Annotated in this window: 58 protein-coding genes (1 of these 58 running past the window's edge); 35 read left to right on the forward strand and 23 right to left on the reverse strand. The window is 64.5% G+C overall.

Features of this window, described 5'->3' with window-relative positions:
• From carB to AC0QTX_RS05915, 3 genes are all read left to right on the forward strand, one after another.
• Positions 1–3398: the 3' portion of a carbamoyl-phosphate synthase large subunit gene (carB, locus tag AC0QTX_RS05905; RefSeq protein WP_474602899.1), read on the forward strand. The gene continues 73 nt to the left of window position 1, outside the view; only the last 3398 of its 3471 coding nucleotides appear in the window; the start codon falls outside the window, past its left edge; the stop codon is at positions 3396–3398.
• A 106-nt stretch (positions 3399–3504) separates the two neighbouring features.
• A complete protein-coding gene (greA, locus tag AC0QTX_RS05910) occupies positions 3505–3981 on the forward strand; it encodes a transcription elongation factor GreA (protein ID WP_474602900.1) in 477 nt (158 codons plus the stop codon).
• Positions 3982–4015: 34 nt separating this feature from the next.
• Positions 4016–4519, forward strand: a complete 504-nt coding sequence (locus AC0QTX_RS05915) for a twin-arginine translocation signal domain-containing protein (RefSeq protein ID WP_474602901.1) — start codon at positions 4016–4018, stop codon at positions 4517–4519.
• A 237-nt stretch (positions 4520–4756) separates the two neighbouring features.
• Here the strand turns inward: AC0QTX_RS05915 and AC0QTX_RS05920 are convergent, their stop codons facing one another.
• A complete protein-coding gene (locus AC0QTX_RS05920; protein ID WP_474602902.1) occupies positions 4757–5245 on the reverse strand; it encodes an Lrp/AsnC family transcriptional regulator in 489 nt (162 codons plus the stop codon).
• A 174-nt stretch (positions 5246–5419) separates the two neighbouring features.
• On the opposite strand from AC0QTX_RS05920, the gene AC0QTX_RS05925 reads away from it, so the two are divergent.
• The 3 genes from AC0QTX_RS05925 (at position 5420) to AC0QTX_RS05935 (ending at position 8514) form a co-directional block, all read left to right on the forward strand.
• The gene (locus tag AC0QTX_RS05925) at positions 5420–6433 is read left to right on the forward strand and encodes a mitochondrial fission ELM1 family protein (protein ID WP_474602903.1); all 1014 of its coding nucleotides are present in this window, start codon (positions 5420–5422) and stop codon (positions 6431–6433) included.
• Entirely contained in the window at positions 6433–7395 is a 963-nt protein-coding gene (trxB, locus tag AC0QTX_RS05930) for a thioredoxin-disulfide reductase (protein ID WP_474602904.1), read from the forward strand. Before AC0QTX_RS05925 ends, trxB begins: the two co-directional genes overlap by 1 nt.
• A gap of 228 nt (positions 7396–7623) precedes the next feature.
• Positions 7624–8514: a LysR family transcriptional regulator gene (locus tag AC0QTX_RS05935; protein ID WP_474602905.1), complete on the forward strand. Its 891-nt coding sequence runs from the start codon at positions 7624–7626 to the stop codon at positions 8512–8514.
• 513 nt (positions 8515–9027) lie between these two features.
• Here AC0QTX_RS05935 and AC0QTX_RS05940 read toward each other — a convergent pair.
• Together AC0QTX_RS05940 and AC0QTX_RS05945 are read right to left on the reverse strand one after the other, a co-directional pair.
• A complete protein-coding gene (locus tag AC0QTX_RS05940; protein ID WP_474602970.1) occupies positions 9028–10764 on the reverse strand; it encodes an AMP-binding protein in 1737 nt (578 codons plus the stop codon).
• A gap of 143 nt (positions 10765–10907) precedes the next feature.
• The gene (locus tag AC0QTX_RS05945; protein WP_474602906.1) at positions 10908–12947 is read right to left on the reverse strand and encodes an elongation factor G; all 2040 of its coding nucleotides are present in this window, start codon (positions 12945–12947) and stop codon (positions 10908–10910) included.
• 794 nt (positions 12948–13741) lie between these two features.
• Here AC0QTX_RS05945 and AC0QTX_RS05950 point away from each other — a divergent pair.
• The 3 genes from AC0QTX_RS05950 (at position 13742) to AC0QTX_RS05960 (ending at position 17241) form a co-directional block, all read left to right on the forward strand.
• Entirely contained in the window at positions 13742–13882 is a 141-nt protein-coding gene (locus AC0QTX_RS05950) for a hypothetical protein (protein WP_474602907.1), read from the forward strand.
• Positions 13883–14173: 291 nt separating this feature from the next.
• Positions 14174–15193 (forward strand): calcium-binding protein, encoded by a 1020-nt coding sequence (locus AC0QTX_RS05955; protein WP_474602908.1) that lies wholly within the window; start codon positions 14174–14176, stop codon positions 15191–15193.
• A 17-nt stretch (positions 15194–15210) separates the two neighbouring features.
• Positions 15211–17241, forward strand: coding sequence for a calcium-binding protein (locus tag AC0QTX_RS05960; RefSeq protein ID WP_474602971.1), 2031 nt, complete (start codon positions 15211–15213; stop codon positions 17239–17241).
• 79 nt (positions 17242–17320) lie between these two features.
• Here AC0QTX_RS05960 and AC0QTX_RS05965 read toward each other — a convergent pair whose 3' ends face one another.
• Together AC0QTX_RS05965 and AC0QTX_RS05970 are read right to left on the reverse strand one after the other, a co-directional pair.
• Positions 17321–17602 carry a hypothetical protein gene (locus AC0QTX_RS05965; RefSeq protein WP_474602909.1) on the reverse strand — a complete coding sequence of 94 codons (282 nt, stop codon included), beginning with the start codon at positions 17600–17602 and terminating at the stop codon, positions 17321–17323.
• A 190-nt stretch (positions 17603–17792) separates the two neighbouring features.
• Positions 17793–18995: a pyridoxal phosphate-dependent aminotransferase gene (locus AC0QTX_RS05970; RefSeq protein WP_474602910.1), complete on the reverse strand. Its 1203-nt coding sequence runs from the start codon at positions 18993–18995 to the stop codon at positions 17793–17795.
• Between the two features lie 122 nt (positions 18996–19117).
• Here AC0QTX_RS05970 and AC0QTX_RS05975 point away from each other — a divergent pair, with 122 nt between their 5' ends.
• The 4 genes from AC0QTX_RS05975 (at position 19118) to AC0QTX_RS05990 (ending at position 22223) form a co-directional block, all read left to right on the forward strand.
• Entirely contained in the window at positions 19118–20098 is a 981-nt protein-coding gene (locus AC0QTX_RS05975; RefSeq protein ID WP_474602911.1) for a Bug family tripartite tricarboxylate transporter substrate binding protein, read from the forward strand.
• A gap of 160 nt (positions 20099–20258) precedes the next feature.
• Complete coding sequence (locus tag AC0QTX_RS05980) at positions 20259–20672, forward strand: VOC family protein (RefSeq protein WP_474602912.1); 414 nt, start codon at positions 20259–20261, stop codon at positions 20670–20672.
• 141 nt (positions 20673–20813) lie between these two features.
• The gene (locus AC0QTX_RS05985; protein WP_474602913.1) at positions 20814–21005 is read left to right on the forward strand and encodes a hypothetical protein; all 192 of its coding nucleotides are present in this window, start codon (positions 20814–20816) and stop codon (positions 21003–21005) included.
• 78 nt (positions 21006–21083) lie between these two features.
• Positions 21084–22223 carry a PQQ-dependent sugar dehydrogenase gene (locus tag AC0QTX_RS05990; protein WP_474602914.1) on the forward strand — a complete coding sequence of 380 codons (1140 nt, stop codon included), beginning with the start codon at positions 21084–21086 and terminating at the stop codon, positions 22221–22223.
• A 171-nt stretch (positions 22224–22394) separates the two neighbouring features.
• Here AC0QTX_RS05990 and AC0QTX_RS05995 read toward each other — a convergent pair whose 3' ends face one another.
• Both AC0QTX_RS05995 and AC0QTX_RS06000 read right to left on the reverse strand, forming a co-directional pair.
• The gene (locus tag AC0QTX_RS05995) at positions 22395–22715 is read right to left on the reverse strand and encodes a YnfA family protein (protein WP_474602915.1); all 321 of its coding nucleotides are present in this window, start codon (positions 22713–22715) and stop codon (positions 22395–22397) included.
• 8 nt (positions 22716–22723) lie between these two features.
• Positions 22724–23065 carry a DMT family protein gene (locus AC0QTX_RS06000; protein WP_474602916.1) on the reverse strand — a complete coding sequence of 114 codons (342 nt, stop codon included), beginning with the start codon at positions 23063–23065 and terminating at the stop codon, positions 22724–22726.
• 92 nt (positions 23066–23157) lie between these two features.
• Between AC0QTX_RS06000 and AC0QTX_RS06005 the strand changes: the two genes are divergently transcribed.
• The gene (locus AC0QTX_RS06005) at positions 23158–23673 is read left to right on the forward strand and encodes a DUF1499 domain-containing protein (RefSeq protein ID WP_474602917.1); all 516 of its coding nucleotides are present in this window, start codon (positions 23158–23160) and stop codon (positions 23671–23673) included.
• On the opposite strand, the gene AC0QTX_RS06010 is transcribed toward AC0QTX_RS06005, so the two are convergent.
• Positions 23612–24448 (reverse strand): C13 family peptidase, encoded by an 837-nt coding sequence (locus AC0QTX_RS06010; protein WP_474602918.1) that lies wholly within the window; start codon positions 24446–24448, stop codon positions 23612–23614. The two genes, AC0QTX_RS06005 and AC0QTX_RS06010, sit on opposite strands and share 62 nt — an antisense overlap.
• 147 nt (positions 24449–24595) lie before the next feature.
• Here AC0QTX_RS06010 and AC0QTX_RS06015 point away from each other — a divergent pair, with 147 nt between their 5' ends.
• Entirely contained in the window at positions 24596–24985 is a 390-nt protein-coding gene (locus tag AC0QTX_RS06015; protein WP_474602919.1) for a DUF3775 domain-containing protein, read from the forward strand.
• Between the two features lie 40 nt (positions 24986–25025).
• Here AC0QTX_RS06015 and AC0QTX_RS06020 read toward each other — a convergent pair whose 3' ends face one another.
• A complete protein-coding gene (locus AC0QTX_RS06020; RefSeq protein ID WP_474602920.1) occupies positions 25026–25805 on the reverse strand; it encodes a DUF4394 domain-containing protein in 780 nt (259 codons plus the stop codon).
• 161 nt (positions 25806–25966) lie between these two features.
• On the opposite strand from AC0QTX_RS06020, the gene AC0QTX_RS06025 reads away from it, so the two are divergent.
• The 4 genes from AC0QTX_RS06025 to AC0QTX_RS06040 all read left to right on the forward strand — a co-directional run bounded on the left by AC0QTX_RS06025 (position 25967) and on the right by AC0QTX_RS06040 (position 28237).
• Positions 25967–26533 (forward strand): sigma-70 family RNA polymerase sigma factor, encoded by a 567-nt coding sequence (locus tag AC0QTX_RS06025; RefSeq protein WP_474602921.1) that lies wholly within the window; start codon positions 25967–25969, stop codon positions 26531–26533.
• Positions 26530–27264 (forward strand): anti-sigma factor, encoded by a 735-nt coding sequence (locus AC0QTX_RS06030; RefSeq protein ID WP_474602922.1) that lies wholly within the window; start codon positions 26530–26532, stop codon positions 27262–27264. Before AC0QTX_RS06025 ends, AC0QTX_RS06030 begins: the two co-directional genes overlap by 4 nt.
• A 62-nt stretch (positions 27265–27326) precedes the next feature.
• Positions 27327–27527, forward strand: coding sequence for a hypothetical protein (locus AC0QTX_RS06035; protein ID WP_474602923.1), 201 nt, complete (start codon positions 27327–27329; stop codon positions 27525–27527).
• A gap of 140 nt (positions 27528–27667) precedes the next feature.
• Complete coding sequence (locus AC0QTX_RS06040) at positions 27668–28237, forward strand: fasciclin domain-containing protein (protein ID WP_474602924.1); 570 nt, start codon at positions 27668–27670, stop codon at positions 28235–28237.
• A gap of 193 nt (positions 28238–28430) precedes the next feature.
• On the opposite strand, the gene AC0QTX_RS06045 is transcribed toward AC0QTX_RS06040, so the two are convergent.
• Entirely contained in the window at positions 28431–30611 is a 2181-nt protein-coding gene (locus tag AC0QTX_RS06045) for an esterase-like activity of phytase family protein (protein WP_474602925.1), read from the reverse strand.
• 190 nt (positions 30612–30801) lie between these two features.
• Here AC0QTX_RS06045 and AC0QTX_RS06050 point away from each other — a divergent pair, with 190 nt between their 5' ends.
• Entirely contained in the window at positions 30802–31860 is a 1059-nt protein-coding gene (locus tag AC0QTX_RS06050) for a DUF808 domain-containing protein (RefSeq protein ID WP_474602926.1), read from the forward strand.
• Positions 31861–31910: 50 nt separating this feature from the next.
• Complete coding sequence (uvrB, locus tag AC0QTX_RS06055; RefSeq protein WP_474602927.1) at positions 31911–34622, forward strand: excinuclease ABC subunit UvrB; 2712 nt, start codon at positions 31911–31913, stop codon at positions 34620–34622.
• 434 nt (positions 34623–35056) lie between these two features.
• On the opposite strand, the gene AC0QTX_RS06060 is transcribed toward uvrB, so the two are convergent.
• Positions 35057–35440, reverse strand: a complete 384-nt coding sequence (locus AC0QTX_RS06060) for a hypothetical protein (RefSeq protein ID WP_474602928.1) — start codon at positions 35438–35440, stop codon at positions 35057–35059.
• On the opposite strand from AC0QTX_RS06060, the gene AC0QTX_RS06065 reads away from it, so the two are divergent.
• Positions 35413–37440: an autotransporter family protein gene (locus tag AC0QTX_RS06065; RefSeq protein ID WP_474602929.1), complete on the forward strand. Its 2028-nt coding sequence runs from the start codon at positions 35413–35415 to the stop codon at positions 37438–37440. The genes AC0QTX_RS06060 and AC0QTX_RS06065 overlap by 28 nt on opposite strands.
• Positions 37441–37539: 99 nt before the next feature.
• Here AC0QTX_RS06065 and AC0QTX_RS06070 read toward each other — a convergent pair whose 3' ends face one another.
• Complete coding sequence (locus AC0QTX_RS06070; protein ID WP_474602930.1) at positions 37540–37824, reverse strand: hypothetical protein; 285 nt, start codon at positions 37822–37824, stop codon at positions 37540–37542.
• A gap of 75 nt (positions 37825–37899) precedes the next feature.
• Complete coding sequence (locus tag AC0QTX_RS06075; RefSeq protein WP_474602931.1) at positions 37900–38712, reverse strand: nickel-binding protein; 813 nt, start codon at positions 38710–38712, stop codon at positions 37900–37902.
• 166 nt (positions 38713–38878) lie between these two features.
• Between AC0QTX_RS06075 and AC0QTX_RS06080 the strand changes: the two genes are divergently transcribed.
• Together AC0QTX_RS06080 and AC0QTX_RS06085 are read left to right on the forward strand one after the other, a co-directional pair.
• Positions 38879–39247, forward strand: a complete 369-nt coding sequence (locus AC0QTX_RS06080; protein WP_474602932.1) for an ArsR/SmtB family transcription factor — start codon at positions 38879–38881, stop codon at positions 39245–39247.
• The gene (locus AC0QTX_RS06085; protein WP_474602933.1) at positions 39240–39788 is read left to right on the forward strand and encodes an SRPBCC family protein; all 549 of its coding nucleotides are present in this window, start codon (positions 39240–39242) and stop codon (positions 39786–39788) included. The genes AC0QTX_RS06080 and AC0QTX_RS06085 overlap by 8 nt, the downstream gene beginning before the upstream one ends.
• Before the next feature lie 69 nt (positions 39789–39857).
• Here AC0QTX_RS06085 and AC0QTX_RS06090 read toward each other — a convergent pair whose 3' ends face one another.
• From AC0QTX_RS06090 to AC0QTX_RS06100, 3 genes are all read right to left on the reverse strand, one after another.
• Entirely contained in the window at positions 39858–40235 is a 378-nt protein-coding gene (locus AC0QTX_RS06090) for a hypothetical protein (RefSeq protein ID WP_474602934.1), read from the reverse strand.
• A gap of 705 nt (positions 40236–40940) precedes the next feature.
• Positions 40941–41591 (reverse strand): calcium-binding protein, encoded by a 651-nt coding sequence (locus tag AC0QTX_RS06095; protein WP_474602935.1) that lies wholly within the window; start codon positions 41589–41591, stop codon positions 40941–40943.
• Between the two features lie 199 nt (positions 41592–41790).
• Complete coding sequence (locus AC0QTX_RS06100; protein WP_203275252.1) at positions 41791–41949, reverse strand: DUF3309 family protein; 159 nt, start codon at positions 41947–41949, stop codon at positions 41791–41793.
• Positions 41950–42192: 243 nt separating this feature from the next.
• Between AC0QTX_RS06100 and AC0QTX_RS06105 the strand changes: the two genes are divergently transcribed.
• Both AC0QTX_RS06105 and AC0QTX_RS06110 read left to right on the forward strand, forming a co-directional pair.
• Entirely contained in the window at positions 42193–42420 is a 228-nt protein-coding gene (locus AC0QTX_RS06105; protein ID WP_474602936.1) for a NepR family anti-sigma factor, read from the forward strand.
• Positions 42417–42965 carry a sigma-70 family RNA polymerase sigma factor gene (locus AC0QTX_RS06110; protein ID WP_474602937.1) on the forward strand — a complete coding sequence of 183 codons (549 nt, stop codon included), beginning with the start codon at positions 42417–42419 and terminating at the stop codon, positions 42963–42965. Before AC0QTX_RS06105 ends, AC0QTX_RS06110 begins: the two co-directional genes overlap by 4 nt.
• A gap of 69 nt (positions 42966–43034) precedes the next feature.
• On the opposite strand, the gene infA is transcribed toward AC0QTX_RS06110, so the two are convergent.
• The 3 genes from infA to AC0QTX_RS06125 all read right to left on the reverse strand — a co-directional run bounded on the left by infA (position 43035) and on the right by AC0QTX_RS06125 (position 44101).
• On the reverse strand, positions 43035–43316 hold the full coding sequence (gene infA / locus AC0QTX_RS06115) for a translation initiation factor IF-1 (RefSeq protein ID WP_009494617.1): 282 nt from the start codon (positions 43314–43316) through the stop codon (positions 43035–43037).
• A 94-nt stretch (positions 43317–43410) separates the two neighbouring features.
• Positions 43411–43620 carry a cold-shock protein gene (locus AC0QTX_RS06120; protein WP_036351194.1) on the reverse strand — a complete coding sequence of 70 codons (210 nt, stop codon included), beginning with the start codon at positions 43618–43620 and terminating at the stop codon, positions 43411–43413.
• Between the two features lie 223 nt (positions 43621–43843).
• Complete coding sequence (locus tag AC0QTX_RS06125; RefSeq protein ID WP_474602938.1) at positions 43844–44101, reverse strand: hypothetical protein; 258 nt, start codon at positions 44099–44101, stop codon at positions 43844–43846.
• A gap of 186 nt (positions 44102–44287) precedes the next feature.
• Here AC0QTX_RS06125 and AC0QTX_RS06130 point away from each other — a divergent pair, with 186 nt between their 5' ends.
• The 6 genes from AC0QTX_RS06130 (at position 44288) to AC0QTX_RS06155 (ending at position 49038) form a co-directional block, all read left to right on the forward strand.
• Complete coding sequence (locus AC0QTX_RS06130; RefSeq protein ID WP_474602939.1) at positions 44288–45115, forward strand: BON domain-containing protein; 828 nt, start codon at positions 44288–44290, stop codon at positions 45113–45115.
• 143 nt (positions 45116–45258) lie between these two features.
• Entirely contained in the window at positions 45259–45636 is a 378-nt protein-coding gene (locus tag AC0QTX_RS06135; protein ID WP_474602940.1) for a hypothetical protein, read from the forward strand.
• 183 nt (positions 45637–45819) lie between these two features.
• Positions 45820–46824: a methyltransferase gene (locus AC0QTX_RS06140; RefSeq protein WP_474602941.1), complete on the forward strand. Its 1005-nt coding sequence runs from the start codon at positions 45820–45822 to the stop codon at positions 46822–46824.
• Between the two features lies 1 nt (position 46825).
• The gene (locus AC0QTX_RS06145; RefSeq protein WP_474602942.1) at positions 46826–47401 is read left to right on the forward strand and encodes a hypothetical protein; all 576 of its coding nucleotides are present in this window, start codon (positions 46826–46828) and stop codon (positions 47399–47401) included.
• A 106-nt stretch (positions 47402–47507) separates the two neighbouring features.
• On the forward strand, positions 47508–48323 hold the full coding sequence (locus tag AC0QTX_RS06150) for a nucleotidyltransferase family protein (protein ID WP_474602943.1): 816 nt from the start codon (positions 47508–47510) through the stop codon (positions 48321–48323).
• Entirely contained in the window at positions 48316–49038 is a 723-nt protein-coding gene (locus AC0QTX_RS06155; protein WP_474602944.1) for a metallophosphoesterase family protein, read from the forward strand. The genes AC0QTX_RS06150 and AC0QTX_RS06155 overlap by 8 nt, the downstream gene beginning before the upstream one ends.
• Before the next feature lie 42 nt (positions 49039–49080).
• On the opposite strand, the gene AC0QTX_RS06160 is transcribed toward AC0QTX_RS06155, so the two are convergent.
• The gene (locus AC0QTX_RS06160; RefSeq protein ID WP_474602945.1) at positions 49081–49302 is read right to left on the reverse strand and encodes a hypothetical protein; all 222 of its coding nucleotides are present in this window, start codon (positions 49300–49302) and stop codon (positions 49081–49083) included.
• A gap of 138 nt (positions 49303–49440) precedes the next feature.
• Between AC0QTX_RS06160 and AC0QTX_RS06165 the strand changes: the two genes are divergently transcribed.
• On the forward strand, positions 49441–50022 hold the full coding sequence (locus AC0QTX_RS06165; RefSeq protein WP_474602946.1) for a type 1 glutamine amidotransferase domain-containing protein: 582 nt from the start codon (positions 49441–49443) through the stop codon (positions 50020–50022).
• A 77-nt stretch (positions 50023–50099) separates the two neighbouring features.
• Here the strand turns inward: AC0QTX_RS06165 and AC0QTX_RS06170 are convergent, their stop codons facing one another.
• A complete protein-coding gene (locus AC0QTX_RS06170; RefSeq protein WP_474602947.1) occupies positions 50100–51155 on the reverse strand; it encodes a Tim44 domain-containing protein in 1056 nt (351 codons plus the stop codon).
• A 248-nt stretch (positions 51156–51403) separates the two neighbouring features.
• On the reverse strand, positions 51404–51679 hold the full coding sequence (locus AC0QTX_RS06175; protein ID WP_474602948.1) for a DUF3072 domain-containing protein: 276 nt from the start codon (positions 51677–51679) through the stop codon (positions 51404–51406).
• Between the two features lie 181 nt (positions 51680–51860).
• On the opposite strand from AC0QTX_RS06175, the gene AC0QTX_RS06180 reads away from it, so the two are divergent.
• Positions 51861–53105: a Y-family DNA polymerase gene (locus tag AC0QTX_RS06180; protein ID WP_474602949.1), complete on the forward strand. Its 1245-nt coding sequence runs from the start codon at positions 51861–51863 to the stop codon at positions 53103–53105.
• Positions 53106–53181: 76 nt separating this feature from the next.
• Positions 53182–53580 (forward strand): RidA family protein, encoded by a 399-nt coding sequence (locus tag AC0QTX_RS06185; protein WP_474602950.1) that lies wholly within the window; start codon positions 53182–53184, stop codon positions 53578–53580.
• A gap of 93 nt (positions 53581–53673) precedes the next feature.
• Here AC0QTX_RS06185 and AC0QTX_RS06190 read toward each other — a convergent pair whose 3' ends face one another.
• Positions 53674–54561, reverse strand: a complete 888-nt coding sequence (locus AC0QTX_RS06190) for a branched-chain amino acid aminotransferase (protein ID WP_474602951.1) — start codon at positions 54559–54561, stop codon at positions 53674–53676.
• Between the last annotated feature and the right edge of the window lie 88 nt (positions 54562–54649).

Here is a 54649-nt window from a genome sequence, read left to right on the forward strand (position 1 = left end):
AGTTCGATTATTCGGGCACCCAGGCCGTGAAAGCCCTGAAGGAGGAAGGCTACCGCATCATCCTGGTGAATTCGAACCCCGCCACGATCATGACGGATCCGGATCTCGCGCACGCCACCTACGTGGAGCCGATTACGCCTGAGATCGTCGCCAAGATCATCGAGAAGGAGCGCCCCGACGCGATCCTGCCCACCATGGGCGGCCAGACGGCGCTCAACTGCGCCCTGTCCCTCAAGAAAATGGGCGTGCTCGACAAATTCAACGTGGAGATGATCGGCGCCACGGCGGAAGCCATCGACAAGGCCGAGGACCGCCAGCTCTTCCGCGAGGCCATGACCAAGATCGGCCTCGACACGCCCAAATCCCGTCTTGCCAACGCCTCGGCGCTTAAAAAAGCCGACCGGGACGCTTATCTCGCCGAGCTCGCCCGCATGGAAGCGCTCGACATCCATCCGGGCGACAAGAAGCGCATGATCGCCGCCTACAAGCTCAAGTGGGATGCGGGCGAGAACGAGCGGCGCAAGCGCTACCAGGAGCACGCCCTCGGCGAGGCCCTGCTGGCGCTGGCCGAGGTGGGCCTGCCGGCCATCATCCGCCCCTCCTTCACCATGGGCGGCACCGGCGGCGGCATTGCCTATAACCGCGAGGAATTCCTCAGCATCGTGGAAGGCGGCCTCGACGCATCGCCCACCAACGAGGTGCTGATCGAGGAGAGCGTGCTCGGCTGGAAGGAGTACGAGATGGAGGTGGTCCGCGACAAGGCGGACAACTGCATCATCATCTGCTCCATCGAGAACTTCGACCCGATGGGCGTGCACACGGGCGATTCCATCACCGTCGCTCCCGCGCTGACGCTCACCGACAAGGAATACCAGATCATGCGCGACGCGTCGCTCGCGGTGCTGCGCGAGATCGGCGTCGAGACCGGCGGCTCCAACGTGCAGTTCGCGATCGACCCTTCGAGCGGGCGCATGATCGTGATCGAGATGAACCCGCGCGTGTCGCGCTCGTCCGCTCTGGCCTCGAAGGCCACGGGCTTCCCCATCGCCAAGGTCGCGGCGAAGCTCGCCGTCGGCTACACGCTCGACGAGATCGCCAACGACATCACCGGCGGCGCGACGCCGGCCTCCTTCGAGCCGACCATCGACTACGTGGTCACCAAGATCCCGCGCTTCGCCTTCGAGAAGTTCCCCGGCGCCTCGACGACCCTCACCACGGCCATGAAATCCGTGGGCGAGGCCATGGCCATCGGCCGCTCCTTCCCGGAATCCCTCCAGAAGGCGCTGCGCTCGCTCGAAACCGGCCTCACCGGCCTCGACGAGATCGAGATCGAGGGCATGGGCAAGGGCGACGACCGCAACGCCATCAAGGCCGCCATCGGCACTCCCACCCCGGACCGGATCCTGAAGGTCGCCCAGGCCCTGCGCCTCGGCGTCAGCCATGAGGAGGTCCATGCATCCTGCAAAATCGATCCCTGGTTCCTGGAGCAACTCCAGGACATCATCGACATGGAAGCCAAGGTGAAGGCCCACGGCCTGCCGCAGACGCCCGGCGCCTTCCGCCAGCTGAAAAGCTTCGGCTTCTCGGATGCCCGGCTCGCCGTGCTTGCTAACAAGACCGAGGAAGAAGTGCGGAGCCTGCGCCGCTCGCTTTCTGTGCGCCCGGTCTTCAAGCGCATCGACACCTGCGCGGCGGAGTTCGCCTCGCCCACCGCCTACATGTACTCGACCTATACCGCCCCGTTCGCCGGCACCCCTGCGGACGAGTCCCGCCCGACCGACGCCAAGAAGGTGATTATCCTCGGCGGCGGACCGAACCGGATCGGCCAGGGCATCGAGTTCGATTACTGCTGCTGTCATGCCTGCTTCGCGCTCAAGGACGCAGGCTATGAGACCATCATGATCAACTGCAACCCGGAGACGGTCTCGACCGACTACGACACCTCCGACCGGCTCTATTTCGAGCCGCTGACGCAGGAGGACGTGCTGGAGATCATCGAGACCGAGCGCTCCAAGGGCACGCTCCACGGCGTGATCGTGCAGTTCGGCGGCCAGACGCCGCTCAAGCTCGCCCGCGCCCTGGAAGAGGCCGGGGTGCCGATCCTCGGCACCTCGCCGGAGGCCATCGACCTCGCCGAGGACCGGGACCGGTTCAAGCGCCTCCTCGACAAGCTGCACCTGAAGCAGCCCAAGAACGGGATCGCCTATTCGGTGGAGCAGGCCCGGCTGATCGCCGCCGACCTCGGCCTCCCCTTCGTGGTGCGACCAAGCTACGTGCTCGGCGGCCGGGCCATGGCGATCATCCGCGACGAGGCCCAGTTCGAGGATTACCTGCTCGGCACCCTGCCGAGCCTGATCCCGTCCGACATCAAGGCCCGCTACCCCAACGACAAGACGGGCCAGATCAACACGGTCCTGGGCAAGAACCCGCTGCTCTTCGACCGCTATCTCTCGGACGCCATCGAGGTGGACGTGGACTGCCTCTGCGACGGCCGGGACAGCTTCATCGCCGGCATCATGGAGCATATCGAGGAGGCGGGCATCCACTCGGGCGACTCGGCCTGCTCGCTTCCGCCGCGCTCCCTGTCGCCAGAGATCATCGCCGAACTGGAGCGCCAGACGAAGGCCCTGGCGCTTGCCCTCGAGGTCGGCGGCCTGATGAACGTGCAATACGCCATCAAGGACGGCACGATCTACGTGCTGGAAGTAAACCCCCGCGCCTCGCGCACGGTGCCCTTCGTGGCCAAGGTGATTGGCGAGCCCATCGCCAAGATCGCGGCCCGCATCATGGCCGGCGAGAGCCTGGCGAAGTTCGGCCTCACGCCCAAGGAGCTCCAGCATATCGGCGTGAAGGAAGCCGTGTTCCCCTTCAACCGCTTCCCTGGCGTGGACGTGCTGCTCGGGCCGGAAATGCGCTCGACCGGCGAGGTCATCGGCCTCGACCGGGGCTTCGGGGTGGCGTTCGCCAAGAGCCAGCTCGGCGCCGGAAGCCAGCTGCCGAAGACCGGCACCCTGTTCGTCTCCATCCGGGACTCGGACAAGCCGCGCATCCTGCCGGCGGTGAAGATGCTGGAGGAGGCCGGTTTCCAGATCGTGGCCACCGCCGGCACCCAGCGGTACCTGGAGGAGCAGGGCGTCAAGGCAAAGCGCATCAACAAGGTGCTCGAAGGCCGGCCCCACGTGGTCGATGCCATGAAGAATGGCGACATCCAGCTGGTCTTCAACACCACCGAAGGAGCGGGCGCCCTGTCGGATTCCCGTTCGCTACGGCAAGCTGCCCTCTTGCATAAGATACCTTACTACACCACTCTTGCAGGGGCGGTCGCCGCGGCCGAGGGCATCAAGGCATACCTCAGCGGCGATCTCGAAGTTCGGGCGCTTCAGGAATACTTTGCCTGAGGCATCCGGCCTCACATTGGAACTGCGAAGCTTCGGTGGAGTTTTCGTTGACATGCGAGGGCGCTGGAAACAGCGGCCTCGTACCTCTTTTTGGACGAGACAAACGATGGACAAGGTCCCTCTGACGATCAAGGGTTTTGCGGCGCTCGAGGAAGAGCTCAAGCGCCGGCAGCAGGTGGAGCGCCCCCGGATCATCCAGGCGATTGCGGAAGCCCGCGCGCTTGGCGACCTGTCGGAAAACGCCGAATACCATGCGGCCAAGGAGGCCCAGTCCCTCAACGAAGGCCGGATCCTCGAGCTGGAGAGCCTGATCTCCCGGGCCGAAGTCATCGATATCGCGAAACTCTCGGGCGACCGGATCATGTTCGGCGCCATCGTAAAGCTCGTGGATGAGGACACCGAGGAAGAGAAAACCTACCAGATCGTTGGCGAGCCCGAAGCCGACGTGCGCTCCGGCCGCGTCTCGGTCGCCTCCCCCATCGCCCGCGCCCTGATGGGCAAGACTATCGGCGACACGGTGGAGGTCTCGACCCCCGGCGGTGGCAAGTCCTACGAGGTTGTCGGCGTCCAGTTCGGCGCCTGATGTGAAGAAGGGGGCTTCAACAGTGAGAAACCCGATGACGTCCCCTCTCTCCCGCCGCTCGCTTCTGAAAACCCTCGCCTGTGTCGGCGTCGCCGGCGCAGGCTTTGCCTTGCCTGCTGAGGCCCAGAGCTTTCCGCAGGCCTTCTCGTCCTTTGCCGTGGATGTGAGCGTCCTGAAGGCCAAGGGCCTCGGGCCCTATGCCGATTTCGTGGGAGCTGTCGCTCTCGACGAGTTGCGGCGCACCTTTGCCGACAGGGTCGACCCGCGAGGTCCCCGGCTCGTCGTGCGCCTGACCAGCGTCACCCTCACGGCCTTTCCCGGCGGGAGCGGAGGCCCCCGGTGGCGCGGTGGCGGAGGCGGCGGTCATGACGCGGTGGAGGGCGAGGCCCTGGCGGTTGGCCGCAGGAGTGAGGTCTTCGCGCGGCACCCGATGCTGGCTGTGCTCGACGCCCATGCTCCCAGCGTTGCCCCTAATGAGCAGGGCCGCACCGTTGCCGTGACGCAGCATTGGGTCCGCTGGCTGCGGCGGCAGATCTGATCCTCTAAGCATGGTCATCCCGGACACGAAGCCGATCCGGGATCGCGTGCAAGATCAAGCGCGTGTTCCCTCCCCCTTGTGGGGAGGGTCAGGGTAGGGGTGCCGGTGCTGGACTAGACCAACGTGGCGCTCACACCCCCACCTCCAACTCCTCCCCACAAGGGGGAGGAGGGTTTCCGTGCCACTCGCGTACGGCGATCCCAGCTTCCGCGGCTGCTGCCCCGGGAGGGTACCTGCTCAGCTTTCGACTGCCGCTACATCATCCTCGATGGGCACCAGCGGCTCGTCCTTGACGAGATCGAGGGTGAGCGCCGTGCGGACGTTGCGCACGTTGGGCAGGGAGGTGAGCTCGGAGACGAGGCCCTGGAAGGATGCGAGGTTCGGAGCCACGCATTTCATGATGAAATCGATGTCGCCCGAAAGGGTCCAGCACTCGCGGACCATGGACCAGTCCTTCACCCGCTGCTCGAACTCCCTGAGCTCCTTCTTGCCCTGAACGTCGAGCTGCACCATGGCGAAGCAGACGATCTCGAAGCCCAGGTTCTTCGGGTCGAGGATGGCCCGGTAGGCCTTGATGATGCCGGCGCTTTCCAGCGCCCGCACCCGGCGCAGGCATGGGGGCGCCGACAGGCCGACCCGGCGCGCGAGCTCCACATTGGTGATGCTGCCGTCGGCCTGCAGCTCTTTCAGAATGGCCCAGTCGATGGAATCGAGGCGTCCGCGCACGGTAACTCCGTAGGCATGATCGGGGCGGGCGAAAACCGGCCGGTTGCTCGGATCATGCAGTCTCAGGTCAAAAAATCTCGTCTTGGCTGACTAGACCGTATAAGGGATCCGCACAAGGAGGACGGGCGATTAAGTCGCAACGAACTTCATGAACTCCACAGGCTCATTGATCGAATGTTGCGCGACGAGACCAGCCCTGTCATCTGGGTGCTGACGGACGGCAAGGCCGGGGACGAACTGCAGGCCCTGAGCGTGGCCGAGGCGCTGGGACTGCCCTCGCTGATCCGCCGGGTGAAGCCGAGGCCGCCCTTCACGTGGCTGATGCCCTGGGGGCCGATCGACCCGCGCGAGCGGCCGCTCGCTCCGGGCAGCCCCCTCGCCCCGCCCTTCCCTGACCTTCTCATCGCCTCCGGCCGCCGGGCCGTGCCCTACCTGCGCCATGTGAAGCGGGCCTCCGGCGGGCGGACCTATACGGTGTTCCTCAAGGATCCCCACACCGGCCCGAACACCGCCGACTTCATCTGGTCGCCGAGCTACGACCGCATCCGCGGCCCCAATGTGATCACCACTCTCACCCCGCCGCATCGGGTCTCGAGGCAACGGATCGAAGCCGCCCGTGCAGAGCCCGAGCCTCGCCTCGCCCGTCTGCCCAATCCTCGGGTTGCGATCCTTGCCGGAGGGAACAGCCGTCACCACCGCTTCACGGATGAGGACATCAGCCGCTTGATGGGGCATCTGACCTCGGTTGCCGAGGCCGGAGCCGGACTGATGGTCACGGCCTCGCGCCGCACCCCTGCCGCCCTGCGGGACGCCCTGATCGCCCTCACAGCCAGGCATGGCGGCTTCTTCTGGAACGGGACCGGCGAGAACCCTTACGTGGATCTGCTTGCGCTGGCCGATTTCATCATCTCGACGGCCGATTCCTTCAACATGATCGGCGAGGCCGCCGCGACGGGGCGCCCGATCCTGGTTTTCGAGCCCTCGGGCGGACACCCGAAACTGGATGTTTACATGCATGAGCTTAAAAGCCATGGAATTGTGCATCCTTTCGAGGGACGTCTTGTAGGACGGCCCTACGAACCCTTAAATTCAACACCCAAGGTCGCGAAGGCGATCGCTGAAGGCTTCGGCCGCCACCGCCGCGCCCTCGGCTTACCGGACATCGCCTTTTTTCTGGAGACCCCCTGATGGCCCATTCTCACGCCAAGCTCATCATCATCGGCTCGGGGCCGGCAGGCTATACGGCGGCGATCTATGCGGCGCGCGCCCTTCTCGAGCCGGTCATGATCTCCGGTTTCCAGCCCGGCGGTCAGCTCATGATCACCACCGACGTGGAGAACTATCCGGGCTTTGCCGACGTGATCCAGGGCCCCTGGCTCATGGAGCAGATGCGCCTGCAGGCCGAGCATGTGGGCACCAAGATGGTCTCCGACCACATCACCAAGGTGGATCTGAAGCAGCGCCCCTTCCGCCTCGAGGGCGATTCCGGCGACACCTATACCTGCGATGCGCTCATCGTCGCGACCGGCGCCCAGGCCAAATGGCTGGGCCTGCCCTCCGAGGGCCAGTTCCAGGGCTTCGGCGTCTCGGCCTGCGCCACCTGCGACGGGTTCTTCTACAGGGCTAAGGAAGTCGTGGTGGTGGGCGGCGGCAACACCGCCGTCGAGGAGGCGCTGTATCTGGCGAACCTCGCCTCCAAGGTCACCCTGGTTCACCGCCGGGATTCCCTGCGCGCCGAGCGCATCCTGCAGGACCGCCTGTTCAAGCATCCCAAGATCGAGGTGATCTGGAACTCCGCCGTCGAGGAGATCTGCGGCACGGAGAACCCCTCCTCCGTCACCCATGTCCGGCTCAGGAACCTCGTCTCGGGCGAGACCTCCGACTTCAAGACCGATGGCGTGTTCGTCGCCATCGGCCACAAGCCCTCGACTGAGCTGTTCGTCGGACAGCTCGACATGAAGTCGGGCGGCTATCTGGTGACGAAGCCGGGCTCCACCGACACGAATATCCCGGGCGTCTTCGCCGCCGGCGACGTGACGGACGACATCTACCGTCAGGCCGTGACCTCGGCAGGCATGGGCTGCATGGCCGCTCTCGACGCGGAGCGCTATCTGGCGGCCCTTGAGGCAACCCAGGAAGCCGCCGAATAGGATTTGTTAACAATCCTTTAGCCCTCAGGCCGATTTCCTGTTGCATCAGGCTGCCGGCTCATCAGAGATAAGGGGTGCCTTGCATCAGGTGCATGCGAGGCTTAGAGCATCGTGCGGAAAAGTGGATCCGGTTTTCCGCGTCAACGATGCCCTTATCCAAGAACGAAGCATCGGATCCGATCCCAAAAGTGCAATCCACTTTTGGGTCCGATGCTGTAGGGGAATGCCGTGGACTGGGACAAGATCCGGATTTTCTACACCGTCGCGGAAGCGGGCAGCTTCACGCGGGCCGGTGACGATCTGGGCTTGAGCCAGTCTGCCGTGAGCCGTCAGATCAGCGCGCTTGAGCGCGAGCTGAAGGCGCCTCTCTTCCACCGCCACGCAAGAGGCCTGATCCTCACCGAGCAGGGCGACCTGCTGTTCCGGGCCGCCCGCGACATGCGCATGCGGCTCGAGACCACGAAGGCCCGCCTCGTCGAGACCAGCGAGCGCCCCTCGGGCGAGCTTAAGGTGACCACCACCGTCGGCCTCGGTTCGATCTGGCTGGCCCAGCGCATCGCGGAATTCCTGGATCTCTACCCGGATGTCCGGGTCGAGCTGATCCTGTCCAACGAGGAACTGGATCTCGCCATGCGCGAGGCGGACGTGGCCATCCGACTGCGTCGCCCGGCCCAGCCCGACCTGATCCAGCGACGCCTCTTCACCATCCACTTCCACGTCTACGCCTCGGCCGACTACATCAAGCGGTTCGGCGAGCCCAAGACCCTGGAGGAGCTGGACGAGCACCGGATCGTGTCCTTCGGCGGTCATCAGCCGTCCTATCTCATGGCCGTGCACTGGCTCGCCACGGCCGGACGCGAGGGACGCGAGCCGCGCCAGTACCATTACGTGGTCAACAACATCACCGCCCTGAAATTGGCGGTCGAGACAGGCGCCGGCATCGCCGTGCTGCCGGATTACGCGGTAGTGGGCAACCCGGATCTCGTTCAGATCCTGCGTGACGTGGAGATGCCCTCCCTGGACAGCTATCTCGTCTATGCCGAGGAGATGCGCTCCGTTGCGCGCGTGCAGGCCTTCCGCGACTTCCTGATCTCCAAAGCCCAGCGCTGGACATTCTAAGGCATCGGACCCGAAGCTGGATTTGCACTTTCGGGATCCCTCCGAAGTTAAGAGCATCGTTGGGCGCGAGAACCCGGGTCCGCTTTTTCGCTGCCGCGGGCCTCTGGGGCGCACGACGCTCTAACGGGGCTTTTTCCGGTCAAGCTCGATGGCTACCCGGAATTTGTCACCTCCATGACAGAAGCCATGCATTCCTTGCAGCCCTTTCATGAGGCATGCTGCATTGCAAAGAGGCACGATGCAGTCGATATGAGCGGTGGCTGAATTCAACGCGGCGTCGCTTTCTTCCTCCCGGCGATGCCGTGTCGGCCGTTCCCTCTGGAAGGTTTTGACCTATTTGTCGGACCTCTACTTTCGCCGGGCCTTTGGCCCGGCTTTTTTCTTTTCAGGCCCTAAGGCATCCGACCGGACAATGGATCCTCACTCTTGGGTCCGACGCCTTCTTGAGCGAGCGCATCGCCGGGAGCGGAAAACCGGTTCCACTGCCCCTCGCACACCATGGGCCAGTCGACTTCAGCTCCAGCGGACGTGGGACTGCTCCGCCTCTTCCTTCAGGGCACGGCGCAAGACCTTGCCCACATTGGTTTTGGGAAGGGTCTCGCGGAATTCGACGCGGCGGGGCACCTTGTAGCCCGTCAGGTGCTCCCGGCAGAACTGCCGCAACTCATCGGCCGTGAGGTTCGGATCCTTTCGCACCACATAGGCGACGACCGTCTCGCCCGAATGCTCGTCCGGGAGACCGATCACAGCGGATTCCATCACGCCCGGATGCTTGGCGATGATATCCTCGACCTCGTTCGGATAGACATTGAAGCCGGAGACGAGGACCATGTCCTTCATGCGGTCAACGATCTTGATCTGGCCGTCGGGCAGCATGATCGCGACATCGCCGGTCCGGAACCAGCCGTCCGACGTCATGACCTTCGCGGTCTCATCAGGACGGTTCCAGTAACCTGCCATCACCTGCGGTCCCTTCACGCACAATTCGCCCCGCTCGCCGGGAGGCAGGTCGGACCCGTCGGCTCCGCGCACGCTCACGTCCGTCGAAGGGAGCGGATAGCCGATGGTGCCGGTGAACTCCTCGATGTCGAGGCGGTTGGCGCAGACCACGGGGGAGGTTTCGGAAAGACCGTAGCCCTCCACGATCGGCTGCCCGGTCACCTGCTTCCACTTCTTCGCCACGGCCGCCTGGGTGGCCATGCCGCCGGACACGGCGAGCACCATCTGCGAAAAGTCCACCTTCTCGATGCCCGGCGCATGGGCCAGGGCATTGTAGAGGGTGTTGAGGCCGGACATCAGGGTGATGCGGCTCTTCTGGAGCGTCTTGACGAAGCCCGGGATGTCGCGCGGATTGGCGATCAGAAGCTGGCAACCGCCCATCTTGGTCATGAGCAGGCCGCAGACCGTCAGGGCGAAGATGTGATAGAGCGGCAGGGCCGTCACCATCACATGATCCTCCCGGACGCCGAAGAACGGAGCCATCCAGGCTTCCAGCTGCAGGACGTTGGCCGCGACGTTGCGGTGGAGCAGCGTGGCACCCTTCGCAACGCCGGTGGTGCCGCCCGTATACTGCAGGAAGGCGATGTCGTCCGGCGATACGGTGACCGGCTGGGCCTTCTTGCGCGCTCCCTCGGTCATGACCGCCTTGAAGCTCACGGCATGCGGCAGGCTGAAGGGCTTGACCGCCTTCTTCACATGGCGGGAGACGAGGTTGATGATCCCTCCCTTCAGGCCGAGCAGATCGCCCGGCGTCACGAGGACGACCCGATCCAGCTTGATCTCCGGCAGCGATTCCTCGACCGTCGTGCCGAAGTTTTCGAGCACGAACAGGAAGCGGGCGCCGGAATCGTTGAGCTGATAGGTCAGCTCCCGCGGGGTATAGAGCGGGTTGACGTTCACCACCGTGCCGCCAGCCATGAGGATCCCGAACAGGACCGCCGGATAGGCCATGACGTTCGGCATCATGATGGCGACCCGGTCGCCCTTCTTCAGCCCCTGCCCCTGGAGCCAGGACGCGACCGCATCCGCGTCGCGCCCCAGTTGGGCATAGGTCACGCGCTTGCCGAAGCTCTCGGCGGCCGGACGGTTCGAATACTTGGCGAGGGCATCGCGGAAGATGTCGTTGAGCGTGCCGATCCCGGCCTCGTCGATGGCAGGCGGCACACTCGCCGGATAGGATCTGAGCCAGGGGCGGGCTGCTGAAGGATCCGGAGCGCCCGCTGGGGCAGGCGCTGAGGTTGTGGCGTTCATCATCATCCTCCGCTTCGTGGCGAGTCTTGCTTCATGGGAGATGGCGTCTCCGTCAAAGCTTAACTTGGCGCGGAAGAGCCCTTTTGTCGATGGAAATAGTTTAGACCTGAACAATCGGTGCGGATCGTTCAGGTCCTTGTTACTCAATGGGCCTTCTGCAACACCATCTCGGCCGGGCGGCCGCTGAGTTCGGCCATGTGATCGAACCGGGTGGAGAAGGTTCCGACGCCGGCCGTGGCGGAGCGCAGTTCCACGATGAGATCGCCGATTTCGGATTCAGGGATCGTCGCGCTCAAGACCTGCCATCCTGTCCATCCGGGCCGCTCGTCATAGCCGAGGATCTGCCCGCGCCTGCCGGTCACGAGGGCCGTGGCCTTGGAGAGGGCCTCGGAGGGAATCGTGATCTCCACCGACAGCACCGGCTCCAGCAGCACGGGCTTGGCCTTCGGCAGCGCCTCGGCCAGCGCCAGCTTGGCGGCGGCCTGGAAGGCGGCATCCGAGGAATCGACCGTGTGGTAGGAGCCGTCCGTCAGGCTGACGGCGAGATCCACCACCGGAAAGCCGAGAGGCCCGCATTTTAGGGCATCCCGCACCCCTGTCTCCACGGACGGGATGTACTGGCGCGGCACCACGCCGCCGGTGATATGGTCTTGGAAGGCGAAGCCCTCGCCCCGTGGCAGTGGCTTGATCTCGATCATCACGTCGCCGAACTGGCCATGGCCGCCGGTCTGCTTGCGGTGACGGCCCCGGGCCGAAGCCGGCAGCTTGATCGTCTCGCAATAGGCCACCCTGGGCTTTGCTGTCTCCACGCCCACCTGGAAGCGCGAGGCGAGCTTCTCGACCGCCACCCGCAGGTGCATCTCGCCCTGCCCGTGCAGCCGGATCTCGCCCATCTCGGGCCGGGTCTCGATCGCCAGCGAGGGATCCTCTTCCGTGATCTTCGCAAGAGCGCTCGAGAGCCGCACGTCGTCCTTGCGGTCCTTGACCTTGAGGGCCACCGCATAGACCGGCTCGGGCGGCGCAACGGACAGAATGGCCTCCGGCCTTGCCTTGCCGGCCGCGAAGCTGTCGCCCGTGGCGATGCTCTCCAGGCGGCCGAAGCCGACCGCGTCGCCAGCCACGGCGTCCGCCTTGCGTGTCGTGGTGCCGCCGATCACCGTGAGCAGGCTGCCGATCCTCGCCTCGCCGCCGCGGGAGCCCACCACCATGTCGCCCTCATGGAAGGTGCCGCGCAGGACGCGGGCGATGGAGAGCTTGCCGCCCTGCCCCTGGTGCAGGGTCTTCACGGTCTGAGCCAGGGGCGCCCCCTCCTCGGGAATGCCGAGGCGTGCCCGGGTCTCAGCCAGGGTCGGCGCTTCGTGGCGCAGTGCCTTGAGGAGGCGCGTGATGCCGTTGCCGCGCTCGGCGGAGCCGATGAGCGCCGGCACCACATGCCGCTCCCTCAGCTCCTTCGAGAGATCGTCGAAGATCTGGTCGCGGGGCGGCTCGATCTCCGAGATCAGCTCCTCCATGAGCGCGTCGTCGTAGTCGGCCAGCCGCTCGAGCATGGCGAAGCGCGCTTCCTTCTCCCGCGGCAACTCGCCTTCGGGCAGGTCCACGACCTCGCTCGGCGCGTGCTCGCGATAGATGAAGGCGCGCTCCAACGCGAGGTCGATGAAGCCGATGGCAATCCCGTCCTTCCAGAGCGGGATCTGGCGCAGGAGCAGCGGCGTGCGGGACGCCTGCTGCAGCAGCGCGAGGGTCTCGCGGATGCGCTGGGTGGCGGTGTCGATCTTGTTGATGAAGAGGAAGCGCGGAATGTCGGCCTCTTCGAGCTCCCGCAGGATGATCTCGAGGGCCGGGATCTTGCGCTCATCCGCCTCGCACACGACGATCGCCGCGTCGCAGACCGGCGTGATGCTGCGCATTTCGTGCAGGAATTCCGTGGAGCCGGGGCAATCGACGAAGGTCAGGCTCTCGCCCAGGAAATTCACGGTGGCCACGTTCGGCTCGATGCTCATGGCATGGGCGCGGGCCTCGGCGCTCGCATCGCCCACGCTATCCCCGCTCGCCACGCGGCCTGCCCGCGAGATGGCTCCGGTCCGCTCCAGGATGGCCTCGAGAAGCGTGGTCTTGCCGCTCTGAAACGGGCCGACGATCGCGATGCATCGCGGGCCCGAAGCTGGTCTGCCGTTGGGTGCCATAGGATCTCATCCTCCCTGCCCCCGCTGCTGGCGCGCTCTTGTTCCAAGGCGCGTTGGACCGATGCTCTGCCTGTGTTGGTGAGTTGGCAAGGGGGTTCGTGGGGGAGTGTCACTTCGACAGTTCCCGGCGAGGACCTCAAGCTTTCCAGCGGGTCGTGAGCCCGGAGCGAGGGGCGGAGCGAACGCTAGGGCAAGCACAACTCTGAGCCGAGTGAACACACGTAAGCTCGCCTCGAGGACAGGCGTGCTTGGTGTACTCCCACGCCGTCTCGATGCCCAGCTTGTACAGCTGCGCGCCCGGGTTCCTCGACTCATGTGCCTGGATCTGGCGGCGGCGAAGGCCGCCCCGGGTCCATCGAGGTCCGCGGCCGGGCGGCGCGGGTCGCAAGGGGCTGCATTCCAGCCTCGGACCCTGTCCGGCGCAGCGGGTTTCCGAAGGGGCGAACGGACCCCGGAGGCGACAAGGACGCCCGCGGCTTGCAGAAGCAGGCCTGACTGTCAGCGACCGAACGTCGCCCTCCTAACGCGATCATCGCAGACGGCTGGAGAGCCAAGGCTCAGGCTGGCGACCGCAAGGATCGTCGCGACCTCAAGCAATGATCAAGTCTTTGATCATAAAGATAAATCACATGCTACCCAGGCCCGGATGAGCCCATGTGCGATAGCGCACGCCGGCCTTGCCGCGGCAACGAGATATGGTTGCAGATCGACCTTCCCCAAGGTATGGCAAAGCTCTAGTAACGTTATTCCGTTTTAATGACCACGAACGTGATTCTAATGCCAGGGAGACCGAAATGACTGTAAAAATTTGGAAAGCCGAAAGCGCTGTTGCCAACTCCGGCTACAATTCCGGGCGGCCTGTCATAACCATGCTTCCCAACGGCGGATACGTGGTGGCTTGGCACGACACGAACACCAAAGAACTCTATCTCTAGGTTTATGACGGCAATGGCGCGCCTGTCGACGCCAACGGCACCGCGTCTGGTACGGCCCTGGCCATTCGTTCAAACGTAGCGAATGGGGGCGAACCCCAGAACATCAGCGTCCTCGCCATCGACGATCAAACCGGCGATTTCGCCGTCACCTGGAGTGCCGCCAGGACTGAGAACGGCAGGGATTATTGGTCGCTCAAGACACAGGTCTTCAATGCCGACGCAACCCCAAAGGCCACGACCCCGACCGATATTGAGACCAGCCTGAGCCGAGATCAGCACGAAAACGTTGCCATGGCGCGCCATGGCAGCGGGTATGTGGTGGCCTATAACTCGACCGATCGAGTCTCAGGTGTGGCCAGCTTCGAATTGGCCCGATACGATCATCAAGGTCAGAAGGTTGGCGAGCAGATCAAGCTGAATCTTCCTGCGCAAGAGATAGGGCTACATCCGGATATGATCCGGATCAATGATGACAAGTATCTCCTCGCCTTCGCAGCGGGAGGCAACACTGTAAAGGTTTACGTTGTCGATCCCGACAACCCCAACCCGTCTCAGGAAATCCTTGTCGGGGTCGGCCATGGCAATAGCTATCCCGATATCGTTCCCTGGAATGACGGTTTTGCCGTCATTTATCACACCAATGACAACAAGATTCTCCTGAAGACCTACAATGCACAGGGTGCTTTTGCTGACGATTTCGAAATCGCCAACAGTGCTTACAGGGACGGCTTTGCTCCCAAACCCCATGAGACCACCGTCCTGAAAGACGGGCGGATCGCGCTCGTCTACAGTTCATACACGGGTGCCAACAACACCAATGATAATCGGATCGTTCTCAAGATCCTGGATCCCAACTCTCCCGATGCGGTGACCGAGACGTTCATCCTGCCGCCTCCCGCCAATCCCTGGCTGCTCTCGGCAAGAATTACCGAAATGGCCGATGGGCGCCTTGCTCTCACCTGGTGGAGCGGCAACAGCCCCAACACGGGAATCAAGACGACCATCATCGACGCTCGCGATGAAGGGGTGAATGTCACCGGCACGCAGAAGAACGACATCTACCACGGGTCCGACTTTGTCGACACCCTGAACGGGAGCGGCGGCAACGACGCGCTCTATGGCGGCGACGGCGACGATCACTTCAATGGTGGCGCCGGTGCGGATCACTTCAACGGCGGCATCCTCAACGGTCGGGACAACGGCACCCAGGACAATGTGAGCTACTGGGGCGCAAGAATGCACAAGGTCAGCTCGAAGCTGTCAAGGTCTATCTTTGGGACGTTACTAAGAACGATGGCCATGAGGCTTTAGGCGACACCTATTCGGGCATCGAGGTCATCAGCGGCACGACTCTGAATGACGTGATCGAGGGTGACAACGCTAACAACACCTTCTGGGGCGACGATGGCAACGATGTGCTCAAAGGCTTTGGCGGCAACGACACGCTTCAGGGTAGTAATGGAGCGGATACCCTTTACGGCGGTTTCGGCAACGACACGCTTCAAGGCGGGGATGGCTCGGACACGCTTTATGGCGGTGCAGGAGCCGATAGGTTCGAGGGCGGGATTGAAGATGGTGGAACTAATCTCGTCAGCTATGCTGACTCGACAGCAGGCGTTGGAGTGACAGCCAGCCTTGCTGACGCCCGTCGGAATACCGGGGAAGCTGCTGGCGATACTTATAACTCGATCAATAATCTTGAAGGGACCAACTGGAACGACGTTCTCATTGGCTTGAACGACGGTGACACTGCATACGCCTCGAGAGATAACAAACTCTCCGGCGGCGGCGGCGATGATACGCTGGAAGGCGGTGCTGGTGCGGACACCTTGGATGGTGGAACCGGCTTCAACAACTTCGCGTCCTATGCAGGCGCCGGAGCGGCCGTCCGCACCAGCCTTGGCATCGCTGGGGATTTCGGCCGCCTCGGCGATGCGATCGGCGACGTCTATGCCGATGGCACGATCCAGGGCCTGATCGGCTCGAATTTCAACGACACCCTTGCCGGCAGCAATGACTTTGCCAATGAGATCCGCGGCGGCGGCGGAGAGGATAAACTCTACGGCGGCGGTGGCGACGACACCCTGATGGGCGGTGTCGGCGCGGACTTGCTCGATGGTGGTGAAGGCAACGACTTTGCGAGCTATGCCGACTCCACGGAGCGTGTGGCGATCGCCTTGCCAGGCAACGGCAACGGCACTGTCGCAGGCGATACCTTCAGCAGCATCGAAGGCCTGATCGGCTCGAGCTATAACGACAGCCTCACCGGCAACGATATCGCCAACGTTCTGCGCGGCATGGGCGGCAACGACACCCTGAACGGTGGCGCCGGCAGCGACACCCTGGAAGGCGGTGCCGGCGACGACACCTACCATGTCGATGGGGCCGACACGATTGTCGAGGCAGCCGGCCAAGGCATCGATACGGTGGTCGTCACCTCGACCTTCACGCTCACCCCAGGCGCCTCCATCGAAAACATCGTGCTCGCCGCAACAGCCACGATCAACCTGACCGGCAACGAGCTCGACAACGTTCTGACCGGCAATGCCGGGAACAACACCCTCGACGGGCAGGCCGGCAACGACGTGATCGTGGGCGGGGCTGGCGCTGATGCCATGACGGGGGGTTTAGGCAACGACACCTACTACGTGGACGATGCCGGCGACAGGGTGGTCGAGCATGCCGGCCAGGGCATCGATACGGTCTATGTCAACACCGCCGCCTACGTGCTGAGCGCTGATGCCGAGGTGGAGACCCTGGTGGCCGGCGCCGGAGCGCTCAACCTCACGGGTTCAAACTTCGCCAACGCGATCAGCGGCAACGCCCTGGGCAACCGGCTATTGGGGCAAGCCGGCAACGACCGAATCGTGGCGGCATCGGGCAACGATAAAGTGTATGGCGGCTCGGACAATGATCAGCTCTGGGGCGAGATCGGCAACGATCAGCTCTGGGGCGACGCGGGCGATGACCGGGTTTCCGGAGGCTTGGGCAACGATCTGCTGCGGGGGGGCACGGGCCGGGACGTGTTCGTGTTCGTGTTCGACACGCGCATGAACAAGAGCACCAACGTGGACAAGATCTACGACTTCAAGTCGTCTGATGATAGCTTCCACTTGGACAACGCAATCTTTACCAAGCTCGGCCGCGGCAGCGCGGCGGGCATGAGGTTTAAGAGCGACATGTTCGTCGAGGGCAAGAAGGCGCAGGACCGGGAGGACCGGGAGGACCGCATCGTCTATGACAAGAAGACGGGCGCGCTCTACTACGATCAGGACGGCACCGGCTCCAAGGCTCAGGTGAAGATCGCCACCATCACCAACAAGACCAAGCTCTACTACCACGACTTCTTCGTCATCTGAGAACCGCAGGCGATCAGAAGCAGGCCGCCCGGCAAACGCCGGGCGGCCTGTGTCGTTCAGGAGTACGAGTGCAGGCCTCTCACCCGTCCTGGTGTTCGCCCCGGCGCACCACGCGCATGGCGGTGATGGTCACGGGGCCTGCCCGCAGCAGGTTCATGGCGGAGACGATCATCTCGGCCAGGCGCTCAGGGCTTATGCTGTCGCCTTGAATGTCGAGCAGGAAGTCCTTCGCCTCCACATAGCCGCCATTGGTGAAGTCGACGCGGGCGTCGAACTTCACGCGGTGCGTGGAGGCGGGGTCGGCCCGGTAGGGCTCCGCCTCGGGATCCGGGTGGAAGGTCTGTGGCAAGGTCATCTGCACGATGAGTTCCTTGGAAACATCTCATCAATCTTTGACCTCATCCTGAGGAGGTCGCTTAAGCGACCGTCTCGAAGGATTGTCCAGAGAGCACTGGATCCTCCTTCGAGACGGATTGCTCGCGCAATCCTCCTCAGGATGAGGGCTTATAGGGCTGCTCAAAAAGGTGTTCTCCACCATTGGAGCAGATGCTTTAGCGCAACGATCCGCAGAAGCGCTGGATGCGGTTGCAGGCATCCTCCAGCGCCGCGCTGGACGTGGCATAGGAGATGCGGAAGTTGGGACCGAGCCCGAAGGACGAGCCGTGCACGGCGGCGACGCCCTCGGCCTCGAGCAACTCCGAGACGAAGTCCTCGTCCGTCTCCAGCACCTTGCCCGACGGCGCGGTCTTGCCGATGGCCTCGGCGCAGGACGGGTAGACGTAGAAGGCACCCTCCGGCATCGGGCACTTCAGGCCCTTCGCCTGGTTGAGCATGGAGACCACGAGATCGCGGCGCTCCTCGAACGCCTTCTTGAAGCGCGGCAGATGATCCTGCGGACCGTCGAGCGCCTCGACGGCGGCCCATTGCGAGATCGCGCTCGTTCCGGAGGTCTGCTGGCCCTGCACGAAGTCCATGGCCTTGATGAGATGCTCGGGACCACCGGCATAGCCGATGCGCCAGCCGGTCATGGCATAGGCCTTCGACACGCCGTTCATGGTGAGCGTGCGCTCGTAGAGGTTCGGCTCGACCTGCGCCGGCGTGACGAACTCGAAATCGCCGTAGGTCAGGTGCTCGTACATGTCGTCGGTGAGCACCCACACATGCGGATGGCGCATCAGCACGTCGGTGATGGCCTTCATCTCGGCGCGCGAATAGGCGGCGCCCGTCGGGTTCGACGGCGAGTTGAGGATGATCCACTTGGTCTTCGGGGTGATGGCGCGCTCGAGCGGCTCCGGCTGGAGCTTGAAGCCGTGCTCCATGGTGCAGTCCACGAACACGGGCTTGCCGCCGCACAGCACCACCATCTCAGGGTACGACACCCAGTAGGGCGCCGGAATGATAACCTCGTCGCCCGGGTTCAGGGTGGCGAGCAGCGCGTTGTAGATCACGTGCTTGCCGCCGGTGGACACGATGGTCTGCGAGGGCTTGTAGTCGAGGCCGTTCTCGCGCTTGAACTTGCGGGAGATCGCCTCGCGAAGCGGCACGATGCCGGAGACGGGCGTGTATTTGGTCTCGCCCCGGCGGATGGCCGCGATGGCCGCTTCCTTGATGTTGTCGGGGGTGTCGAAATCCGGCTCGCCGACGGAGAGGCTGATCACGTCCCGCCCCTGGGCTTTCAGATCCCGCGCCTTCTGCGTGATGACGATGGTGGCAGACGGCTTGATGCGCGAGAGGGCGTCAGACAAAAAGCCCATGGGAATCCTCCGATCGGGGGGTTAGAAAGGGACCGTGACGGCGGCGGACCCTAATCCGGGCAAGCCGTCCAAGCAAGCAAAACAGCCCCGCCTGCCGGGATTTCGAGGAGACGCCTTTTCCGATGACCCAATCCGTCACCCGCCGCCTTGCGCTCGGCCTTTTCGCCGGCGCGGCCCTGTTCGCCTCCGCAGCCTCCGCTCAGGATTACCCGACCCGCGTCATCAGGATGGTGGTCCCCTACCCGGCCGGCGGCCCCACCGATGTCATCGCCCGCATCGTGGCGGAGGAGATGGGCAAGGAACTCGGCCAGAACGTGCTCGTCGAGAACCTGGCCGGCGCCTCCGGGGCGGTCGGCACCCGCACGGTCGCGAAGGCGGAGCCCGACGGCTACACCATCGTGTTCGGCAACAACCAGACCCACGGGAACAACATGTTCCTGCTGAAAGAACCCGGCTACGACGCGGTGAAGGACTTCGCGCCGCTCGCGGGCGCCGGCGCCTTCGAGCATGTGTTCGTGGTCAAGAACGACCTGCCCGTGAAGACGATCCCCGAACTGGTGGAACTCGCCAGGAAGGAACCGGGCAAGCTGAATTACGGCTCGACGGGCGTGGGCTCCGGCTCGCATCTGGCGACCGAACTCTTCATGACCCGCACGGGCACGAAGATGACCCATGTGCCCTTCCGGGGCGCGGCTCCCCTGGTGACCGAGCTCATGGGAGGCCGCATCGACGTGTCGAACTCGACCCTGCCGAGCGTGCTCTCCCAGTTCCAGGCCGGCCAGATGCGCGCCATCGGGATTGCCAGCCCGCAGCGCAACCCGCAGGCGCCCGACGTGCCGACCCTGCGCGAGCAGGGCATCACCAATGCGGATGCGGAATCCTGGGCCGCCTTCTTCGCCCCGGTGAATACGCCCAAGCCCATCCTCGACAAGCTCTCGGGCACGATCATCGCGATCCTCAGCAAGCCCGACGTGAAGGAGCGGATCACAAAGCTCGGTTTCACCCTGAACGTGCGGAATCCGGAAACCTTCAGGCCGTATCTCGAGAAGGAGATCCAGACCTGGGCCGAGATCATCAAGGCGGCCGGCCTCAAAGCCGAGTGAGACTAGTCCAAGACACTTCGTCATGGCCGTCCCCGGACTTGATCCGGAGATCAGTCCCGGCCATCCCGATGCTATGAGGCTCAGGGCTGTTCTGATCGGGATCACCGGCACAAGGCCGGTGATGACGCAAGAACGCCGAGTCACCTGAAGGTACGCTGACATGCAACGTCACCAGGGCCGGCTGATCGACCACGTGCATCTGCGCGTCTCCGATCTCGAGGCGAGCCGGCGGTTCTACCGTGCTGTGCTGAAGGCCATCGGGCGCGACTTCACGTCGGAGAGCCCGGAGCATTTCGCCTGCGACGAGCTTTGGGTCGACAAGGCCGACGGCCCGGTATCACGGGTTCACCTGGCATTTCAGGCCAAGGATCGCGAGAGCGTTCATGCCTTCCACGCGGCCGCCCTCGCTCATGGCGGACGCGACAATGGCGGGCCTGGAGAGCGCTCCTATCATCCCGGCTACTATGCGGCCTTCGCCTTCGATCCCGACGGTCACAACATCGAGGCGGTCCATCACGGGCCGGCGGAACGCTCCGCCGCGTCCGTCGTTGTGACACCGACAGGCGGAGGCTAGCTTGCCACAATAGTTAACAATTGGTTAACAAAGACTTAGCCAAGACTCCGCAAGCAGCACTTCCGCAGCATCTTGGAACTTTCTTGAATCAAAGCAGTTTTCCTCTTGCGATCGTCATTCGGTTGCTAGGGGGAAGAACCGATGAAAACCTTCCGAGCCAGAAACGCCTGCCACGTGTCGTCCCGAATCCAGCGCCTCGACCCGCGCCGGGAAAGCCGCTGCTCCCTCGCCCTGATCATGCTGATGAGCTTGGCGACGCTCTCGGTCATGGCGACCACTCAGACGCTCTCCGCCCAGGACACGAAGACCATCCACGTCTATTCCCCGCGATAACGCGTGAGTGAACGTCGGCACGGTTGACGCCCTGCCGCAAGAGTCTAGCTCTCCGGCATCGGATCGACGGAGAGATGTATGCTTAAGCTTCGTGTTGCCCTGGCCTGCGCCCTGACGCTCGGCGCCCTTTCCCCCGCCTTGGCCCAGGACACCCAGCGCTTCCGAACCGACAAGGTGGAGGTGATCGTCGAGACGGTCGCCCGCGATCTTCCCAACCCCTGGGGCCTCGCCTTCCTGCCCGACGGTCGCATGCTCGTCACCGAGCGCGCCGGGCGCCTGCGCATCGTCGATGCCAACGGCAGTCTTTCCGAACCGATCCGCGGTCTCCCGCCATTGGCCGTGCGCGGACAGGGCGGCCTTCTGGACGTCGCCCTCGACCCGAATTTCGCGCAGAACCGTCTCGTCTATGTGAGCTATGCGGAAGATCGCGGCGAGGGCCGCGCCGGAACCAGCGTCGCCAGGGCGCGGCTTGCCGACAACGGAACGGCCCTCGAAGCCCTGGCCGTCATCTTCCGCCAGGAGCCGTCCTATACGGGCGGCAACCACTGGGGCTCGCGTCTGGTCTTCGACCGCGAGGGCAACCTCTTCGTGACCCTCGGCGACCGGTTCGACCTGCGCAATCAGGCGCAGAACCCGGCAAACCACATCGGCAAGATCGTCCGCATCAAGCCGGAAGGGGGCGCGGCCCCCGGCAACCCGTTCCTGAACCGCGAGGATGCACGGCCGGAGATCTGGTCGCTGGGCCATCGGAACCTGCAATCGGCCGCCCTCCACCCGACAACGGGCGAACTCTGGACCGTCGAGCACGGTGCGCGCGGCGGCGACGAGGTGAACATCCCGCAGAAGGGCAAGAACTACGGCTGGCCGATCATCTCTTACGGCGTCGATTATTCGGGCGCGAAACTCGGCGAAGGCACAAAGAAGGCAGGTCTTGAGCAGCCGGTCTATTACTGGGATCCCTCGATCGCCCCGTCCGGCATGGCCTTCTACACGGGTGACAAGTTCCCGGCCTGGCGCGGCGGCATCCTGGTGGGCGCACTCGCCGGCAAGCTCGTCTCGCGGCTGGAAACCAACGGCAACCGGGTGACCGGAGAGGAGCGCATGCTGCAGAACCTGGGCGAGCGCATCCGCGACGTGCGCCAGGGGCCGGACGGCTTCGTCTACCTGCTCACGGATTCCCGCAACGGCCGCATCCTGCGCATGAAGCCGGCAACCTGATACGCCTCAGAGGCCGATGCATACTTCTGATCACCCCTGACCCTCATCCTGAGGAGCAGACGTCAGCCTGCGTCTCGAAGGAGGCTCCAGTGCTCTCTGGAAGCTCCTTCGAGACGCCGCTTGCAGCGGCTCCTCAGGATGAGGACAGAGATGTATGAGCCAAATAGACTCTCAGGCGCGCGGCCCCAACAGGATGAGGGCTGCGCCCGCAAGGCACACCGCCCCGCCTGCCATGTCCCACCGGTCGGGCCGCGTCCCTTCCGCGATCCAGAGCCACAGGATCGAAGCGACGATGTAGATGCCGCCGTAGGCCGCGTAGGCGCGTCCGGCGGCATCGCTCGGCACGAGGGTCAGCAGAGTGGCAAACAGCGCCAGCGATGCCGTTCCGGGCACGAGCCACCAAGCCGTCTTGCCGAGGCGCAGCCAGGCCCAGAAGGAAAAGCACCCGGCGATTTCGGCTAGTGCTGCGCCGGCGTAAATGAAAAGCGCCATGGTTCAGGTCAGCGTGCCTGGAAGATGAAGGCGGCGCCGGCCGCAATCAGCCCGAAGCCGACAAGATGGTTACAGCCGAGCGGCTCCTTCAGGTAGAGCACCGAGAATCCTGCGAAGACCACGAGGGTGATGACCTCCTGCATGGTCTTGAGTTCGGCCGCCGAATAGACCGCGGAGCCGATCCGGTTGGCCGGCACGGCAAACCAGTATTCCACGAAGGCGATGCCCCAGCTGGCCATCACGGCGATCCAGAGGGGCGAGGTCTTGAACTTCAGATGACCGTACCACGCGAAGGTCATGAAGACGTTCGAGGCGATCAGCAGCAGGATGGGGGCGGTATGCGGGCTCATTCGGCCTTCCAGGAAACGCTAGGATGCGGGCGCGCCCTGCCCTATTCTTCTTAGCCAGGCTGTCAAGCGGCCGGTCGGGAACGGGGCAGAGCATGCGAAAGAAGGCTGTGGCGATAGGGCTCGTGGGCGTCGGCCTCGGCTATGGCCTGTGGCGCGGCTGGGAAACGGGCCTTGAGCGGACGTGGCAGGGCCTGTTCGGCTCGCCCGATCTCGGCTCGGTGGACTTTGCCACCCTGGTGCGCCGCAGCAATCCCAACGATGCCCTGATCTGCCCCCGTGACGTCTGCGGCCAGGCAAGACCTGATGCCGAGCCCCCGGTCTTTCCGGTGTCCGGCGTCCGGCTGCGCAGTCTCGTCTCCGAGGCAGCCCTGGCGGAGCCGGGCACAAGCCTTCTCGACCGGGACCCGCAGCAGGATCGCTATCTCGTCCGCACGCGATTCATGCGCTTTCCCGACACCGTTGTCGTGCAGGTGTTCGACCGGGGCCGGGACGCATCGACCCTCGCCCTCTATTCCCGCAGCCAGATCGGCCGCTCCGATTTCGGCGTCAACAGGCGGCGGATCGAGCGCTGGGTCGCCCGCATCGGCACGCTTGCCGCGCGGGGCTAGGCCCGCAGGTTTCCTTCAGCCTTTCGAGAACCTCAGAGCCGCCGGCGATCTGCGGGTTGGACGGATCGAAACCCTCCCGCCTCTCCCGTTGGGTGACGAGGCCTCGCGCCCTCTCGAAGGCCGCGTCGAGACGGGCGTCGCTTCTGAGGGCCTTGTTGAAGAACGCATCGCCGAAATAGGTCCAGGTTGCCCCGTCCCGGCATCCGAATGAAGGCTTGTCGGCTGCGGCAGCCGTGATCACCAGGGTCCGCGCATCGGCCAGTTCCTGGGCGAAGACGCCCGAGTAGCAGGCCGAGACGATCACCACCCGATGCTGAGCCCTGGTTCTCTCGAGCAAGGCCCTCACGTCACCAGGCGTGACGAGACGGGTTTCGCGCCCGGCCACAAGGCCGATCCCCTCCGGCGCCCCGTGGGAGGTCAGGACGAGCACCACGATGTCCTCGGCGGGATCGAGGGTGCGGCCCGCGGCTTCGGCAGCGGCCAGAAGGGACTCAGGCGTCGCGCCGGCACGGCGCTTGGTGTTGAACCGGACGATGGAGCGCCCCTTCGCGCCGAGTTGCTGCTCGAGGATGCGGGCGGCTCCCTTCGCTTCGCTCTCGAAAACGCTCTGCGGACCCCAGAGGCCGAAGGACAGGACATACACGTCCGTCTGCCCCGCCCGCTGGGGCTCCAGCATGATCGGGTCGGCCCGGCGGCCTGTCTGCCCTGAGGATTCTTGAACGGGAACGGCGGCGAGGAACAGCCCCACCAGCCAGAAGAGGATTGATCGGCGCATATGGTTTCCCCAGCCTCGGCCCACCTTACGCGCAGAGCCCGCTCGACGCCAACGCGGACCTCGGCTGAACCGAATCCCCTCTTCCGGGTTTCCCTGTCAGCTACATGACGAAACGATTGTCCCGCGGGGACTTCGAAGAGGATTTCTATGGATATCGCGCTCGACAAGGTTTGCGAACTCATTCTCCGGGCCAGGGCCATCGACGTCAAAGAGGGCCTCACCGATCCAGCCTCGGGCTCGAATCCCACCGACGACGGAAGCATCGATGCGCTGACGGCCTCTCCGGACGACGCGACCGAAGAAGAAGTGCGGGATGTGATCGCCGGCCTCAACGACGATGAGCGCGCCGACCTGATTGCGCTGGTCTATATCGGCCGCGGCGACATGGAGCCCGAGGAATGGGGCGCCGCCGTGCGCCTCGCCCGGGAGCGCGAGGAGGCGAGCTCCGCCTCGACCGCGGACTGGCTCATCGGCATCCCCAACCTCGCCGATCTGCTGGACGAGGGTCTCAACGCCATGGGCCGCAGCTGCGCCTGAGCGGAATGGCGCGCCAGGAGCTGGCGCGCCGCTTGCCGGGCTACATGGCCTTGGGCATCGCCGCGATGTCGCGCACGTTGCCGTCCACGCCCGAGATCGTCCCGACCTCCGATGTCTTGCCGGTTGCGAGATCGACCTTGTAGAGGGCCTTGCCGCTCATGAGCCAGCCTTCGCTTGTGGTGTCGGCGGACACGATGTCGAAGGCAACCGCGCCGGCTTCCATGCCCAGCATGCCGACCGAATTCAGCACGCCATCATTGGGAGGCGCCTGCTTGACGAGAACGCCGCCAGCCTCGATGTCGTACAGCACGGTCTCCTTCGCGCCCTTCATGGAATTCGTGTAGGCGCCAGCCACCACCTTGGGCATCTTGCCCTTGTGCATGTCGGCATCGGCGAACCTCAGCTGGCCGTCCTTCGTGACCTTGCCGTCATCCATGTTGGCCCGAAGGTTCATGCCGTCGGAACCGATGATCCGCAGCCGGTCCGCCACCGGGTTGAAATCGACCGTCGCCATGGTGCCGGGCGCGAGCATGGTGTCGAGCTTGGACTTCATGGTCGCCTTGCCGCTCGCCGGATCGATCGTCACCACCGTTCCGTCAGTCGCAACGCCATAGAGCATGCCGTCGGCCGGGCGCACGTCGATGCCGATAAGGGCGCCGGAGAGGCCCGAGACCTTCATCGAGCGCTCGACCTTCTTTCCCGCCACATCCACGATGGCAATCGTATCGTCTCCCACGAGGGCAGCCACGCTCTGCGCGTGCGCCGCACCGGCGACGAGGGACGACCCGATGAGAGCCATGACCAAGGGTGTGAACTTCATGAGATGATCCTCCGGCTGAAACCGCCGGTCGTGAGCGACCGACATTGCGCATACCCGCCGGAATCCTCTATGGATGCAGGGGATGTGAATTTTTCTCAGTCCTTTTGCATCCAACGGCAGGGTTCGGGTGTATCGTTGACAAGTGGAAACGGAGTTCTCGCGTGAAGGCAGTGCTGGGGGAGATCGCCTCCCCGGCCTTGGACCTGAACCACGCCCTCGGCCAGTGCGCCCGGGGCGATCGCGCGGCCTTGCGTGCCATCTATGACAGCGAAGCGCCGCGGATGCTGGGCGTCGCCATGCGGCTCCTGCGGCGGCGGGCCTTGGCCGAGGAAGCCGTGCACGACACCTTTCTTCAAGTCTGGCGCAAGGCGGACAGCTTCGATCCGGCCCGGGGCGACGCCCGTTCCTGGCTCTACGCCATCCTGCGCAACCGGGCCCTCAATATCCTGCGCGGCGAGACCCGGACGGATCTCGTCGAGGATTTCGAGCCCATGGGGCTCGCGAGCGATGAGGAGAACGCCGAAACCGTCATGATGCGCCTGTCGGAAACGGGAAACCTCAAGCGCTGCCTGGAGCGCCTGGAGCCCTCGCGGCGCCAGGCCATCACGCTCGCCTACATCCATGGCCTCAGCCATGGCGAACTCGCCGGCCGCCTCGGCGTGCCGCTCGGCACGATCAAGTCGTGGATCCGCCGATCCCTCCTGGCGCTGCGGGAGTGCATGGCATGACCCGCGAGGATCAGGATCGTCTGGCCGCCGAGCATGTGCTGGGCCTCCTCGAGGGCGAGGAACTCGGGCTTGCCGATCGTCTGCTGGCCTCGGACGAGGCCTTCCAGTCTCTCGTTCAGCAATGGCGCACCCGCTTCGCGGAGTGGGACAGCACGGCCGCCGATGTCCCTCCGGGCGAGGGCCTGTGGCAGCAGATCGAGGCAGGCCTCGACGCTCAGCCTGCAGTGGCTGCCGCGCGGCCTGCAGCCTCCGCACGGCGGGAGACCTCGCCGGGCCTGCTCCGAGGATTGTGGGACAGCCTCGCCTTCTGGCGCGGCTTCGGCCTTGCCGGTGCCCTGGCCGGGCTCCTGCTCGCCATGGGGGTGGGCTACTTCGCCGAGAAGGCCACCCGCCAGCCGACCCTCGTGGCGGTTCTCATGAGCGAGACCAACCAGCCCGGGGCCGTGCTGCGCACCTTCGCGGACGGGCGCCTCGAGCTCACGCCGCTCGGCGACATGGAGATTCCGCACAACCACTCCATCCAGGTCTGGACCTTCCCGGACCCGAACGGGGCGCCGGTTTCCGTCGGCGTCGTCCAGACCGCCAGGACGGTGCTGCTCGATCCGAGAAACCTGCCCCAGCCGCATTCGAACCAGCTCTTCGCGATCTCCGTCGAGCCGCTCACCGGCTCCCCCACGGGCCAGCCTACCGGCCCGGTGGTAATGAAAGGCACGGCGTCCACCGCACTGTGACGGCGCCCTATTTGTGACACGGATCCCGACAATACTTTTGGCTAGTCCATAAGGAGGATGCCATGGCACCGCGCCACCCGCCGGACAGGCCGGAAGACGACAAGCCGAGCAACCCGCGGCAGGCTGTTCGCAACGAGAACGCGCCCGCGACCAAGCACCCTGCTCCCGAGGCCGAGCAGGATGCATCGCAGCCGGCAGAAGCGGAAGACGAGCTCGACCGCATCGAGGCTTACCTGAGGGGTCCGACGGCGTTCACCGCCTGACCCGATAAATTTTTCTGTCTTCACGAAAACGCGACCCCGCATCCAAACACATACATGCGGGGTATCCGCCCTGAAGGTTGAGCCTTCGGTCACCGGCCACAAGGCCGGGATCCTCATCCAACCATTCAGGGACCAGATCCATGAACATTCGCATTGCCTGCATGACTGCCGCCATCGCTCTTGCGGCTCCGGCCCTTATGCTGTCGCTGCCCGTGACGGCGCAGGAGCAGACCAAGACAGTGGGCGGCGCCCCGATGTACGCGTCCAAGTCCATCGTCGAGAATGCCGTCAATTCGAAGGACCACACCACCCTCGTGGCAGCCGTGAAGGCCGCAGGCCTCGTCGAGACCCTGCAGGGCAAGGGCCCGTTCACGGTGTTCGCTCCGACCAACGCAGCCTTCACCAAGCTGCCCTCCGGCACGGTCGACACCCTCTTGAAGCCCGAGAACAAAGCGCAGCTCACCGGCGTGCTCACCTATCATGTGGTGGCCGGCAAGATGACCGCGCAGGATCTCGCAGCAAAAGTGAAGGAAGGCGGCGGCAAGGCCATGCTGAAGACCGTGCAGGGCGAGATGCTGACCGTCACCCCTTCCGGCAACACGCTCACCATCACCGACAAGAAGGGCGGCAAGTCCACCGTCAGCATTGCCGACGTGATGCAATCGAACGGCGTCATCCACGTGGTCGACACCGTTCTGCTGCCGGGCTGATCCCCGATCCCGGCAGGGGCGGAGCGAAAGCTCCGCCCGTTTTCCCCCAGTGAGCACAGACTTAGGCAGCCCTTCGGGGCTGCTTTTTTAAGCAGAGCCTCGAAGGAGCGTTCGGGCCCGATCAGGATCATCTATCGCTCAACGAAAAAGGCCGCTCAACGAGCGGCCTTTCCCATTCCTGGACTTTTCAGACTCACAGCTTGCCGAGCTTGAGGAACTGCGTCTCGCCGGATGAATCGTCCATGCCGTCGTTGTCGGTGACGATGTAGGCATCGCCCGCGGCATCGATGGCAAAGCCCTCGACCTTGTCGAGCACGTAGCCCTTGGCTGCCTTCAGATCGGGCAGGAGATCGCGCACGAGCGTCTTCTGCACCAGCGGCAGCTCGCCGCCGATCGTCCGGGGCTTCATGTCGGCCATGGAAACCGCATAGAGCTTCTTCACTCGTGCCTTCTCGGCGATCTGGTTGTCGCGCTCGATGATGATGATGCGATCGCCAGCAGCCGTGATCTCCGAGAGACCGATCCAGCCCGCCTCCGCGCTGTCGAGCGGATAACGCACACCGCTCCAGCTCTTGTCCGCGGGCTTGTAGGCGAGGAGCTTCACGGCGTTCTTGCCGTCATCCGCCCATTCGCGCTGGACGGCGAGCCACACGGTCTCGTCGGCGCCGGAACCGGTGACGGTCACGCCCTCGAAGCCGTAGTTCTTCGCGCCCTTTTCGAGATCCGCCGGCACGGCGATCTCCTCCTGGATCGCGCCCTTAGCATCGACCTTGATGAGACGGTTGGAAAGGCCCTTCTCCGGATTGCCCTCGGAAGCGAGCCAGAAGCCGTCGCCCGCCACAGCAATGCCCTCCAGATCAAGCTTCTCGGCCGCTGCGCCGTTGCGCGTAACGAGTGTTTCGCCGGTGATCGTCGCAGGCTTCTTGGTGGAGTCGATGGTGAGGATGCGCGGCGCAGCGGCATAGACGCTGTCCGTCACCGCATAGAGCTTGCCGGCCTGTGTCTTGTCGGCAGCGAGGCCCGAGAGCGCGCCCCAGGCAATCGGCTGGCCGTCGGCATTCCTGGCAGAGCGGATCGTCGGATAGGCCGGAGCAGCACGCTCGGCACGCTGGTAGATCATCACGTGCGGAGCAACGCCGCCCTCGCCATGTAGATCCGTCTCACTGGTGGCAACGAAGAGATTGCGGCCGGGGATCGCGAGCAATCCCTCGGGGCCGATGCCTGTGGGCAGGACCTGCACGAGTTCGGGCGCGGCACCCGTGTCGCGGTAGACGGCCACCACCGACGCGCGCTCGGAGCCGACGAAGATCAGGTTGTCGCCCCCGAAGCGGCCCGTCTCGACGCCTTCGATCTCGGCGCCCTTCTTGTTGCGCTTGTCCGGGTAATGGCCGAGCGCAACGATCTCGTGCTCCAGGCTCGCGCCGGATTCGTAAGAGACGCTGCCATCCCTGTTGAAGATGGTGAAGCCGCGGGAGCCGCCCTTCCAATCTCCTTCGTTGGCGGTCACGAACCGGTTGCCATCGATCCAATGCACCGAATCCGGCTCGCGCGCGACCTTCTCCATGGTGCCGGTGAGCTCGATCCTGCCGTCCTTCTTGGTGTCGATGCCTCTCAGGTCTACGCTGCCTGCGGAGAAATGCGCTTCGACCGCGCCGGTCTTTCCATCCACCACTGCGATGTGGTTGTTCTCCTGCAGCGTGACGACGATCCTGCCGTCATCGGACACGTCGACATATTCCGGCTCAGGGTCGTCGCCTGCCACGGGGGCAAGAGCGGTCAGGCTGACGGTCTTCAGGCTCGCGCAATCGATCTGATCGCCGTTGAGCGAGCCGACCACCAGCGAACCTGCGGGCAGCTGCGGAAGCGCCCCATCGTTTACTTTCTCGTCCCGCTCGTTCTCGATGGCGATGGCGAGAACGCCCGCATTGGCCGCAACCGAGTCCGGCTGGCCCGGCAGGGTGCATTCCGCAGCGATCGTCCGGTCCGCGAGGTTGATCGCCACGAGCTTGCCGCTCGGATTGGTGAAGCTCTCGGACGTGTTGACCGCCACATAAGCCTTCCGGCCCACCACCTTCACGGAGGTGGGCTCGCCGCTCAAGCCGAGCGAGCTGCCGGCCTTCGGCTGGGCCGGGTCGGTGATGTCGATGAAGCCGAGCGCCTTGCGCGGGCTGTCCGTATAGATCAGCAGCTTGCCGTCTTCGCTCGCCGTGATGATCTCGGCGACGGTCTCGGCCTTCTGATCACCGTCTTTCGCAAGGTTCGCCGTGATGGGGAAGCTGGCGATGCGGTCGAATGACTCGGCCGCGGAGGCGCCGAGCGCGGTGCCGGAGAGGAGCGCGGCGGCGAGTGGGCCGACGATGAAGGAGCGATGCATGGAATCCCCACAAGACGGTCAAGGTTAGCCGGATCCTCATGCGCCCGTCGTATGACAGGCCAATGACGGTAGGTACCGCGCCAAGCGAAGCGGTATTGCACCCAATCTCGCTCGAAGACGTTGTCGAAGCTGAAGCAGCCGTGTAGCTGCTGACAACACTCACGCTTGAACGTTTTCGACAGGATACCCCATGAGCATCGGGTTGATCGCATTGCTGGACGACATCGCGGGCCTCGCCAAGGTCGCCGCCGCCTCCCTCGACGATGTGGGGCTGCAGGCCGCCAAGGCGGGCGCGAAGGCGGCGGGCGTTGTGATCGACGATGCGGCCGTCACGCCCCGCTACGTGGTGGGCTTTGCCGCCGCGCGCGAACTGCCCATCGTCGGCAGGATCGCCCTGGGTTCGCTCAAGAACAAGCTCCTGTATCTTCTCCCGGCGGCCCTGCTGCTGAGCCTGTTCGCCCCCTGGGCGATCACGCCGCTCCTCATGATCGGCGGCGCCTATCTCTGCTACGAGGGCTCGGAGAAGGTGTTCGAGGCGCTGTTCCCCCATGGGGCGCATCAGCACGAAGCCGCCGTCAGCGAAGCCACGCAGACGGCGCAGAGCCTCGAGAACGAGAAGGTGGGCGGCGCGATCAAGACCGACTTCATCCTCTCGGCCGAGATCATGGCCATCACGCTGGCGAGCATCCCCGTGGGATCGATCTGGATGCAGGCCATGGTGCTCGCCGTCGTCGGCATCGGCATCACGATCGCGGTCTATGGCACCGTGGCCCTGATCGTGAAGGCCGACGATGCCGGCGTCGCCATGGCGGCCAGCAGGCGCCCCCTCTCCCGCCTCCTGGGCCGTGCCGCGCCGGGCGCGTCCCCGTCCGGCGCGGACCGGGCCCTGGCACCGCTCACGCAGGCCCTCGGACGCGGTCTCGTGAAGGGCATGCCGTTCCTGCTCAAGCTTCTCGCCATCGTCGGCACCGCCGCCATGGTGTGGGTCGGCGGCGGCATCATCGTCCACGGGCTCGAAGGCTACGGCTTCGCCTGGCTGGGCCACGCCATCCACGACCTGGCAGCCGCGGCCGGCCATGCGGTTCCGGCCCTGGCCGGACTGGTGGAATGGCTCGTCTCCGCGGCGGCATCGGGCCTCGTCGGGCTGGTGCTGGGCGCCGCGCTGATCCCCCTCATCCACTACATCGCCGTGCCGCTGCTCAAGGCCCTGCGGGGAGGAGGCCGGAAGGCCGAGAAGCATACGGCCTGAGCCGGGTTGCCGCCCTTCCCTTCCCACCCCGTTTGTACCATATTCGTTCTATGGCCAAATCACCCAAGAAGCCCAAGCTTTCCACCGGGAAGGCATCCAAGCCTGAGCTGAAGCCCCTGGCGCCCCACTTGGCGGAACTTCTCAATCCCGCGGTCAACCGGGAGCGGGAGGCGGCCGAGGGCTTTGCCGAGCGTGCTCAGGAAACCTTCATCCACGGCGACGTCACGGATGTCGACCCGGCTCTCGCCAATAAGCTTGGCCTGAAAGGCCCCGATGACGGGCCGGACGTGGCCGAGGAACTGGGCGACCTTTCCTCCGGCTCAGGCTATTCCGCCACGGTCGACGCGCTCTCGCGGCTGCTCACCGAGGGCGATCCGCGCTTCAAGAACGGCACGCTCTGGGTGCCGCACCGCCCGCCCCGGCCGGAGAAGTCGGAAGGCGGCATTCCCTTCAAGATCAAGTCCGACTTCCAGCCCGCCGGCGACCAGCCGAACGCGATCCGCGAGCTGGTGGACGGCGTGCGACGGCAGGAGCGCGATCAGGTGCTGCTCGGCGTCACCGGTTCGGGCAAGACCTTCACCATGGCCAAGGTGATCGAGGAGACGCAGCGCCCCGCCCTCATCCTCGCGCCGAACAAGACGCTGGCAGCCCAGCTCTACGGCGAGTTCAAGTCGTTCTTCCCCGACAACGCGGTGGAGTACTTCGTCTCGTATTACGACTACTACCAGCCCGAGGCCTATGTGCCGCGCTCGGACACCTTCATCGAAAAGGAATCGTCCATCAACGAGCAGATCGACCGCATGCGCCACTCGGCGACGCGCGCGCTGCTCGAGCGCGACGACGTGATCATCGTGGCCTCCGTGTCGTGCATCTACGGTATCGGCTCGGTCGAGACCTATACGGCCATGACCTTCTCCGTGAAGGTGGGCGAGCGCATCGAGCAGCGCCAGCTCATCGCCGATCTCGTGGCCCTGCAGTACAAGCGCATCCAGAGCGACTTCGCCCGCGGCACGTTCCGCGTGCGCGGCGACGTGATCGAGCTCTTTCCCGCCCACTTGGAGGATCGCGCCTGGCGCATCGGCCTGTTCGGCGACGAGATCGAGTCGATCGTGGAGTTCGACCCGCTCACCGGAAAGAAGACCAACGACCTGCAATTCGTGAAGGTCTACGCGAACTCGCACTACGTGACGCCGCGCCCCACGTTGCAGCAGGCCGTGAAGGGCATTCAGGACGAGCTGCAGCAGCGCCTGCAGGAGCTCGCCCGCATGGGCCGCCTGCTCGAGGCGCAGCGGCTCGAGCAGCGCACGCAGTTCGACCTTGAGATGATCGAGGCCACGGGCGTGTGCAACGGCATCGAGAACTACTCGCGCTATCTCACCGGCCGCAAGCCCGGCGAGCCGCCGCCGACCCTGTTCGAATACCTGCCCGACAACGCGCTCGTGTTCACCGACGAGAGCCACGTGACCGTGCCGCAGATCGGCGGCATGTATCGCGGCGACTTCCGGCGCAAGGCGACGCTGGCCGAATACGGCTTCCGCCTGCCCTCCTGCCTCGACAACCGCCCCTTACGCTTCGAGGAATGGGACGCCATGCGCCCGCAATCCGTCCATGTGTCGGCGACCCCGGCCAAATGGGAGATGGAGCAGACCGGCGGCGTCTTCGTCGAGCAGGTCATCCGCCCCACGGGCCTCGTCGATCCGGTGGTGGAAATCCGCCCGGCGCGCAGCCAGGTGGACGATCTCGTGCACGAGGTGAAGGAGCTGGCCGCGAACGGCTTCCGCACGCTGGTGACCACGCTCACCAAGCGCATGGCCGAGGACCTCACCGAGTACATGCACGAGAACGGCATCCGCGTGCGCTACATGCACTCGGACATCGACACCCTGGAGCGCATCGAGATCATCCGCGACCTGCGCCTCGGCGCCTTCGACGTGCTCATCGGCATCAACCTGCTGCGCGAGGGCCTCGACATTCCCGAATGCGCGCTGGTCGCCATCCTCGATGCGGACAAGGAGGGTTTTCTCCGCTCCGAGACCTCGCTGGTGCAGACCATCGGCCGCGCCGCGCGTAACGTGGAGGGCAAGGCGATCCTCTACGCCGACAAGATCACCGGCTCCATGGAGCGCGCGATCGCGGAAACCAACCGCCGCCGCGAGAAGCAGCTCGCCTACAACGCCGAGCACGGCATTACGCCGCAATCGGTGAAGAGGAACATCGCGGACATCCTGGACAGCGTCTACGAGCGCGACCATGTCTCCGTCGATACGGGGTTGGCCGACCGGACCGTGGGCCACAACCTCAAGGCCGTCATCGCCGACATGGAAAAGCGCATGCGCGAGGCCGCGGCGAACCTGGAATTCGAGGAGGCGGCGCGCCTGCGCGACGAGCTCAAGCGCCTGCAGGCCACGGAACTCGCCATCAGCGACGACCCGATGGCGCGCCAGAGCACCGTGGAGAAGGAAGCGGGCAAGTATGGCGGCGCGCGAAAATACGGCCGCAGCGCCAACCTGCCGCCGAAGGGCCTCCCGCCCTCCGGCGAAGGCGCCACGGCGGGCGACGAGGACTCGGGTTCCTACGGCCCCCTGGGTAAGGGCCGTTCGGACGAGGGCACCCGGGTGCGCAAGCCCGGCCTCGACGAGATGGGCCCCGGCACCGACCGGGAGGTCCCGCTGAACTTCCGCGAACGCCCCGCCGGGCGTTCGACGCAAGGGTTTGCGGGGCAGAAGCCGAAATACAAGGGCGGTGGGGGCCGGAAGCGGTAGTTCGGCAGACATGACGGGAACAGAGGGTGGCGCAACGGCAACATTCACCGCAAATCTACGTTGCGCGCCGCCCTTCCCCTCTGTTTGGAGAGGAGCAATAGCCTAGGCCTTAAGAAATAATGGTCCGGAATGCCTTACTCCGGACTTGACCTGATGGCCCCCTTCTGCTGCCTCGACGCCGTTTCTTCTCTCGGCCGATCACGTCTGTTTCTGCTTGCCCTGGCTGCCACCACGTCCCTCTGCACTCTTGATCACGCGGCAGCGGATTGCGTCCTGACAAGCGGTCCTGGCACGGCATCGGATCCCGAGAGCGGCGCTCGCGTCACATGCCGACCGGCCGGCGGCGAGGAGGATTCCTCTGTGAGAGTTGGCCCAACTAGCAGTGACGTGCACGTCACGATCGAAAGTGGGGCCACCTTCACGTCCGCCACGCCCTACGTTTTGATCCGCGACTTCAGCAGCATCACGAACGCAGCGGATCTGAGCGTCAATACTAATGCTAGCTCCATCTTTAACGTCGTTGGAGGCAACAGCACGGTCGTCAACACCGGCACCTTGACCGTTAATGCCCCCGCTTCCGCGATCGATGTTTTTGGCGGGCCCGGGGGCGAGGTCCGCAACGATGGGCTTATCCGCGCCGACAGCGCCAACGGCACGGGAATCTTCGTCAGAACCTCCGATAAATTCAGGATCATCAATAATGGAGAGATTACCAGCAATCCTCTCGTCGGCGCCGGAACCGCCATTCGAATCACGAACGGTTCGGGGCTGTCGTCCCTGACGATCAACAATGGCTTGCTCGCATCGGCAGCCGGCACGGCCTTCCAAGGATCGGCGGGGGGACGAACGGCTGGAGAATTTCGGTCAAATTCGTGGGGTCGCGGGAAGTGCCGCAGCAATCCTCGACAACGGAAACGACACATACGTGATCGGCGGAAATTCATCCGTCAACACGTATATCGACGGCGGAGAGGGATCTGGCGACACGCTCGCTTTCGGTGACGATACCGGCACCCTCGACGTTTCGCGGATTGGCGCAGCAGGAACCTACCGCAGCTTCGAGATCATCGAAAAGTTCGGCACTGCGGACTGGACGCTCACGGGGAACAACACCGACACTCTGCTGATCAACGTCACAGGCGGGCTTCTCACCATGAATGCCACGATGACCAGCTCGCTGGCGTCCGTCGGCAACGGCGCAACGTTGAGCGGCACCGGAGCCGTAGGCGCCCTCATAGTTGCATCAGGAGGAACCTTCGCCCCGGGTGGGCGGACCGCCATCGGCACCTTCACATCCGGCGCGACGACCTTCGCTGACGGCTCCACCTTCCGCGTCCGCGTGAACGACCAGGGAGGGAGCGACAGGGTCCAGGCGAACGGCGTCGCCACCATCAATGGCGGCCGGGTGTTAGTCGATGCGTCGCAAGGGTATGCGCTCAACACCCCCTACCGCATTCTGACCGCCACGAGCATCACCGGGGCTCGTTTTCAGAGCGCGGTCGCAAGCCTTGCGCTGCTGCAGCCGGTCCTCAGCTACGACGCGACAAACGTTTACGTGACGCTCGAACGGACGACGCAGCCTCCGCCGGACGATCCGGACAATCCGAACGAGCCGGATAACCCGAACGATCCCTCGGATCCTGACGATCCGACGCCTCCCGTCATCACGCTCGATCAGGTCGGGCGCACCTGGAACCAGATCAGCACCGGCCGGGCTCTCGAATCCCAGGGCATCGCCGGCCCGCTTCTGCCCGTCGTGCTCGCCCAGCCGACGATCCCGGCCGTGCCGCGCGCCCTGGATCTCCTCTCCGGCGAGGCCTATGCCACCGCTGTCGGGATCGCGGCCGGCGATACGGAAGCGATCCATCAGAAGCTTCTCGCCCGCCTGAGGACGGCCGGAGCCGGCGCGGCCCCCACGACTGCACCGCTCGCCTATGCGCCCCCTGTCGGCAAGGCGCCGTTCCCGGCTGCCCCCCGCTCCCCGGCCCTGCTGGTGGATCTCTGGGGACAGGGCTTCGGCACGTGGGGCAGCCGCGATGGCCGTGACAGCTTGGGCCTCGCGTCGATTGGCCGGAACACGGGCGGCTTCATCCTCGGTGCCGAGACGAGCTTCGACAGCGCGTGGCGGATCGGCATGGCGGGCGCCTACACGCAGACGAGCTTCGACCTCGCCGAGCGCCTCTCGTCGGGCAGCATCGACAGCTATCACGCGGCCCTCTACGGCTCCGGAGCCCTGGGCGGCTTCGCCCTGCGCGGCGGCGCCACCTATACCCGCCATGAGCTCGACGTGGACCGCAACGCCGTCCTGACCGGATTCGCCGACGAGGCGCAGGGCAGCCTGTCCCTCGACAGCGCCGGCCTCTTTGCCGAGATCGGTTATCCGCTGCAGTTCGGGCGCCTGACCGCGGAGCCGATCGCGAACCTGTCCTATGTGCATACGGGCAGCGGCTCGTTCGCGGAGGACGGCGGCGCCATGGCCCTGCGCGGACGCACTAACGGCTTCGACACCGCCTGGACGACTCTGGGCGTGCGCCTCTCGGGCGATCTGACGGGCGACGGCAGCCTCAAGGCCAATGCGATGCTCGGCTGGCGCCATGCCTTCGGAGACCGTCTGCCGATGACCGTCAACCAGTTCGCTGCAGGCGGCGACCCGTTCCTGATCGTCGGCAATCCGGACGATCGCGACGGCCTGGTGATCGAGACGGGGCTGGACTGGCACGTCACGTCGGCCATGACCCTGGGTGTCCGCTATGACGGGCAGTACGGCGCGCAGGACAGGCGGCAGTCGGTGCTAGGGCATTTCACGGCCCGGTTCTGATCCTCCGGGAAGCAGAACATGGCCCAGGGGTTCGCGGCGGTTGCTGCAGGCCTTCTGGCGAGATCGAGGGTGGCGCGTCCAGGCCGTCCCGTGCCCTGACTATCCCGGCACCCGGTCGAGAATACCGGTCACCACCGAGCCGATGCTGGCGATGAGGATGGCCGCGGTGGCGGCGGCTTTGGGGAGGAGCAGGCCGGCGCGCCTGGCATCCGTGTACCAGCCACCCATGATCGTGCGCCACTGCCAGTAGGGCGAGAAGGTCCAGGCGGGCGGATAGGGCCGCCGCTCGCGCCGGCAGATGTCCCACACGATCCGATCGTTGACGCGATAGAACGCCAGGGACGCCGCCCCGAACAGCACGAACCAGACCAGACCTCTGACCATCCCGACGCTCCGGCTTTCGCCCGAACCATCATGGTGGATGAAGGCCGTGCCATCTTTATGGCGGGGTCAAGCGCCTCACCGCCACGCCACCGCATAGGTCTCCACTGGCTGCGCGAAGCCTTTCAGCGTCTTCGGCCCCAGATCGACGAGGCGGGTGCGGTCGGGCACGAGCCCGGAGAGCATCTCCGACACCACGATGGTGTCGGGCTCGGCGCTCTGGCACAGGCGGGCCGCCATCTGCACGGTCGCGCCGAACAGGTCGTTGTGGTCGGCCACCGGCTCGCCTGCATCGAGGCCGATGCGCACCTGCAGCTTCTCGCGGCTCGCGAGGTTGAACGCCTCGAAGGCCCGCTGGATGGCGCGCGCCGCGTCCACGGCCTCGGTCGGATCACCGAAGGCGGCCATGATCCCGTCGCCCGTGTGCTTGATCTCGCGCCCGCCCTTGTCGTGCAGCGCCCGGCGGACCATGGCGTCGTGCGCCCGCACCATCTCGACGGCCCGCACATCGCCGAGGCGGGCCGTCATGGCGGTGGAGTCGACGATGTCGGTGAACATGATGGTGCGCAGGGCCGGATCGACGCGGCCGTCGCAGCAATGCCCCACCGGCTCCGGATCGGACACGCGGCCGAGAAAGGCCTCCACGGCCGAGAGATCGACCTCGATCACATCCCGCGCAACAGCCCCGTGGGCCTCGTCGTGGACGCGCATGGCCGTGTCGATGTCGGGCGCGTCGATGAGGCAGAAGGCCGTGCCGCGGGTGTCGTCGAACCAATAGGTCAGGAATCGCACCCCGTAGCGCCCCTGCACCTCCAGGTCCTTGCGATGGGCCTCGGCGATGTCGGCGGCGGTCAGACCCTTCAGGTCGTGCCGGTCGAGGTAGATAGGCATCGGTCACCTCCGAGCCCCCGGTCCAATCTACACGGTTTGGCCGAAAGCCGGAATGCTCCTGCCGCCTCCCGAAGGTCGGGACAGGCTTGGCGCTGGCGCGGTGGAGGGCCAAAAACATTCAACCATCCGGTTGACAATGATCCGCACCTCAATCATATTCAACCACATGGTTGAACAACACGCACCCCACCTCGACAATGTCTTCCACGCCCTGGGCGATGCCACCCGAAGGCACATGCTGCGCGACCTCTCGGGCGGCGAACGCACGGTGAGCCAGCTGGCGGAGCCCTTCGCGATCTCCCTGGCCGCCGCCTCGAAGCACATCAAGGTGCTGGAGCAGGCCGGGATGATCCGGCGCGAGGTGCGTGGCCGGACCCATCTGTGCCGCCTCGACCCCGGTCCGCTGGCGAGCGCCCATGGATGGCTCGCAACCTACGAACGCTTCTGGACCGATCGTCTGGATGCCCTCGACCGGCTCCTTCGCGAGGAGGATGCCCGCAACGCCGAAAAACCCCAAGGAGACAGCCATGAATGACCTCTCGCCCACCCGGCCTGCCCCCGACGCCTACGGCGTGCTGACCTCGCCCGACACGCTGACGATCCAGCGCCTTCTCCCCGGCCCCGTCGAGCGGGTGTGGGACTACCTCACGCAGAGCGAGCTGCGCCGCCAATGGCTGGCGGCGGGCGAGATGGCGCTGGCGGTTGGCGCGCCCTTCGAGTTCGTGTGGCGCAACGACGAGCTTACCAACCCGCCCGGGCCCCGCCCGGCCGGCTCAGCTGAGGAGCACCGGCTGGAGTGCCGGATCACCGAGCTCGACCCGCCGAAAAAGCTCGCTATCACCTGGGGCTCCACCGGCGGCGTCACCTTCACGCTCGAGCCCATCGGCACCAAGACCCTGCTCACCCTGGTCCACCACCGGGTGCCCGAGCGCTCGACCCTGCTCAGCGTCAGCTCCGGCTGGCACACACATCTCGACATCCTGGCCGCCCGCATGGCAGGCCAAGAACCGGCGGAGCCCTTCTGGGATCAGATCAACCGCCTGCGGCCCGAATACGAGCAGCGCATTCCGGGCTAAACACGCACCGCGTCATGGCCGGCCTCGTGCCGGCCATCCACCTGCCGTGCTGGTCACAACTGCAATTTTTTATTTCTTCTTGGCAGTCAGCATGCCGACGAAACGGGAGCCTTTCTTGCCGTAGCGCTCCTCGGCGATCCGGCAGACCTGATCGTCAGGCATGCTGCTGTAGGCTGCCTGTGCTTGAGCCCTGCCCCTCTTCTCGTCCTCGAAGAAGTTGTCGACTGCCTTCTTCTCGCAACCGCCGGCATAAACCTTGTTGGCGAGGCAATAAGCGAGCATTCCATCAATGACCCTGTCCTGCTGGAGCTTTGGGCATCGGCTCGCGAAATAAGAAGCTTCCCCCATGAAAACAGCAGGGTTTTTCTCTTCCGGAATACGGGCAACGCTTACGCATCCAGCCACGCAGAAGGTCACGAGCGCGGCGGCAATCTTGATGATTTTCATTTCAGGTCTGTTTGACGTTAAAGTTTGGATTAAGAACGAGGCTATGCAGCTTCGCGCACAACCCTTTGTCTTCGATTTATTATAACATATAAAGCGATGCAACAAGGTGCGCGGTTCCGCACTGATAGCCGCACCGCTCCTCCCTACGCCTCACAACACGCGACAGGGTGAACGCCGCCAGGAAGCTCGCGACAGTGATGAGGCCGGCATATTCGTGCGCGGTCTCGAAGGCTTCCGGCACCATGGTGCCGGAAGCCCTAACGCAGCACGAGCACGTTCGCCGCCGTGTAACCACGGCGCCGGCGAGAAAGCTTAAGGCCGTGGAGGCGATGCCGCCCTGGCGACAGGCCCCGTCCATGAGGTTGAAGGAGAGCGCTTCAGATCAGCACCTCGGCCCCTAACGCCATCACGCCCGCAACCACCCGCTGAGGCAGTTTGAAGAAAAATCCTGATGAGCGCCCCCACCACGAGGGCCGCCCCGCTGAGCTTGGCCCCACAGGCCGGCTTGGATGACGAGAGGCATGAAGTGGTCTCCGCGCGGTGGGGAGAACGTGTTGGGAGGCGGGGGGTTCTGCCGGTATACGCAACCTAAGCACACTTCATTGGATACGTATAAACAAACCTTATTGACTTTTCGCTGGCGCGGCCCGCTGGGTCCGCACGATGCGCTAGGGCCGCCCTTTCCATAAGCGTGAGGCGTGCCTCTCAGAACAGGAAGTCGTCCGCCGCCAGGGTGCCCTTGAAGCCTAGGAGCACGATGGTGCCGGTGCCGGTGTCCACCACCGTGGCCCCGCCCTTGATGGCGATTTTGAGCTGCTCGAAGGCGGTCACGTCCGTGTTGCGCAGGTCGATGAGGTCGTCGGTCTGGCTGAAGTCGCGGATGCGGTCGCGGCCGAAGCCCACGTCGAAGGCGAAGGTGTCCTGACCCCGGCCGCCGCGCAGGAAGTCCGTGCCGGCGCCGCCGTTGACCACGTCGTTGCCGTCGCCCGCGAAGATCATGTCGAAGCCGTCGCCGCCCAGGAGGGCGTCGTTACCCTGGCCGCCCTGGAGATCGTCGGCGCCCGAGCCGCCATTGATGCTGTCGTCGCCGGCGCCCGCGAAGACGATGTCGTGGCCCGCGCCCGCATCGATGGTGTCGTTGCCCGCATTGGCCCAGATCCGGTCGCGGCCGGTGCCGCCGGTCACCAGGTCGTTGCCCGCGCCGCCCCAGATGCGGTCGTTGCCGTCGCCGCCGTCGATGGTGTTGTCGCCGGCCCCGCCGTAGATGCGGTCGTTGCCGTTATAGCCCTTGATGAGATCCGTCCCCTTGCCGCCGCGCAGCACGTCATGTCCGCGGCCCCCGAAATGCTTAGCCATTTTCAACCTTCAGTCCTTGAGTTCAAACAGGCTTTTCAGCAATGCAGCGGAGCGATGTCCGCCACCGGTTTGATATCACATTCCGGCAGGCCGCACAGGAATTTCAGCCCAATTTCAGCCCACTGGGCCGTTTGGTCGCTGGGCACAAAAAATGGCCGGGAATCCCCCGGCCATCAGGTCCGCTCGGTGCGCTTCGGCCTCAGAGCCGTCCCATCAGCAGCAGGATGATGAGGATGACCAGGACGACGCCGAGCAGGCCGCTCGGGCCGTAGCCCCAGCCGCGGCTGTGGGGCCAGGCCGGCACGGCGCCGATGAGCAGCAGGATGACCAGAATGAGCAGGATGGTGCTGACACCCATGGGGAAGTCTCCTTGATACAGGCGCGCCTCGAAACGGCCGCGCTTCATGGGTGGGAAACTTGGCCGTACGGGAAAAGGTTCCCGCGTCCGCGAGGGTCGAACTTGCCTGTGGATGAGTCCCGAAGGGGTAGGTTCCATGGCGGAACGATCACAAGTGCCTGACGTTACCTCCTGGCGATTGGGGGCCGCCTTCGGTGCGTCCCCTGCGGGAGATCGCCAGTCCACGATGGTCCAGGACAACCCATGCAAAAGAAGAATCCGAACATCATGCGCAATGACGACACAGACACCGTTCCTGGCCTTCACGGATCGTCCTCTCCGGCCCTGAGCCGCTCGGTGCAGGCTCAGATCGGCCAGCGGCTGCGCCAGTTCTACGAGACGCTGGCGCTCGGCGAGCAGCCGGTTCCGGACAGGTTCATCGAGATCATCAATCGGCTGGACGAGCGCAAGCCGGAGAAGCATCAGTCATGAGTATCACTACCGATCTGCGCGATTCCATGCTCAAGGCGACGCCCAACCTCCGGGCCTTCGCCATTTCGCTGACGAACAACGTGGACCGTGCCGACGACCTGGTGCAGGAAACCCTGATGCGGGCGATCGCCAATATCGACCGCTTTCAGCCCGGCACCAACATGCAGGCCTGGCTCTTCACCATCCTGCGCAACCTGTTCCATTCCGAATACCGCAAGCGCCGCCGCGAGGTGGAAGATGCGGACGGCAAGTACGCGGCCGCCCTTTCGGTGCAGCCGGACCAGCTGCCCCATCTCGATTTCGAGGATCTGCAGAAGGCGCTGGCCCGCCTGCCCCACGACCAGCGCGAGGCGCTGCTGCTGGTGGGCGCCTCGGGCTTCTCCTACGAGCAGGCGGCGGAGATCTGCGGCTGCGCGGTCGGCACCATCAAGAGCCGCGTGAACCGCGCCCGCAACCGGCTGGCCGAGCTGATGCACTTCACCGACATGGAGGAGGATCTCGGCCCGGACCGCGTCACCCTCTCGGTGATGCACGCGGTCGCCTGACGGGGGCCTTGGGCAGCCATCTTCAACGGTTCAGAGCCGATGGCGCATTCTGCGAGTGCGCCATCGGTTTTAACGACGCCGGAACTGCTGGTTGCCGCGCTGCGGCGGGCGCGGACCGGAAGAGGCACCCGAATCCTTGTGACGGAAGATGAGGCGGCCCTTCTCGAGATCGTAGGGCGACATCTCGACAGTCACGCGGTCGCCGGCGAGGGTCTTGATGCGGTTCTTCTTCATCTTGCCGGCCGTGTACGCGATGACCTCATGCCCGTTGTCGAGCTGCACGCGGTAGCGCGCATCGGGCAGAATTTCGGTCACAAGTCCTTCAAAGGTGATCAGTTCTTCCTTGGCCATGCAAAGCCTTTCCTCATAACAAAAAAGCCGCCCCTCGACCGGAACGGCTCATATGCAAGAGGACGTACCGAAGTACGTCCTCCGGCCTGAAACCTTAGGCGTTCTGCAGGTTCACTGCAGAAGCGCGGCCGGTGCGCTGGTCGGTCTGAAGCTCATAGGAGATCTTCTGACCTTCACGCAAGCCGCGCATGCCGGCGCGCTCGAGCGCCGTGGCGTGAACGAACACGTCCTTGCCGCCGTTGTCGGGCTGGATGAAACCATAACCCTTGGTTTCATTGTACCACTTCACGGTTCCCTGTTCCATGGGGAATTCCCTTTTCACTGTCGTTTGCACGTGGATGCGAGCCCAAGGCCAGACATCCGTTAGTCGATAGATGGTAGAGAAGGAACGTGCGCCCGGCAGTGCCAAAGCGGGAAGCCCAGTCGTCCGGCCAAATGTCGATGGAGAACTACGTAGGGTACGGATGGGGCAAATGCAAGGCAACCGCCCAGGGACCTCTCCCCGGAATCCCAGGCGGATCCTCAGATCAGCGGCTGCCCCGGATGCCGGAGATCACCCCCTGCAGGGCCTCCTCGCCCTGGGGCGTGAAGCGGATCTCGCTGCCGTCGGCCTCGATGAGGCTGCGGCCCTTGAGCTCCTCCACGGCGGCCTCGCTCGCCTGGTGGCCGGCTCCATCCTTCTGCACCACGCTGCGCACCATCTGGCCGCTCGACAGCTGGTGGTAGGCCGCGAAGGCGAATACCGCCAGCGCCTCGTCGCTCAATCCAGACAGATCCGCCATCATTCACCTCGGTTGCCGTTGAAGATCCCCACTCTCTCAATGCGAAGGCCTCAGGACCGTTCAAGCGCGGCGATAAAAACAGGCGGTCGATCCCTCTCCGGCCGCCAGGAACCGGCGTTCGCGCCTCACGTTGGTTGCGCGACGGCGGGCCCTTCAGGAGCCCGGGCGACAGCAAGGAGGAGCGCCATCATGGCCAATGATCGCAACCGCTACGGCAATCAGGATTCCGGCCGGAGTGACAGCGAGGATGACGGCTACATCGCCCGTCGCGGCTTCGGCAATCGCAGCGCCGGCTACGATCGCCGTTCCGGCTCGGATGAGGATTATGACCGCGGCCGCGAGCGGGATTTCGGGGATTCCGCCGGATACGGCACTGGCGGATCGGCTCTCGACTGGTACGATGTGGTCGGCGAGGATCGGGACTCAGGGCGCCCCCTCTTCGACACCGACCCCCAGCATGACCCGGACCGGTTCGGGCAGGACCGCTATGGCCGCGGCCGCTCCGGTTCGGAGAGCTTCGGCCGCGGCTCGCGCGACTACAATGAGGAGCGCGGCTTCTTCGAGCGGGCCGGCGACGAGGTGCGGTCCTGGTTCGGAGATGACGACGCGGATCGCCGCCGCGACCGGGACATGCGGGAGGCCGGCCAGCATCGCGGCCGCGGGCCGAAGGGCTACCAGCGTTCCGATGCCCGCATCCTGGAGGACGTGAACGACCGCCTCACCGAGGATCCGCACATCGACGCCTCCGAGGTCGATGTGAGGGTGGAGAACCGCGAGGTCACCCTCACCGGAACGGTCAACAGCCGCTTCGAGAAGCGGCATGCGGAGGACATCGCCGAGTCCGTTTCCGGCGTCACCCATGTCCAGAACAATCTGCGCATCCAGCAGGCGGCCGATGCGGGCATCGCCGGCACCATGATGTCGGGTACAGGGGCCGCAGGAGCCGGCAGCACCGGGACTCCGGCGACTGGCACAACAGATCCCGGCCGCCGCGGGTCTTCGGGCGGCGACGTCTGACGCCCCTGACCCGGCCCGAGAACGACCGATTTACCAGGATGCGCTTCTCCCCTTGGGGACGAGGCGCATCCGTCGTACCAAGACCTTTGCCTTTCCCCAGCCGCGATGAGGCCCCATATGAAAGGGAAAGGAAGAGGACATCGATGGCAGGCATTTCCGTCACGCTCGAAGGCGACAACATTCAGCTGGCTTTCCAGAAGGGTGATCAATCGACCGCCGTGGTCATGGATCCCCATGCTGCCCGCTCGCTGGTGAGGGCGGTGAGCCAGCTTCTTACCGCAATCGGCGAGAGTGTCGGGGGCGAGGACGAGGACGTGCCGGAAGAACTGGTGGACGTGACCTCCCAGACCATCGACGTCGGCATGGACGAGCACGGCATGGCCGTGGTGGCTCTCCAGGCCGGCATGATGCCGCCGTTCCTGCTGCGCCTGAAGGACGACGAGGCAAGACACATCGCCCAGAGCCTGCTCGAGATCCTGAACAGTCCCCGCGACGTGCGTGTCTCCCACGGGGATCACTAGGGCATCGCTGGGTGCGGAAAACTGGACCCAGCTCTCCGCACGATGCGCTGAGTTTAACCAATCTTCCTCAAGGTCATGAGAAAAGCATTGATCTGAACTCAGACGCCTGACATAAGTTACTTTATAACTTTTCTTTTGCTGGGGAATGCGTAAGCGGCATCTTCGGGCAACCCGGATATTGTCATGGCGAATTGGTCTGCAGGTTATGTCGTCGATATCGATTACACTCACGGCTTCTACCAGGAACTGACGCCGAGCCTTCTCGGCTTTCTGACGCTCCTGCAGGGGGTGCAGGCACCGGATCTCGGTTCCTCGTCGCTGGCCTATTGCGAACTCGGATGCGGCCAGGGCTTCTCGACCAATCTCCTGGCTGCCGCGAACCCGCAGATCCAGTTCCACGCGACCGACTTCAACCCTGGTCATATCGTGGGTGCGCAGAGCCTCGCCCAGGCGGGAGGCTTGCAGAACGTCCATTTCTACGACGACAGCTTCGCCGACTTCCTGGATCGCGGCGACCTTCCGGACTTTGATTTCATCACGCTCCACGGAATCTTCAGCTGGATCTCGCCGGAGAACCGGCACACCATCGTCGAGTTCATCCGCAGGAAGCTCAAGCCCGGCGGCATCGTCTACGTCTCCTACAACACCATGCCGGGCTGGGCCTCCATGATGCCGCTCCGGCGTCTCCTCGTGGAGCATACGCTAGCCAAGGGCTCACAGCTTTCGCCCCATTCGCGAGCCACGGCTTTCCTGGATTTTGCGGACAGGTTCAGCAAGCTGGACACCCGCTTCTTCGCCAACAACCCCAAACTGACGAAGCGGCTGGAAAGGCTGAAGACTCATCACCCCAACTACATCGTCCACGAATACTTCAATCAGGAATCCGCCCCCTATTACTTCATGGATTTGGCACAGGAACTCGCCGAGGCGAAGCTCGCATGGGTCGGCCCAGCCAACGTGATGGAACACCTCGAGGAGCTCAATCTCACGAAGGAGCAGAGGGATTTCCCTCGCCGGCATCGACAACGTTGCCCTGCGGCAGACGACACGCGACCACATCGTCGACCAGCAGTTCCGGCGCGACATCTTCGTCAAAGGCGCTGTCCGCCTGCCTGCCAACCAGGTGCGGGAGCAGTGGCTCGACACACGCTTCGCCCTCTCTGCGAAAGGCGCCAGGATCCCCCGTGAGATGCGGGGCTTGCGCCACACGGTCAAACTGCAAAGTGGCGTCTACGATCCTCTCATCGCCATCCTTGAGAAAGGTCCGCGCACCCTGCGCGAGATGATGGCGGAACCAGCTCTCGGCTCCATCACCTTCGCCAGGCTCGTTCAGGCCCTCACCATGCTGGTGGCTCTGGGCGTATGCCACCCCTGCTTGCCGGAGCAGGGCTTCGCCGAGCGGAAGCTGCAGACAGACCGCTTCAACAGGGCCGTGGCCAACGGATCGCGCTTCGAGCGCAAGTTCAGCCATTTTGCATCGCCCGTCACGGGAGGGGGCATTGCGGCCGACCGGATCAACCAGCTGATGTGGCTCGCCCTGCTCGGCAAGGAGCCCGACGCGGCGCGCTTCGTGGACAAGGTGCTATCGGATGCCGGTCAACGCCTTTTGAAGGACGGCAAGCCTGTGGAAAGGGAGGCCCACGAGGAGGAGCTGCAGCGGCGGCTTGCGGAGTTCGAACAGGACACCCTCGGAGTGTGGACTCAGCTGGGGATGGGGGCTCCCTCACCTCACAGATCCTCCGAGCAGCGCCGGCTTCGCGCCTGAACCGGGCGTTATCGCGGCGGCATTAAGCTGAGCCGTCACGGAACTTCATGAATGCCATTCGGTTGTCGAACGCGGGTCATTCTTGGCCGCGCTTCGGACAGGGCCCATGGCAGTTCACGACCCAGATCTCACCTCCGGCGCATATCCGTCCGTCCCCATTATGGACGCCAAGGCGGAGCCGACCCTGAAATACCCTGAATCCGAGGCCTTCTATGCAGAGGCTCTTCGGGAGCTGAATTCTCTTGGGCTGCCTTTCCTCCTCGCCGGCACCTATGCGCTCTCGGCCTATACCGGCATCACCCGCCCGACGAAGGATCTCGACATCTTCTGCAAGGCGGGCGACTACACGCGCGTTCTCTCGCACTTCAAGAGCCTCGGCTACTCCATCGAGATCGAGGATGACCGCTGGCTCGGCAAGGTCTTCAAGGGCCAGTACTTCTTCGACGTGATCTTCGCCTCGTCGAACGGCACCATGCCGATCGGCGATCCGTGGTTCGAGCATGCCCGCCAGATCGAGGTGTTCGGCATTCCCGTGCGCATCGTAGGCCCGACCGAGCTCGTCTGGTCGAAGTGCTTTATCCAGCTGCGCCACCGCTATGACGGCGCCGACGTGGCGCACACGATCCTGAAAGCCCACGACCAGATCGATTGGCATGGCCTTCTTGCCTATATGGAAGTGCATTGGGAGGTGCTGCTCATGCACCTGCTCAACTTCCGCTGGATCTATCCGTCCGAACGCGACAAGGTCCCGGGCTGGGTGATGGACGAGCTTCTCGACAGGCTCTCCAAACAACGCGATCTTCCTCCGCCCCAGATGAAGGTCTGCCGCGGCCGGATGTTCTCCCGTGTCGATTACGAGATCGACGTCAAGGAATGGGGCTTCGCCGATGTGGGCGGCGAAGGTGAATGGCGGAATGAGTGACGTACAGACACCGCTGAAGGTCGCTGCCATGGGCGACCTTCACGTTCGTGAGGACAATGCCGAATCCTACCGTGAGCTGTTCGGGGAGATTTCCCGCGAGGCGGACGTTCTCGTGCTAGCCGGAGACCTGACGGATCTCGGCAAGCCGAAGGAGGCGGAGTTGCTCGCGCAGGACCTGAAGGCCTGCTCGATCCCCGTCGTCGGCGTGCTCGGGAACCACGACTACGAATGCGGCGCACACGAAGAGGTGGCGCAGATCCTGCGCGATGCCGGCATGAAGCTGCTCGATGGCCAATCCGTCGAGATCGACGGCGTTGGCTTCGTCGGCGTGAAGGGATTTGCCGGCGGCTTCGGGCGTCGCATGCTGGGCTATTTCGGCGAGCCGGCCATGAAGCAGTTTGTCAGCGAGACCATGAACGAGACGCTGCGGCTCGAGAACGCCATGCGCCATGTGCGCGCAAAGCGCTCCATGGTCATCCTCCACTACGCGCCGGTCACCGATACGATCGAGAGCGAGCCGCTGGAAATCTATCCGTTTCTGGGCTCATCCCGTCTGGCGGAGACGATCGACCGCTTCAAGGTCAATGCCATCGTGCACGGACATGCGCATCGCGGCCGCTTCGAAGGCCGCACGCCCGGCGGGCAGCCGGTCTACAATGTAGCCAAGCACATCGAGAAGCCGAACGGCAAGCCTTACGCCATTCTCGAAATCTGAGCGGGCTCATGAAGGCCCGCTCATCATGATCGTCGTCTCCACTCAATAACGCGTGCCGGGATCCGTCGGGTTGCCGGGCAGGTAATCGGGCTCGGAGCCTGGCCCTTTCGGATCGTTGATCCCCGGATCGGTGACCGGGTAAGGCGTGCGCGGTCCGGTTGGACCGATATCGGGCTCTTCGTCAGGAATGGTTCCTGGCGGCACCTCGCTCGGGATGTTGCCACCGGGCGTCGGCTCGTTCGTGGGCGTTCCCGGATTGACCATCGTTTCTTCCTCGCTTTGCAGAAGCCGTGTTTGGGTCAACAAATCCGCGTGAGCAGGGTTCCGCTCGTGTTCCTCACGGGGAACCGCTCCCCGCTTCACCCGTTCCCAGGCAGTTCCCATAAACAATGGAGAAGCATCATGCCTGACATCAAGCAGGCCAGGATCCTCATCATGGCGACCGATGGCTTCGAGCAGTCTGAGCTCATGGTGCCGCAGGAGAAACTCTCGGATGCGGGTGCGACGGTCGAGGTCGCGGCGCCGAAGTCGCGCATGAAATCCGGCAAGATCTACGGCTGGGACGAGAAGGACTGGGGCAAGATCGTATCGGTCGACAAGGACATCGAGGATGTGAACCCGGCCGAGTACGACGCGCTCGTGCTGCCTGGCGGACAGATCAACCCCGACAAGCTGCGCGCCGAGCCGAAGGCCATCGAGATCATCCGCGCCTTCTACTCCTCGGGCAAGACCATAGCTGCGATCTGCCACGCCCCCTGGCTTCTCATCGAGGCGGGCATCATCAAGGGCAAGAAGTGCACGTCCTATCACTCGATCAAGACGGACGTGATCAATGCCGGCGGGCAATGGCGCGACGAGACGGTCGTGACCGATCACGGCCTCATCACCAGCCGCAATCCCGGCGATCTCGATGCCTTCGTGAACAAGATCATCGAAGAGGTGCGCGAGGGCTCTCATGCGGGCCGCCGCCAAGCGGCAGAGTAATCGCCCACTCTTTCGTGCAAACAAAAAAGCGGCCGGTTTTTAACCGGCCGCTTTCGTATTCGTAGAGGGGATCGACGTCAGGCCTGCTGGATCGCCGAAATCTTCCAGGGGCCGCCCTGCTCGCGCCGGAAGGTCCAGAGCTCGGTCGCCTCTTCGACCTTGTTCGAATCGCCCTCCACGACGCGCCCGGTGGCGCGGTCGACCATGACGTCGGTGATGCCGAAGCGCATGGCGACGGTGGCGTAGTCCGTCGCGCCCTCGCGCCAGGCCTCCGACAGATCGCCCTGGTTGAGGCGCACATTGGAGAGCTTGTTCACGACGCCGCGGGCCGTGTTGTCGTTCAACTCCTCCTGGATGTAGCCAGCCATCTCAGGGGTTGCGAGCGTCCAGAGCTTGGCGACGTCCTCGCGGGAATAGGCATCCTGCATCTCGACGAGGCCACGCTCGAACTCCGCGTAGTCGCGCTCGCCGATGCCGATCTCATCCCGCACGCCGGGACGACCCTGTCCGCCCTGGGGCTGAGTTCCTCTGGACATGCCGCCCAGCGCTCCACCCAGGCCGCCGGCAAGGCCGCCCAAGCCACCGAGACCGCCGCTCATGGGACGTCCTCCGCCCGCCGTTGGAGGAACGCTGCCGCCCATGGAGCGGGCATAGCCCTGCTCCTGGGCCGACCCTGCATAGGCCGGCTGCTGGCGCCTGCGGAACCACTTCATGGCGAAGGAGACCAGCAGGACGACGAGGCCGATCTGGAGCAGGAGGCCGAAGATCGAGGCGAGACCGCCGAGGCCTCCGAAGAAGCCGTTGCCCATCAGCATGCCGAGCAGGCCGGCGCCGAACAGGCCGGCCATGAGACCCGTGCCGAAGCCGAAGCGGCGCGGCTGCGCAACGTTCGGGGCCGGAGTGCCCGGACGGGTCACGTTCGGACCTTGGTTCGGGACCTGCGAGCGCTGGATCGGGGCTGCGGCATCCGGGGCCGTTCTCGTGGCCGGCGGAGGCGTGTAGGTGCGCGAGCCGCGCGAGCCGAAGCTGCCCCCTCCCCGCCCGACGCGGGCCTCAGCCGCACTTCCGGCGAAGACCAGAGCGGCCGCCAGGGCGATCATGACCCGGCTGCGGCGAGAAGCTAAATTCATCATCGTCTTATGTTTCATCCCTTCGAAGCATGACGCTCCCATAGGATAATGTGGGGATGCCCGAGGGGTTGCGGAAGGGTCGCGCTTTCGATTTCGGTCAAGGCTTGAACACCCTCCGCCGCCTTCGTCATCACCGGCCTTGTGCCGGTGATCTCGATTGCTTGAAGCGCCGTGCTTCACAGCATCGGGATGGCCGGGACTGATCCCCGGATCAAGTCCGGGGACGGCCATGACGTGTGAGCTTCGATGCCTCAATGACCCTGCTTCTGCTTCAACTGGTCAATCCGCTTCGATGCCTCGGCCTTGTCGAGCTTGGGATCGAAGGCCTTGGGATCGTGCGCCTGTTCGGACAGGGTCTTGAGGTAGGACGCCTGAGCGCCGGTCATGGGTTCGTCGCCCGAGACCCACTCGTCCGGATCCTTGATCTGGTTGTCTGAGGGATCAGGGTTGGTCTTCGGATTAACTGCCTCTGCGGCAGGCTTACGGTTGACGGAAGCACCGGGATTCACTTTGCCGTGCGAAGACATGCAGGACTCCTATTGTTCTAGTTTTGTTCTATGACGAGAACACCCCTGCAGAGCATTGGTTCCTCTGAGAAAGGCGGATTACTCCCGGAGACTCATCCCCGTTATCCACAGATTCGGCCCTCGACTCGCTGCCAAGCCTATGTTCTTGATTTGTTCATGTATATGAGAGGGACGTGCGGCGATGCGAAAACCGACGGGTCTGGAGCGGCTCTATGTCGACTTCGATTCCTTCTTCGCCAGCGCAGAGCAGCACCTCCAGCCCCAGCTGCGCGGCCGGCCCGTCGGGGTCATTCCGGTCGATTCGGAGCATACGGGGCTCATCGCCGTCAGCCGGGAGGCGAAGGCTTCAGGGCTCAAGCGCGGCACCTTCGTGCGGGATGCCCGCCGGCAATGTCCCGGCCTCGTTCTCGTGACGGCGCGGCACGAGGCCTATGTGGATCTGCACCGGCAGATCCTCAACGCCATCGAGACGGTCATTCCCGTCAAGGCGGTCTGCTCCATCGACGAGATGGTCTGTGCGCTGATGCCCTCGGAATGGCCTCAAGGCCTCGCGATCGGGCAGCGCGTGAAGGATGCGATCGCCGCCCGGATCGGCCCCACCCTGACCTGCTCGGTCGGCCTGGGGCCAAACGACCTGCTGGCCAAGATCGCCGCCGAGATGAAGAAGCCGGACGGCCTCGTGGCGCTCCATCCCGACAATCTGCCAGGCCCCCTGCTCTCCCTTGACCTGACGGATATTCCCGGCATCGCGCGGGGCAATGCGGCGCGGCTTGCCCGCGCCGGAATCGGCGACATGGCCGCTCTCTGGCGGCTCCAGCCCAAGGAGCTGCGCCGGCTCTGGGGCAGCGTCGAGGGGGAACGGATGTGGATGGGGCTGCATGGCTACACCGTGGAGCGGCCCGAAACCCGCCGCAGCATGTTCGGCCACGGCCGGGTTCTTCCCGCCGACTGGCGCTCCCTGAACGGCGCCTATGCGGCCGCCCGCGTGCTGCTCGCCAAGGCTTCGGCCCGGATGCGGCGTTCAGGCTTTGCGGCCAAGGCATTGGCGGTCTGGCTGACGGACGGGAACAGCGCAGGCTGGTATGGGGAGGAGCATTTCCGGGCCACCTGGGATGATCCGTCCCTGCTGGCTTCCTTGAGCCGCCTGTTCCTCCACGCCGAGCGGGAGGAGATGCGCCGCTGCCGCAGCATCCATGTGGCGCTGCACGATCTGATGCCGCTCAGCGACATCGAGGACGACCTGTTCGACGACGCCCCGGAGGCACGGCTCAAGCGGCGCATGGAATATCTGTCGGCGATCGCCGACCAGCTCAATGTCAGCCACCGAAAGACCCTCCTGCACTGGGGTCCGTGGGTGACGATCCCCGGAGGCTATGCAGGCGCCAAGATCGCCTTCAACCGCATTCCCGATGCGGAGGATTTTTAAGTAGAACCAAGGATGTTGAGCACGAGGCCTGCCTTGGCCACAATGGCGGCTCGGTTCGTCTCCTGGAGATTCTTCGATGGCCAAGCGCGCGATCATTCCGCCTGAATTCCGCATGGCGGCCGAACAATCGAAAATGTCTCCCGCCATTGTGTCGGGGGACCACGTTTTTCTGACCGGAGTTACCGGGAGCGACGCGTACGGGCAGATGCCGGGCGATCCCGAAACTCAGATCAGGAACGCTTTCGAAAAGATCGGATCCGTGCTGAGCGCGGGCGGCCTGACGTTTCGATCGATCGTCGAGATGACAACCTATCATGTCGGCCTGCGGGGCCATTTCAATCTCTTCGATGCGATCCGCCTCGAGTACCTAGGCGAGCCCTATCCAGCCTGGACGGCAGTTGAAGTCGCTGGTCTCAGGCGTGAAGGAGCGATCGTCGAGATCCGCGTGATCGCTCACACCAATGCCGGTGCCTGAGGCTATGAGCCTGACGTCTTGAGCGCGCCCTGAAACGTCGATGCCCAGCACTGGGCCGGGCATGACTTGGAATTCATGGAAAGCCTGAAAGCCTCAAGCCGCCTTGCTCTTGGGCTGCACCTCGGCCGAGTAGTCGTCCATGAGCACCTTGGTCATGTTTCCGGGCTGGTACTTGTGCGGGCCGATCTCGGATACGGGCGTCACTTCGGCCGCCGTGCCGGTGATGAAGCACTCGTTGAAGCTCGGGAGCTCGTCCGGCATGATCCGACGCTCGGCGACCTCGAAGCCGCGGCGCTTGGCGAGGTCGATCACCGTGCGGCGGGTGATGCCGTCGAGGAAGCAATCGGCAATCGGCGTGTGAACGATGCCGTCGCGGATGAAGAACACGTTGGCGCCCGTGCACTCCGCCACGCGGCCCTGCCAATCGAGCATGAGCGCGTCCGCATAGCCCTTCCGCTCCGCCTTGTGCTTGGAGATGGTGCAGATCATGTAGAGGCCCGCGGCCTTGGCCGCCGACGGGGCCGTCGCCGGATCGGGACGGCGGTATTCCGCCATGTCGATGCGGATGCCCTTCATCTTCTGGACCGGGTCGAAATAGCTCGGCCATTCCCAGGCCGCGATGGCGAGATGGATCTTGTTGGCCTGCGCGGCCACGCCCATCATCTCCGAGCCGCGCCAGGCAACGGGACGCAGATAGGCATCCTTCATGCCGCTCTTTTCCAGCACGAGGCGCTTGGCCGCGTCGATTTCGGCCGCCGTGTAGGGAATTTCGAAATCCAGGATCTCGGCCGATTTCCTGAGCCGCTCCGAGTGCTCCGTCGACTTGAAGACCTCGCCCCCATAGGCGCGCTCGCCTTCGAACACGGATGACCCATAATGGAGGCCGTGCGAGAGAACGTGAAGCTGAGCATCCTTCCAGGGTACCAACTGTCCGTCGTACCAGATCCATCCATCACGTTGATCGAAGGGGGTCGCGGACATCGTGCATCTCCTTGAAGGCCGACCTTGTGGCAACCGGGGTCGGGTAATTTCCGGCGTGCTTCCAGCCGATTTCAATCTCATTCATTTC

The organism is Microvirga sp. jy35 (genome assembly GCF_056148915.1).

Coding starts and splice junctions, on each gene's coding strand:
- AC0QTX_RS05980 (WP_474602912.1), top strand. CDS start 20,259: ATGCAACGTCACCAGGGCCGGCTGATCGACCACGTGCATCTGCGCGTC.
- AC0QTX_RS06035 (WP_474602923.1), top strand. CDS start 27,327: ATGGCACCGCGCCACCCGCCGGACAGGCCGGAAGACGACAAGCCGAGC.
- AC0QTX_RS05950 (WP_474602907.1), top strand. CDS start 13,742: ATGACTGTAAAAATTTGGAAAGCCGAAAGCGCTGTTGCCAACTCCGGC.
- AC0QTX_RS06175 (WP_474602948.1), bottom strand. CDS start 51,679: ATGTCTTCGCACGGCAAAGTGAATCCCGGTGCTTCCGTCAACCGTAAG.
- AC0QTX_RS06125 (WP_474602938.1), bottom strand. CDS start 44,101: ATGATGGCGGATCTGTCTGGATTGAGCGACGAGGCGCTGGCGGTATTC.
- AC0QTX_RS05915 (WP_474602901.1), top strand. CDS start 4,016: ATGACGTCCCCTCTCTCCCGCCGCTCGCTTCTGAAAACCCTCGCCTGT.
- AC0QTX_RS05945 (WP_474602906.1), bottom strand. CDS start 12,947: ATGGCACCCAACGGCAGACCAGCTTCGGGCCCGCGATGCATCGCGATC.
- AC0QTX_RS06065 (WP_474602929.1), top strand. CDS start 35,413: ATGGCTTGCTCGCATCGGCAGCCGGCACGGCCTTCCAAGGATCGGCGG.
- AC0QTX_RS05990 (WP_474602914.1), top strand. CDS start 21,084: ATGCTTAAGCTTCGTGTTGCCCTGGCCTGCGCCCTGACGCTCGGCGCC.
- AC0QTX_RS05940 (WP_474602970.1), bottom strand. CDS start 10,764: ATGAACGCCACAACCTCAGCGCCTGCCCCAGCGGGCGCTCCGGATCCT.
- AC0QTX_RS06070 (WP_474602930.1), bottom strand. CDS start 37,824: ATGGTCAGAGGTCTGGTCTGGTTCGTGCTGTTCGGGGCGGCGTCCCTG.
- AC0QTX_RS06050 (WP_474602926.1), top strand. CDS start 30,802: ATGAGCATCGGGTTGATCGCATTGCTGGACGACATCGCGGGCCTCGCC.
- AC0QTX_RS06020 (WP_474602920.1), bottom strand. CDS start 25,805: ATGAAGTTCACACCCTTGGTCATGGCTCTCATCGGGTCGTCCCTCGTC.
- AC0QTX_RS06170 (WP_474602947.1), bottom strand. CDS start 51,155: ATGATGAATTTAGCTTCTCGCCGCAGCCGGGTCATGATCGCCCTGGCG.
- AC0QTX_RS05985 (WP_474602913.1), top strand. CDS start 20,814: ATGAAAACCTTCCGAGCCAGAAACGCCTGCCACGTGTCGTCCCGAATC.
- AC0QTX_RS06010 (WP_474602918.1), bottom strand. CDS start 24,448: ATGCGCCGATCAATCCTCTTCTGGCTGGTGGGGCTGTTCCTCGCCGCC.
- AC0QTX_RS05970 (WP_474602910.1), bottom strand. CDS start 18,995: ATGGGCTTTTTGTCTGACGCCCTCTCGCGCATCAAGCCGTCTGCCACC.
- AC0QTX_RS06190 (WP_474602951.1), bottom strand. CDS start 54,561: ATGTCCGCGACCCCCTTCGATCAACGTGATGGATGGATCTGGTACGAC.
- AC0QTX_RS05975 (WP_474602911.1), top strand. CDS start 19,118: ATGACCCAATCCGTCACCCGCCGCCTTGCGCTCGGCCTTTTCGCCGGC.
- AC0QTX_RS06005 (WP_474602917.1), top strand. CDS start 23,158: ATGCGAAAGAAGGCTGTGGCGATAGGGCTCGTGGGCGTCGGCCTCGGC.
- AC0QTX_RS06155 (WP_474602944.1), top strand. CDS start 48,316: ATGAGTGACGTACAGACACCGCTGAAGGTCGCTGCCATGGGCGACCTT.
- AC0QTX_RS06000 (WP_474602916.1), bottom strand. CDS start 23,065: ATGAGCCCGCATACCGCCCCCATCCTGCTGCTGATCGCCTCGAACGTC.
- AC0QTX_RS06095 (WP_474602935.1), bottom strand. CDS start 41,591: ATGGCTAAGCATTTCGGGGGCCGCGGACATGACGTGCTGCGCGGCGGC.
- greA (WP_474602900.1), top strand. CDS start 3,505: ATGGACAAGGTCCCTCTGACGATCAAGGGTTTTGCGGCGCTCGAGGAA.
- AC0QTX_RS06080 (WP_474602932.1), top strand. CDS start 38,879: ATGGTTGAACAACACGCACCCCACCTCGACAATGTCTTCCACGCCCTG.
- AC0QTX_RS06030 (WP_474602922.1), top strand. CDS start 26,530: ATGACCCGCGAGGATCAGGATCGTCTGGCCGCCGAGCATGTGCTGGGC.
- AC0QTX_RS05925 (WP_474602903.1), top strand. CDS start 5,420: ATGTTGCGCGACGAGACCAGCCCTGTCATCTGGGTGCTGACGGACGGC.
- AC0QTX_RS06100 (WP_203275252.1), bottom strand. CDS start 41,949: ATGGGTGTCAGCACCATCCTGCTCATTCTGGTCATCCTGCTGCTCATC.
- AC0QTX_RS06045 (WP_474602925.1), bottom strand. CDS start 30,611: ATGCATCGCTCCTTCATCGTCGGCCCACTCGCCGCCGCGCTCCTCTCC.
- AC0QTX_RS06150 (WP_474602943.1), top strand. CDS start 47,508: ATGGCAGTTCACGACCCAGATCTCACCTCCGGCGCATATCCGTCCGTC.
- uvrB (WP_474602927.1), top strand. CDS start 31,911: ATGGCCAAATCACCCAAGAAGCCCAAGCTTTCCACCGGGAAGGCATCC.
- infA (WP_009494617.1), bottom strand. CDS start 43,316: ATGGCCAAGGAAGAACTGATCACCTTTGAAGGACTTGTGACCGAAATT.
- AC0QTX_RS05955 (WP_474602908.1), top strand. CDS start 14,174: ATGGCGCGCCATGGCAGCGGGTATGTGGTGGCCTATAACTCGACCGAT.
- AC0QTX_RS06120 (WP_036351194.1), bottom strand. CDS start 43,620: ATGGAACAGGGAACCGTGAAGTGGTACAATGAAACCAAGGGTTATGGT.
- AC0QTX_RS06130 (WP_474602939.1), top strand. CDS start 44,288: ATGGCCAATGATCGCAACCGCTACGGCAATCAGGATTCCGGCCGGAGT.
- trxB (WP_474602904.1), top strand. CDS start 6,433: ATGGCCCATTCTCACGCCAAGCTCATCATCATCGGCTCGGGGCCGGCA.
- AC0QTX_RS06075 (WP_474602931.1), bottom strand. CDS start 38,712: ATGCCTATCTACCTCGACCGGCACGACCTGAAGGGTCTGACCGCCGCC.
- AC0QTX_RS06105 (WP_474602936.1), top strand. CDS start 42,193: ATGCAAAAGAAGAATCCGAACATCATGCGCAATGACGACACAGACACC.
- AC0QTX_RS06110 (WP_474602937.1), top strand. CDS start 42,417: ATGAGTATCACTACCGATCTGCGCGATTCCATGCTCAAGGCGACGCCC.
- AC0QTX_RS06145 (WP_474602942.1), top strand. CDS start 46,826: ATGCGGGGCTTGCGCCACACGGTCAAACTGCAAAGTGGCGTCTACGAT.
- AC0QTX_RS06085 (WP_474602933.1), top strand. CDS start 39,240: ATGAATGACCTCTCGCCCACCCGGCCTGCCCCCGACGCCTACGGCGTG.
- AC0QTX_RS06090 (WP_474602934.1), bottom strand. CDS start 40,235: ATGAAAATCATCAAGATTGCCGCCGCGCTCGTGACCTTCTGCGTGGCT.
- AC0QTX_RS06180 (WP_474602949.1), top strand. CDS start 51,861: ATGCGAAAACCGACGGGTCTGGAGCGGCTCTATGTCGACTTCGATTCC.
- AC0QTX_RS06040 (WP_474602924.1), top strand. CDS start 27,668: ATGAACATTCGCATTGCCTGCATGACTGCCGCCATCGCTCTTGCGGCT.
- AC0QTX_RS06135 (WP_474602940.1), top strand. CDS start 45,259: ATGGCAGGCATTTCCGTCACGCTCGAAGGCGACAACATTCAGCTGGCT.
- AC0QTX_RS06160 (WP_474602945.1), bottom strand. CDS start 49,302: ATGGTCAATCCGGGAACGCCCACGAACGAGCCGACGCCCGGTGGCAAC.
- AC0QTX_RS06185 (WP_474602950.1), top strand. CDS start 53,182: ATGGCCAAGCGCGCGATCATTCCGCCTGAATTCCGCATGGCGGCCGAA.
- AC0QTX_RS05995 (WP_474602915.1), bottom strand. CDS start 22,715: ATGGCGCTTTTCATTTACGCCGGCGCAGCACTAGCCGAAATCGCCGGG.
- AC0QTX_RS06140 (WP_474602941.1), top strand. CDS start 45,820: ATGGCGAATTGGTCTGCAGGTTATGTCGTCGATATCGATTACACTCAC.
- AC0QTX_RS06015 (WP_474602919.1), top strand. CDS start 24,596: ATGGATATCGCGCTCGACAAGGTTTGCGAACTCATTCTCCGGGCCAGG.
- AC0QTX_RS06165 (WP_474602946.1), top strand. CDS start 49,441: ATGCCTGACATCAAGCAGGCCAGGATCCTCATCATGGCGACCGATGGC.